A 57,671-nucleotide genomic window follows, 5' to 3' on the forward strand; every position below is an offset into this window, starting at 1 on the left:
GTTAGAAATGATACTGTCTTTTATGAGCAAGAAGATGGTAGTCAAGTAAAAGGTAAAATTCCACGTCATGGATTGGTTCGAAAAAAAGAATTTGAATTAGTGGAACAAACAGAGAACTCAGTCACCTTTGCTATCGAAGATGACCAAGAAATGTATGAGAATTATCCCTATCATTTTCGTCTAGAAATAACTTATTCTGTTACTGGAAATACTATTCGAACACAGTATCAAGTTACCAATAAGGAAACAAATAAGAAAATGCCTTACTTTATTGGTGGACATCCTGGCTTTAACTGTCCTTTATTTGATGGTGAGGCTTATGAAGACTACTATCTTGAATTTGAAAAGCCAGAAACTTGTACAGTTCCTAAGCCATTCCCAGAAACAGGGATGTTAGATTTTCAAGATAGAAGTAGCTGGTTAAAAGATCAAAAAGAATTGGATCTAAACTATGATTTCTTTAGCTATGATGCTGTGACTTTAGATGAGTTAGCCTCTCGCTCTGTTTCCTTACGGTCACGTAAGCATGATAAGGGATTAAAACTAGACTTTAAAGAGTTTCCAAACCTCATCGTTTGGTCAACGCTTAATAAAGGTCCCTTCCTTGCTCTGGAACCTTGGTCAGGTTTGTCAACTTCACTCGAAGAGGGAGATCATCTAGAAGATAAGAAAAATGTTCGAATCTTAAATCCAGGTCAAAGTGATCAAATTGGTTTTGATATAGAAATTTTCTAAAAAATAAACAAAAACAAACATAAACTGTTGACTTTTTTAAACAATAGTAGTATATTATGTTTAGAAAGAACAATTTGTGTTTGTTTTAACAAGTTATTCTTCCAATTTCTCCAAGGAGAAGTTACAAAGAGTGATTAGATGAATCATTCTTAAACTAAAATAGTCAACAAAAACTACTAGTAACTACTTGGTGATGGTCATTTTCTTTCCAGAACCAAAATATTTTTACTGGTCTATATAAAAAAGGAGTATACAATATGTCTATTGTTATTGGTGCAGATGCTGCAGGTTTGAGATTGAAAGAAGTCGTGAAAGATTTCTTGGAAAAAGAAAACTTCCACGTTGTGGATGTTACAGCTGAAGGTCAAGACTTCGTTGATGTAACTCTTGCAGTTGCTGAAGAAGTTAAAAAAGAAGAACAAAACCTTGGTATTGTCATTGATGCTTATGGTGCAGGTCCATTTATGGTTGCTACTAAAATCAAGGGAATGGTTGCTGCAGAAGTATCTGACGAACGTTCAGCTTATATGACTCGTGGTCACAACAACTCACGTATGATTACTATGGGTGCTCAACTCGTTGGTGACGAATTGGCTAAGAACATCGCTAAAGGCTTTGTAAACGGTAAGTACGACGGCGGTCGTCACCAGATTCGTGTCGACATGTTGAACAAAATGTGCTAATTTTTATAACGAAAGAAAGGTAAGATAAAAATGAGAATTGCAATTGGATGTGACCACATCGTAACTAATGAAAAAATGGCGGTTTCAGAATTTTTGAAATCAAAAGGACATGAAGTCATCGACTTTGGTACTTATGACCACGCTCGTACTCACTACCCAATCTTTGGTAAAAAAGTTGGTGAAGCAGTAGTTAGTGGCCAAGCTGATCTTGGTGTATGTATCTGTGGTACTGGTGTAGGTATCAATAACGCTGTTAACAAAGTTCCAGGTGTTCGTTCTGCTTTGGTTCGTGATATGACTACAGCTCTTTACGCTAAAGAACAATTGAATGCCAACGTTATCGGATTTGGTGGTAAAATCACTGGTGAATTGCTTATGTGCGATATCATTGAAGCTTTCATCAACGCTGAATACAAACCATCTGAAGAAAACAAAAAATTGATCGCTAAAATTCAACACGTTGAAACTCATAACGATCACCAAACTGATGCCAACTTCTTTACAGAATTCCTTGAAAAATGGGATCGCGGTGAATATCACGACTAAGAGGTGACTCATGATTTTAACAGTCACAATGAACCCATCCATTGATATTTCCTATCCTTTGGATGAATTAAAAATTGACACTGTCAACCGTGTTGTCGATGTTACGAAAACAGCGGGTGGTAAAGGTCTCAATGTTACACGAGTTCTATCAGAATTTGGTGATTCTGTAGTCGCAACAGGACTTGTTGGTGGTAAACTTGGTGATTTTTTAGTAGAAAATATTGATAATAAAGTAAGCAAACGTTTCTTCTCTATTCAAGGTGAAACCCGTAACTGTATTGCAATTCTACATGGAGAAAACCAAACAGAAATCCTAGAAAAAGGTCCTAAAGTTCAAGAACAAGAAGGTCAAGATTTCTTGGCTCATTTCAAGGAACTTATAGAGACTGTAGAGGTAGTAGCCATTTCAGGTAGTCTACCAGCAGGACTTCCTGTTGACTATTATGCTAGTCTAGTTGAACTTGCTAACCAAGCTGGTAAACCTGTTGTCTTGGACTGTTCAGGAGCTGCACTTCAGGCGGTTCTTGAATCTCCACATAAACCAACGGTTATCAAGCCAAATAATGAAGAATTGTCTCAACTTTTAGGAAGAGAAATTTCTAAAGACTTGGATGAATTAAAAGAGGTTCTTCAAGAGCCCCTATTTGAAGGAATTGAGTGGATCATCGTTTCCTTAGGTGCTAATGGTGCCTTTGCAAAACACGGGGACACTTTCTATAAAGTGGATATTCCAAGAATACAAGTTGTAAACCCAGTTGGGTCAGGTGATTCAACCGTTGCAGGTATTGCATCAGGTCTTTTCCATAAAGAATCTGATCAAGAATTGCTGACTAAGGCGAATGTCCTTGGTATGCTTAATGCTCAAGAAAAAGTGACCGGTCATGTCAATATGGCTAACTATCAAGGCCTATATGACCAACTAGTAGTGAAAGAGGTATAAAATGGTTTTAACAGAAAATAAACGTGCATGTTTGCAAAAACTCTCAGATGAAAATGGTATCATCTCAGCTCTTGCTTTTGACCAACGTGGTGCTTTGAAACGTCTCATGGCTCAATACCAAACAGAAGAGCCAACAGTAGCTCAAATGGAAGAACTTAAAGTGTTAGTTGCGGATGAATTGACAAAATACGCTTCATCAATGCTTCTTGATCCTGAGTATGGACTTCCTGCTACAAAAGCACTTGCTCCAAATGCAGGTCTTCTTCTTGCTTATGAAAAAACAGGCTACGACACAACAAGCACAAAACGTTTGCCAGACTGCTTGGATGTTTGGTCTGCAAAACGTATCAAAGAACAAGGTGCAGATGCAGTTAAGTTCTTGCTTTACTATGACGTAGATAGCTCTGACGAACTTAACCAACAAAAACAAGCCTACATTGAACGTATCGGTTCTGAGTGTGTGGCTGAAGATATTCCATTCTTCCTTGAAATCTTGGCTTACGATGAAAAGATTGCTGACGCAGGTTCTGCAGAATACGCTAAAGTGAAACCTCACAAGGTTATTGGTGCCATGAAAGTCTTCTCAGACCCACGTTTCAACATCGATGTCTTGAAAGTAGAAGTTCCAGTTAACGTGAAATACGTTGAAGGCTTTGGTGATGGAGAAATCGTTCATACACGTGAAGAAGCAGCAGCATTCTTCAAAGCGCAAGATGAAGCAACTAACCTTCCATACATCTACTTGAGTGCAGGTGTATCTGCTAAGCTCTTCCAAGAAACTCTTGTCTTTGCCCACGAATCAGGCGCAAACTTCAATGGTGTTCTTTGTGGACGTGCAACATGGGCTGGATCTGTTGAGGCTTATATCAAAGATGGTGAAGCAGCAGCCCGCGAATGGCTTCGTACAACTGGATTTGAGAACATTGACGAACTCAACAAGGTTCTTCAAACAACAGCAACTTCATGGACTGAACGTGTGTAAACTTCCCCCTTTATGTCCTAAAACCTGGTAAAAAAACTTTAAAACATTTTAAAAAAAGTTGTATGTAAAGGTTTACAAAAAATCATTCTTGTGATATACTAAAGTCACAAGTTAATACAAAGTGAGTGTTACTAAGTAATATTAGGCATGATCACAGATGACTCAGATGTATATTTTCTGAGTTCATTTGTGGTCATTTTTTATGCTCACAAAACTTAAATAATAGGGCAAGGAGGTTGCCATGTATCGGATATTAAATCCAATGAATAACAATGTTTCTCTTGTGCGTAATAGTAAGGGAGAGGAGTTGATCGTAATTGGTAAGGGTATTTCGTTCGGTAAGAAGAAGGGAGATTTGATTTCTGAGGATCAGGTTGAAAAAGTTTTCCGGATGAAAACAGAAGAGTCGCGAGAAAATTTTATGGCTCTTCTCAAGGATGTACCGCTTGATTTTATTACGGTTACTTATGAGATAATTGATAATCTTTCTAAAAAATATCAATATCCTGTCCAAGAGTATCTCTACGTCACTCTGACAGACCATATCTATTGTTCTTATCAGGCTATTAGTCAAGGGCGTTATAAGGATAGTAACTTGCCTGATATTTCTGCCAAATATCCTATCGCTTTCCAGATTGCACAAGAAGCTTTTGAAATCTATCGTCAAAAACTGACAGAAAATTTTCCTGAAGACGAGATCATTCGTATCGCTTATCACTTCATCAATGCAGAAGGTGAGAATAAAGTCGAAGTTGTTGAGTCGATTGATAAGAGAAAGGAAATTTTAAAGAGGGTTGAAAGCGTTTTGAAGAGTTATAAAATCCAGCGAACACCTGAAAATAATAATTTTTACGATCGCTTTATGATTCATCTCAATTATTTCTTGGATTATCTGGATCGTAGTCGCGATGATAATCAATCCTTGCTCGATATGGAAGAACATATAAAGAATACTTATCCAGAAGCATTCGAAATTGGTAGCAAAATTTATGAAGTCATTGCTCAGGAAACTGGTCTTGACCTTTACAAGAGTGAACGAGTTTATCTTGTTCTACACATTCAACGTTTATTGTCATAACATCTACTAAAAAATATATAAGGAGAATTCTATCATGAATAGAGAAGAAGTAACATTGTTAGGTTTTGAAATCGTAGCCTATGCTGGCGATGCTCGTTCAAAATTATTGGAAGCTTTGAAGGCTTCTGAAGCTGGTGATTTTGCGAAAGCGGATAGCTTAGTTGTGGAAGCTGGTAGCTGTATCGCTGAAGCACACCACGCGCAAACAAGTCTTTTAACCAAGGAAGCTGCAGGTGATGATTTGGCTTATAGCGTGACCATGATGCATGGCCAAGATCACTTGATGACAACTATTTTGTTAAAAGATTTGATGCACCATTTAATTGAACTTTATAAAAGAGGAGCTAAATAATGAATAAGTTAATTGCCTATATCGAGAAAGGGAAGCCTTTCTTTGAAAAGCTATCTCGAAATATCTATCTTCGTGCTATTCGTGATGGATTTATCGCTGGAATGCCAGTCATTCTCTTCTCAAGTATTTTTATCTTGATTGCCTTTGTTCCAAACTCTTGGGGCTTTAAATGGTCTGATGAAGTAGTAGCACTTTTGATGAAACCCTACAGTTATTCAATGGGTATTCTCGCACTTTTGGTTGCTGGTACAACTGCTAAATCTTTAACAGACTCTGTTAACCGTAGCATGGAAAAAACTAACCAAATCAACTATATGTCAACTCTATTAGCTGCTATTGTTGGGTTATTGATGTTGGCAGCTGACCCAATTGAAGGGGGCTTTGCAACAGGTTTCCTCGGAACAAAAGGTTTGCTTTCAGCTTTCCTAGCAGCCTTTGTGACTGTAGCAATCTATAAGGTTTGTGTGAAGAATAATGTTACTATTCGAATGCCTGACGAAGTTCCACCAAATATCTCACAGGTCTTTAAAGATGTTATTCCATTTACGCTTTCTGTCGTTTCCCTATACGGTCTTGACTTACTTGCTCGTCATTTTGTTGGTGCAAGCGTAGCAGAATCAATCGGTAAATTCTTTGCGCCTCTATTCTCAGCAGCAGACGGTTATGTTGGTATTACGATTATTTTCGGTGCCTTTGCATTCTTCTGGTTTATTGGTATTCACGGCCCATCTATCGTTGAGCCTGCGATTGCAGCGATTACTTATGCAAATGCCGAAGTCAACTTGAACCTTCTTCAACAAGGTATGCACGCTGATAAGATCCTTACATCTGGTACACAAATGTTTATCGTTACTATGGGTGGTACAGGGGCAACTCTTGTGGTTCCATTCATGTTTATGTGGTTATGTAAATCGAAACGAAATCGTGCTATTGGACGCGCTTCAGTAGTTCCTACATTCTTTGGTGTAAACGAACCAATCTTGTTTGGTGCACCACTTGTTTTGAACCCGATCTTCTTTATCCCATTCATCTTTGCACCAATTGCAAACGTATGGATCTTTAAGTTCTTTATTGAAACACTTGGCATGAACTCATTTACTGCCAACCTTCCATGGACTACACCAGGACCTCTTGGTATTGTTCTTGGTACAAACTTCCAGTTCTTATCATTCGCTCTTGCAGCATTGTTAATTGTAGTAGATATTGCTATCTACTATCCATTCCTCAAGGTTTATGATGAACAAATTCTTGAAGAAGAACGTTCAGGTAAAGCTAATGATGAATTAAAAGATAAAGTAGCTGCAAACTTTAACACTGCAAAAGCAGATGCTATTCTTGCAAAAGCTGGAGTAGAATCAGCACAAAATACAATTACTGAAGAAACAAACGTCCTCGTTCTTTGTGCGGGTGGAGGAACAAGTGGTCTTCTTGCCAATGCTTTGAATAAAGCCGCAGAAGAGTATAAAGTTCCAGTTAAAGCTGCAGCAGGTGGCTATGGAGCCCACCGTGAAATGTTGCCAGAATTTGACCTTGTTATCTTGGCGCCTCAGGTTGCTTCAAACTTTGAGGATATGAAGGCTGAAACAGATAAACTTGGAATCAAATTGGCTAAGACTGAAGGAGCTCAATACATCAAGTTGACTCGTGATGGTAAAGGCGCTCTTGCATTCGTTCAGGCTCAATTCGATTAACGATAGGGACTGTGAAACAGTCTCCTATCGTAACGGAAATCGCTATGGCGATTTTCCTAATCGCCTTGTTAATTCGTCGGTAAAAATATATCGTTTTTACCTCCTCATGTCACAATTCGGTGGCTTGGAACAAAAAGTGAGATGGAGATGGATGGCTCACTAACTCCTCTCCCCTCACTTTTCATTTTATACAATCAAGAAATAGGTGAAAAAATGACAAAAACACTTCCTAAAGATTTTATTTTTGGTGGGGCAACAGCTGCCTATCAAGCAGAAGGAGCTACCCATACTGACGGAAAAGGACCAGTTGCTTGGGACAAATACTTAGCAGATAACTATTGGTATACAGCAGAACCAGCAAGTGATTTCTACCATAAATATCCAGTAGACTTACAGTTGGCTGAAGAATATGGCGTCAATGGTATCCGGATTTCGATCGCTTGGTCTCGTATTTTCCCAACGGGCTACGGCGAAGTAAATGAAAAAGGTGTTGAATTCTACCATGAACTATTTGCTGAATGCCACAAGCGTCATGTTGAACCATTTGTGACTTTGCATCATTTTGACACACCAGAAGATCTTCATTCAAATGGAGATTTCTTAAACCGCGAAAATATAGAACACTTTGTAGATTATGCCGCTTTCTGTTTTGAAGAGTTTCCAGAGGTAAACTACTGGACAACTTTCAATGAAATTGGCCCAATTGGTGATGGTCAATACTTGGTTGGTAAATTCCCTCCAGGCATTCAATATGATCTTGCCAAAGTCTTCCAATCACACCACAACATGATGGTCTCTCATGCACGAGCTGTGAAATTGTACAAAGACAAAGGCTACAAAGGTGAAATCGGGGTTGTTCACGCCCTTCCAACTAAGTATCCATTGGATCCTAAAAATCCTGCAGACGTACGTGCGGCTGAGTTGGAAGATATCATCCACAACAAATTTATCTTGGATGCAACCTACCTTGGACACTATTCAGATGCAACCATGGAAGGTGTAAACCACATTTTGTCTGTTAATGGTGGTAGTCTGGATCTTCGGGACGAAGACTTTGCAGCACTTGAAGCAGCTAAAGACCTGAATGACTTCCTTGGAATTAACTACTACATGAGTGATTGGATGGAAGCATTTGATGGTGAAACTGAGATCATCCACAATGGTAAAGGGGAAAAAGGAAGCTCTAAATACCAAATCAAAGGTGTTGGTCGTCGTGTAGCTCCTGATTATGTACCTCGCACTGACTGGGACTGGATCATTTATCCTCAAGGGCTATATGATCAGATCATGCGTGTGAAGGAGGATTATCCAAACTATAAGAAGATCTACATCACTGAAAACGGACTTGGATACAAAGATGAATTTGTGGACAACACTGTTTACGATGATGGCCGTATCGATTATGTGAAACAACATTTGGAAGTATTGTCTGATGCGATTGCCGATGGTGCAAACGTCAAAGGATACTTCATCTGGTCACTCATGGACGTCTTCTCATGGTCTAATGGTTATGAAAAACGTTACGGACTCTTCTACGTTGATTTCGATACACAAGAACGTTATCCTAAGAAATCAGCTCATTGGTACAAGAAAGTAGCTGAAACAGGAGTTATTGAGTAAATGTAACGATAAAAAAGTCTCACCAATGGTGAGACTTTTTAAGGTGTCGATTTAATAATCTTTGTTTGTTTGGACAAAGTTTTTAGGGTTTCTTGGCTAAGTTTTGAATCTGAAATAATCGTATCAATATCAGCGATATTATAGAAAGTATAAAAATCAAACTTATTAAATTTACTGTGGTCAGCAAGAAGAATCTTTTTATTAGCATTATTTAATGCTAGCTTTTGGACTTCGCCTTCATCTTCGCTAAAAGTAGCGATAGCATGATCTTTTATACCATTGCAACTAACAAAAGCTTTAGAGTATTGAAGACTTTCGATATCTTGGAGCGTTAAGGTTCCGACAAAGGCACCGGTGATTTCTCGATAATTTCCACCAATCAAAATTAAATCAGTCAGTTTTCGTTCATTCAAGATAATGAAAACAGGAAGGCTATTTGTTACCACACGAATATTATCTATTGGAAGTTCACGCGCAAAAAACTCAAGAGTAGTACCTGGACCGATAAAAATCGTTTCTCTTTCTTCGACTAAATGACCAGCAAACTTTGCGATTTCTTGTTTTTCAGCAATCTGAAGACCTTGCTTTTCGACATTCGAGCGTTCATTTGCTAATAGAGAACCAGAACGAAGTTTTTCAGCGCCTCCATGCACTCGAACAAGTAGATCTTTGTCAGCTAACTCTTGCAGATAACGTCGAGCAGTCATATCAGAAATATCTAAACGATTCATTATTTCTTTGACTGTGATGGTTCCTCTTGTATTGACAATCTCTAAAATCACATCTAGTTTTTCTTGTTTTAGCATTGAATCACCCCCATATCCAATATCATTTTATCACATTTTAAACATCTAAGCAACTTAAATAAAACAAAAATAAACAAAAACAAAAAACATCTGTGTTTGTTTTTAACTCAGATGTTTTTATATTTTTTAATTAGTCTAATCCGTAGTTATAATCATCGTCCTGCATAGCTTCGACTTCACCAAGTAGATAACCATTACCAACTTGAGAGAAGAAGTCGTGGTTGGATGTACCAGTTGAAATTCCATTCATAACAATTGGGTTTACATCGTCAGCTGAGTCAGGGAAGAGAGGATCTTGTCCTAGGTTCATAAGAGCTTTATTGGCGTTGTAGCGAAGGAATGTTTTCACTTCTTCAGTCCAACCAACACCATCATATAAACTCTCTGTATAACCTTCCTCATTTTCATAAAGAGTGTAGAGCAGGTCGTACATCCAGTCTTTTAACTTTTCTTGCTCTTCTTCTGGTAATTCGTTGAAACCAAGTTGGAATTTATAACCAATATATGTTCCGTGAACTGACTCGTCCCGAATGATGAGTTTGATGATTTCAGCAACGTTTGCCAACTTGTTATTTCCTAGATAGTAGAGTGGAGTGAAGAAACCAGAGTAGAAGAGGAAGGTTTCAAGGAATACACTAGCCACTTTCTTTTCAAGTGGTGTTCCGTTAAGGTAAATCTCATTGATGATTTGTGCCTTTTTCTGAAGATATGGGTTTGTATCAGTCCATTCAAAGATTTCTTCAATCTCAGTCTTGGTATTCAAGGTTGAGAAAATAGAAGAATAAGATTTAGCGTGGACAGATTCCATAAATTGGATGTTGTTAAACACAGCTTCCTCATGTGGTGTACGGATATCTGCACGTAACGCTTGAACCCCTGTTTCAGACTGCATGGTATCCAAAAGTGTCAAACCGCCAAAGACTTTTCCTACCAAGTCTTTTTCTTTATTTGATAACTTTCTCCAGTCATCTAAGTCATTAGATAAGGGAATACGTGTATCCAACCAAAATTGTTCAGTTAGTTTTTCCCATGTTGATTTATCGATGACATCTTCGATGGCATTCCAGTTAATGGCTTTGTAGTAAGTTTCCATTTTATAAAATTCCTTCTGAAATATTCATTTTTGTTTGCTATCTAAAAGTTGTTGTATAGAATTGTTATATTCCTCATCAATGTCATCTGTACTTTGATTGTTTTCTTTTCTTTTTTGTACTTCGACTAAGTAATCATCAGTTTTTTGTTGAATTAGTTGATTGATTTCATTGTTTAAGGTGTTTTTATTCTTGCTTGTTTGAAGTTTAGAAAGAAAATTTTTATATACTTTTTGAAAACTGATAGTTGCTACTGCACCTAGAGCAGTCCCCAAAGAAATAAGTATAGCAGCTGCTTTTTTTGGCCCTCCCCATAATTTTGTAAGTTGAGCCATTTTAGCATAATCCCACTTAACTTCTTTTATAATTTTAACAGATTCTAAAATTAGGTTTTTCATGATTGTTACCTTAAAAATGAACTTCGACTTAAATCACACAGCTTTCACATTGGTTAGCACCAACTTCACCGCCGTCATCTGTGTAGGTACGAACGTAGTAGATAGACTTAATGCCCTTGTTAAAGGCGTAGTTACGAAGGATAGATAGGTCACGTGTTGTTTGTTTGTTCTCTTTCTTCCATTCGTAAAGACCTGTTGGGATATCACTACGCATGAAGAGAGTAAGTGAAAGCCCTTGGTCTACGTGCTCAGTTGCAGCAGCATAGACATCGATAACTCTACGCATATCCATGTCATAGGCAGAAGTGTAGTAAGGAATAGTTTCAGTTGATAATCCTGCAGCAGGATAGTAAATCTTACCAATTTTCTTCTCTTGACGTTCTTCAATACGTTGAGTGATTGGGTGGATAGAAGCAGACACGTCATTGATGTAGCTGATAGAACCATTCGGCGCAACAGCAAGACGGTTCTGGTGGTAAAGTCCATCTTCTTTAACTTTATCGCGAAGTTCAGCCCAATCAGATGCAGACGGGATAAAGATTCCTTCAAAGAGTTCTTTAACACGATCAGATTTTGGAACAAATTGACCAGACGTATACTTATCGAAATAAGTACCATTTGCATAGTCTGATTTCTCAAAGTTGTGGAAGGTAATACCACGTTCACGTGCAATATTGTTTGATTCTACCAAAGTCCAGTAATTCAAAAGCATAAAGTAGATGCTTGTAAATTCAACAGACTCAGGTGATCCATATTCGATTAATTGCTGAGCAAGATAGCTGTGAAGCCCCATAGCACCAAGTCCAAATGTATGAGCTTGGCTATTTCCGTGGTCGATAGTTGGAACAGCAACGATGTGAGAGCTATCTGTTACAAAGGTCAAAGCGCGAACCATTGCACGAATAGAACGTCCAAAGTCAGGTGATGTCATCATATTTACAACGTTGGTTGAACCAAGGTTACATGAAACGTCAGTACCCATTTGAAGGAATTCTTGCGCATCGTTGATAAGACTTGGTTCTTGGACTTGAAGAATTTCTGAACACAAGTTACTCATGATAATCTTGCCATCAACAGGATTTGCACGGTTAGCAGTATCGATATTGACTACATAAGGATAGCCAGATTCTTGTTGCAATTTAGAAATTTCTGTTTCCAAATCACGGGCCTTAATTTTTGTCTTACGGATGTTTGGATTTGCCACCAATTCATCGTATTTTTCTGTGATATCGATGTAGTTAAAAGGTACACCATACTCTTTTTCAACAGAATAAGGACTGAAGAGGTACATTTCCTCATTCTTACGTGCTAATTCGTAGAATTTATCTGGTACCACAACACCAAGTGAAAGAGTCTTGACACGAACTTTTTCATCAGCATTTTCTTTCTTAGTAGAAAGGAAAGCAATAATGTCTGGGTGGAAGACGTTAAGGTAAACAACCCCAGCCCCTTGACGTTGACCCAGTTGGTTAGAGTAAGAGAAGCTGTCTTCGAAAAGCTTCATAACCGGTACGACACCAGAAGCAGCTCCTTCATAGCCTTTGATAGGTGCACCAGCTTCACGAAGGTTGCTGAGGGAAATTCCGACACCACCACCGATACGTGAAAGTTGAAGAGCTGAGTTGATAGAACGTCCAATAGAGTTCATATCATCTGTTACCTGAATCAAGAAACAGGATACCAATTCACCACGACGTGCACGGCCTGCATTCAAGAAAGAAGGTGTAGCAGGCTGGTAACGCTGGTGGATGATTTCATTGGCAATATCAATTGCGATAGCTTCGTCACCATCAGCAAAGTAAAGAGCGTTAAAGAAGACACGGTCTTCCATGCTCTCAAGATAGTACTCTCCGTCATTAGTTTTCAAGGCATATTGATTGTAAAACTTGTATGCTGCCATGAAAGACTTGAATTGGAAGTTTTGATCCTTAATAAATTGGTAAAGCTCTACTAAGAATTCTGGACGATATTTCTTGATAAACGCTGTTTCGATATAGTCTTGTTTAATAAGGTAATCGATTTTATCAGTGATAGAATCAAAAACCATAGAATTTGGCACAACATTTTCTTTAAAGAAAGCGTCCAAGGCTTCTTTATCTTTGTGGAGCATGATTTGTCCATTAACAGGACGGTTGATTTCATTATTTAGACGGAAGTAAGTTACGTCCTCAAGTTGTTTTAATCCCATAAAATTTCCTTTAATTCATTACAAAAGAAAGGCTTCTAAGATTGACATAGAAGCTTTTAATCCTGATACTTAAGCAAGTTCTTTAAGTTTTGCTGGTTGGAAACCAGAGAAAACTTCAGTTGGTGTTTGAATGATAGGAGCAGCGCTGAAGCCTAGCTCTTTAACTTGTTCAATAAATTCAGGTTGTTCATCAAGATTGATTTCGCGATATGCGATTTTGTTACTATCTAAGAATCGTTTGGTCATTTTACATTGAACACAATTGTTTTTAGAATAAACGGTTACCATTCTGTAACTCCTCTTTCAAAATTTAATTACTTCTTAAGTATATCAGAAAAAAAATCTTTGTCAACGAAGAAAAACTAAATATTGTAGATTTTTTTCAGATGAGAGTTATCCAAGCACAATATATAGTGATTGTAAAAAATAAAACCCATAAATAACAGCGTTTTCTAAATGTTAAAATTATAAAAAACTACATGATGTATTTTGATACATAAAATAGAAGATTTTCAGCAAGTTATCTGAAAGGAAAAAGAAGAAATCCCATAAAATACTTGAAAAAAATCCTAGAAGGTGATATAATACCAAATTGTAAGGGTTATCAGATATAACTCAAAAAGAAAACATTTAAAGGAGAGTCAAATTATGGCTTCTAAAGATTTCCACGTAGTGGCAGAAACAGGTATTCACGCACGTCCAGCAACATTGTTGGTACAAACTGCTAGCAAATTTGCTTCAGATATTACTCTTGAGTACAAAGGTAAATCAGTTAACCTTAAATCTATCATGGGTGTTATGAGCCTTGGTGTTGGTCAAGGTGCTGACGTTACAATCACTGCTGAAGGTGCAGACGCTGATGACGCTATCGCTGCTATCTCAGAAACAATGGAAAAAGAAGGATTGGCATAAGGATATGACAGAAATGCTTAAAGGAATCGCAGCATCTGATGGTGTTGCAGTTGCTAAAGCATATCTACTCGTTCAACCGGATTTATCATTCGAGACTATTACAGTCGAAGATACAAATGCAGAAGAGGCTCGTTTGGATGTTGCTCTTGAAGCTTCTCAAAACGAGCTTTCTCTTATCCGCGAGAAGGCTGTAGGTACGCTTGGTGAAGAAGCGGCGCAAGTATTTGACGCTCACTTGATGGTTCTTGCTGACCCTGAATTGATCGGTCAGATTAAAGAAACAATTCGTGCTAAGAAAGTAAATGCAGAAGCAGGTCTGAAAGAAGTTACAGACATGTTTATCACTATCTTCGAAGGCATGGAAGACAACCCATACATGCAGGAACGTGCAGCGGATATTCGCGACGTTACAAAACGTGTTTTGGCAAATCTTCTTGGCAAGAAACTGCCAAACCCAGCTTCTATTAATGAAGAAGTAATCGTGATTGCACATGACTTGACTCCATCTGATACTGCTCAATTGGACAAAAACTTTGTAAAAGCTTTTGTGACAAACATTGGTGGACGTACAAGTCACTCAGCTATCATGGCTCGTACACTTGAAATTGCAGCTGTATTGGGTACAAACAACATCACTGAACTTGTAAAAGATGGTGACATTTTGGCTGTTTCAGGTATTTCAGGTGAAGTTGTTATCAACCCAACTGAAGAACAAATTGCAGAATTCAAAGCAGCTGGTGAAGCTTACGCTAAACAAAAAGCTGAATGGGCTCTTTTGAAAGATGCTAAAACTGTTACTGCAGATGGTAAACACTTTGAGTTGGCAGCTAATATCGGTACACCTAAAGATGTTGAAGGTGTGAACGAAAATGGTGCTGAAGCTGTTGGTCTCTACCGTACAGAATTCTTGTACATGGATTCTCAAGATTTCCCAACGGAAGACGACCAATACGAAGCTTACAAAGCAGTTCTTGAAGGTATGAACGGTAAACCTGTTGTCGTTCGTACAATGGATATCGGTGGGGATAAAGAACTTCCTTACTTCGATCTTCCTAAAGAAATGAATCCATTCTTGGGTTACCGTGCTTTGCGTATCTCTATCTCTGAAACTGGTAACCAAATGTTCCGTACGCAATTACGTGCATTGCTTCGTGCATCTGTTCACGGTAAATTGCGTATCATGTTCCCAATGGTTGCTTTGTTGAAAGAGTTCCGTACTGCTAAAGGTATCCTTGAAGAAGAAAAAGCAAAATTAGTTGCTGAAGGTGTTGCTGTTGCGGATGATATCCAAGTTGGTATCATGATTGAAATCCCAGCTGCAGCTATGCTTGCAGACCAATTTGCCAAAGAAGTTGATTTCTTCTCAATTGGTACAAACGACTTGATCCAATACACAATGGCTGCTGACCGTATGAACGAACAAGTTTCATACCTTTACCAACCATACAATCCATCAATCCTTCGCTTGATCAACAATGTTATCAAAGCAGCTCACGCTGAAGGTAAATGGGCTGGTATGTGTGGTGAGATGGCTGGGGACCAAACAGCTGTTCCACTTCTTGTCGGAATGGGCTTGGATGAGTTCTCAATGTCAGCTACTTCAGTACTTCGTACACGTAGCTTGATGAAGAAACTTGACACAGCTAAGATGCAAGAATACGCTAACCGTGCTCTTACTGAATGTTCAACAATGGAAGAAGTTCTTGAACTTTCAAAAGAATACGTTAACTTTGATTAAAAACATTAAAACCTTGTAGAACTAAACTACAAGGTTTTTTGTACTCTAATTTGAAAAGTCATCCTGTAAAATTTTCTAAAAATATGGTAAAATAGACAAAGGAAAAATACGGAGGCAACTATGCAAAACAGACCAATCATTATCGGAGTAACAGGGGGATCTGGTGGAGGAAAAACCAGTGTTTCTAAAGCAATTTTATCCCATTTCCCAAATGAAAAAATTGCCATGATTGAGCATGATTCCTACTATAAAGATCAATCTCATCTAACCTTTGAGGAGCGTATCAAAACAAACTATGATCATCCTTTTGCTTTTGATACTGACTTGATGATTGCGCAAATTAAGGAATTATTGGCGGGGCGTCCTGTTGATATTCCTACCTATGATTATGCTGCCCATACAAGAAGCTCGAAAACCTATCGCCAAGAACCTCAAGATGTCTTTATTGTAGAAGGAATTTTGGTTTTAGAAGACAAACGTCTTCGTGATTTGATGGATATCAAGATTTTCGTTGATACAGATGATGATGTCCGTATCATTCGTCGTATTAAGCGTGATATGGAAGAGCGTGGTCGTAGTTTGGATAGCGTTATTGATCAGTATCTTGGTGTCGTAAAACCTATGTATCATCAATTTATCGAGCCAACAAAGCGTTATGCAGATATCGTTATTCCAGAAGGAGTGACCAATACTGTAGCAATTGATTTACTGACAACAAAGATTGAAAAGATTTTAGAAGAAGCTCGTTTAGCCCAGTAATAATTAAAAAAACTGTATCTCTTGATACAGTTTTTATTGTTTAATTTTTTCAAGTCTCGGAACAATGACGAGTGTTAAGAGGGCCGAGATAATTAATTCTGCGATTGAATTTGTTGAGATAACAGTCGCTAATAGTTTTTGAATATTTCCATCAAAAACATTACCAAAGAGAAAGAAGATACCGCCTAAGACAAAAACTGTATTCGTGAGTGAGCCAAGTGCACCTGCAAAGATGAGTCCAGCTCTTCCCTTTAGTAGTTTATAGACGAAATAAGGGGTCAAACCGATTAAGATACGAGGAACAATTGCAATCACAACTGAATAAAAGTTACCATTTGGTACAAATGGTGAGAAGAGATAGCTTGTTGGTAGGATTGTGAGAGTATTAACCGTTAAGCTAAGCATTCCCATCAGGAAACCTAAGGTTGCGCCGATTCTTGGTCCGTAGATAATACTTGCAATAATTACTGGAATGTGAACGATGGTTGGTTTGATTGGAAAGGGAAGTACATTAAATAAAATTGAGCTTAGTAAATGAATAACAATCATAATGGCAAAAAAGATAGCGATTGGAGCAATATTAGAGCGTTTTTTCATGAATTTTATCCTTTATTTCTTGTAAAATAGTTTTGAGATCAGCGAGAGCACCACGACCTGTATCCCCACAGGCGAGTAGAGAATCTTTGGGAGAAACAATTGTATAACCATAATCTTCTAAAGTTTTAAGATTAGCTTGGGTCGCAGGGTGGTCATACATCTTTGTGTTCATAGCTGGAGCCAATAGTTTGGGTACAAAGTGTGGCAAAGCAAGAGCAGTAGCAGTCACCATATTGTCAGCAAAACCGTGAGCTAATTTAGCGATTGTATTGGCTGTCGCAGGAACTACGATAAATAAATCTGTTTCTTTTCCAAGTTCGATATGATTAACTTTGTTAGGATATGGTTCCTTCATAACATCCAGATGCACGCTGTTTTGAGATAAGACTTGAAGGGTTAAAGGCTGAATAAATGCTGTCGCAGCCTGAGTCATAAGAACGGTCACAGAATGCCCCTGTTTTTTCAAAGAACTAACTAAATCAGCAGTCTTGTATGCGGCAATAGATCCAGTAATAGCGATTGTAATATTAGCCATATGATTCCTTTCTAATCATTAAATTTCAGGATTCTATCGAGGAGTAAATCAGAAATTTCTTGTTTAGTAGTAGCAGTTTGAACACTATTTTTCTCGACTAAGTAAGCCTTGTGTTGCTCGCTGTTAATCTGAGTGAGGTCGTTTGCTACAATCAAATCAGCTTGATTGTTTTCAAGACTTTCTCTAGCGATTTGAATCAGATGTTCCCGACTGACATCAACCAATAATTTAAACCCAATCAGATGAATGCTGGGATTCCATGCTTTAACAAGAGATATGATCTTAGGATTTTTCTTGAGAAAAAGCACCTGTACGTCATCTTTAGAGGAAATTTTTGTTTCCTGATTCTTCCTATCTAAAAACTCTGTTAAATCTTGACTAGCTTGAAGTGCATCAAACCCAGTCATATATACAGGAGTGTAGTCTGATACTGCCATGGAATGGATTAAGACCTGGTGATCCATAACCTTATCTTTCATGACTTGCAGCAAATCAGCAGTATTTTTAATTTCGATGATAGTCAAGTTTGGCTGACTAAGTGGCTTAACTGCCTGAAGAGTGGTAATCAAACAAACTTCGTGACCAGCCTTTAGAAGAGTTTCGGTGATAATTTTTCCAAGTTTACCGGAAGAGTGATTGGTAATAGAACGAACTCTATCAATTTTTTCACTTGTACCACCAGAAGTAACTAAAATTTTCATAGAACTATTGTACAAAAAAATGAGCATTAAGTAAAATGAAAGCGATGTAACAAGGGCCGAAAATAGGATGTTAATCCATAGTTAAAATCTATAAAGGCATATAAAAAATTAAATAGAGATAAAGAAAGTCTGTTATTTAGCGATATTCACGAACGTTACTAATCATAATGACTGTTAAAAATCTTGTTTTATGATATAATGAATTAACACATTAGAGGCTAGAGGAGTTTTTTTATGAAAACAGATATTGAAATTGCACAGAGTATTGAGTTAAAACCGATCGTTGATGTTGTTGAGAAACTTGGTATTTCATATGATGATTTGGAGTTGTATGGAAAGTACAAGGCTAAACTAAGCTTTGATAAAATTCGTGAAGTTGAAACCAATCCAGTTGGTAAGTTGATTCTTGTTACAGCTATCAACCCAACACCTGCTGGTGAAGGAAAATCAACCATTACCATTGGTCTTGCTGATGCTTTGAATAAGATTGGCAAGAAAACGATGATTGCCATCCGCGAACCTTCTCTTGGCCCTGTTATGGGGATTAAAGGTGGAGCTGCTGGTGGTGGTTATGCCCAAGTGTTACCAATGGAAGATATCAACCTTCACTTTACTGGAGATATGCACGCTATTACAACTGCCAACAATGCTCTCTCTGCCTTGATTGACAATCATTTGCACCAAGGAAATGAGCTAGGAATCGATCAACGTCGTATTCTCTGGAAACGTGTTGTTGACTTGAATGACCGTGCTCTTCGTCACGTAACTGTTGGTCTTGGTGGTCCACTTAATGGTATTCCACGTGAAGATGGTTTTGATATCACAGTTGCTTCAGAGATCATGGCTATCCTTTGCTTGGCAACTGATATTGAAGATTTGAAACGTCGTTTGGCTAATATCGTCATCGGCTACCGTTATGACCGCACACCAGTTTCAGTTGGTGACTTACAGGTCGAGGGTGCCTTGGCATTGATTTTGAAAGATGCTATTAAACCCAACTTGGTTCAAACAATCTATGGTACACCTGCATTCGTACACGGTGGCCCATTTGCCAATATTGCCCACGGATGTAACTCTGTATTGGCGACAAAAACAGCTCTTCGTCTAGCTGATTATACTGTAACAGAAGCCGGCTTTGGTGCAGACCTTGGTGCAGAGAAGTTCCTAGATATCAAGACTCCAAACTTGCCAACTGCTCCATCTGCGGTTGTTATCGTAGCGACTCTTCGTGCCCTTAAAATGAATGGTGGAGTTGCTAAAGATGCTCTGACAGAAGAGAATGTAGAAGCAGTACGTGCTGGATTTGCAAACTTGAAACGCCACGTTGAAAATATTCGTAAATTCGGTATTCCAGCGGTTGTTGCTATCAATGAATTTGTTTCTGATACAGAAGCTGAAATCGCAGCTTTGAAAGAACTATGTGCTTCAATTGATGTTCCAGTCGAATTGGCTAGCGTATGGGCTGATGGAGCTGAAGGAGGCGTTGCTCTAGCTGAAACTCTCGTAAAAACAATCGACGAAAACCCAGCAAACTACACACGTCTCTATGACAACGACCTTTCTGTTCAAGAAAAAATCGAAAAGATTGTTACTGAAATCTACCGTGGTAGCAAAGTAAACTTCGAAAAGAAAGCTCAAACACAAATCGCTCAAATCGTTCAAAACGGATGGGACAAATTACCAATCTGTATGGCTAAGACACAGTACAGTTTCTCAGATAATCCAAATGCACTTGGAGCACCTGAAAACTTTGAAATTACCATTCGTGAATTGGTACCAAAACTTGGTGCAGGCTTCATCGTTGCCTTAACTGGTGATGTCATGACTATGCCTGGACTTCCAAAACGTCCTGCCGCTCTCAACATGGATGTTGAAAGCGATGGAACTGTTCTTGGATTATTCTAATTCAAACACAAAAGACAACCTCTTAGATAAGGTTGTCTTTTTAACTACAAAAAACTCCTAGAAATCATCTAGGAGTTTAGTTTTTATTTCATAGTTGGGAAAAGAAGTACGTCACGGATAGTAGTAGTATCAGTGAGTAGCATGCAGAGACGGTCGATACCGATTCCCAAACCACCTGTTGGTGGCATACCATATTCAAGGGCTTCGATGTAATCATAGTCGATACCAGTCGCTTCGTCGTCACCAAGTTCTTTTGCTTTAGCTTGGGCTTCAAATCGGCTAAGCTGATCGATTGGATCGTTGAGCTCAGTGAAAGCATTTCCGTATTCTTTGGTCATGATAAAGAGTTCGAAACGGTCAGTAAAGCGTTCGTCTTCAGGATTCTTCTTAGCAAGTGGAGATACTGCTACTGGATGTCCATAGACAAAGGTAGGCTGAATCAAAGTTTCTTCAACAAATTCTTCAAAGAAAGCATTGATAATGTGACCTACTTCAGTATAGTGTTTCTCAACTGGAACTTTCTTCTCAGCAGCAATAGCTTTAGCTTCTTCGAAGGTCATGTCTTGCCAGAAATCAACACCTGTAATTTCTTTGATAGCATCAACCATGTGAACACGTTTGAATGGTTCGTTGATTTTAATTTCAGTACCTTGGTAGTTGACTGGGCCATCACCTTTAACAGCTTTTGCAACGTGTTGGATAATACCTTCAGTCAAGTCCATGATATCTTGGAAGTCTGCATAAGCTTGGTAAACTTCGATAGAAGTAAACTCAGGGTTGTGTGTAGCGTCCATTCCTTCGTTACGGAAGATACGACCGATTTCGTAAACGCGTTCCATACCACCAACGATAAGGCGTTTTAAGTGAAGCTCAGTCGCGATACGAAGCACCATGTCAATGTTTTGAGCATTGTGGTGAGTAATAAATGGACGAGCAGCAGCACCTCCAGCTTCGTTGTGAAGAACAGGTGTTTCAACTTCAAGGAATCCTTTTTGGTCTAGGTAACGACGAATTTCAGAGATGATTTTTGAACGAGTGACAAAACGTTCAAAGCTCTCACGGTTAGAAATTAAATCTAAGTAACGTTTACGGTAAATGGTTTCAACGTCAGTTAAACCGTGGAATTTTTCTGGAAGCGGACGAAGAGCCTTAGACAAGTGAGTAATGTGAGTTGCCTTGATAGAGAGCTCTCCCATATCGGTACGCATGACTTCACCTTCGACACCAAGGAAGTCTCCGAGGTCAGCTTTTTTAAAGATTTCGTAGTTTTCTTCACCGACCTCATCTTTACGAACGTAGATTTGGATTTGACCTTCGCGGTCTTGAAGATGGGCAAATCCAACCTTACCTTTACCACGTTTGGTAACAAGACGACCTGCAATAGTAGCAGTTTCGTTTAGTTCGTGTAGCTGTTCTTTATCAAGATCAGCAAATTTATCTTTTAGTTCTTGAGAGTTGGCAGTACGTTCAAAACGTTTACCGAAAGGATCAATTCCTTGTTCACGGAGCGCAGCCATTTTTTCGCGGCGAACGATCTGTTGGTCATTCAATTCTTCCATGTGTTCTGTTGACATGAGTTCCTCCTAATTTTAATCGAAATTTGAAATAATAAATTAATTTTTCACGATACTCCATTTTATCATAAATAGTCAAGAAATTCACGGATATTCTATAAAAACTAAAAAGAACTTGATTGTTAATATCAAGTTCTATATTTTTTGATAAGAAGTATCGTTCCAAGTCTTTAGAGTAAATGTTTCAAAGTCATCAGTTTCTATAATTGTCAGACTTGCATTAGCCAAACCTCCGTCTTTACGAAGCAGAGCTTCCTGATAGCCTATAAGCGTGCGAAGACTTGCAGTAAGGTTTGCTCCATGACCAACAAGTAATAGGTATTCTGCCTTAGAGTTTTTTAAGGACTTGATAAATTGGATGGTGCGCTGAGTTGTAGTGTAGAGTGATTCAGCTTCAAACATGCGAGTATCAAACTTAGCTAAGTTAGTTTTAAAGGCTTGAATTTGCTGAGGGTAGATAGCGTTTAAAGTCGCAATTTTTAGACCTTCAAGCTTACCCAGGTGCCATTCTCTGAGTTCAGGAACACTTTCTAAGGGACATGGATTTGTCAGTTGACTTTGGATAATCTCAGCTGATTTTACCGCTCTTGGTAAATCACTCGAATAAATCTTGTCAAAAGGGATATCTTTAAGATACTGGCCCAGGTCTTTTAAAGTTTCAATAGATTCAGGGAGAAGTGGTGAATCTCCGCCAGCCCCTTGAAAACGACCTTCTAGATTCCAGACTGTTCGACCGTGACGGACAAAGTAAAGTTTCATAAGTTACTCTCCTCCAAGATATCTACAAATTCAGCTTTTACAAAGTTTGCCAGATCTTTAGGTGCGATGATGATACTGTGTCCGACCTCGCCAGCAGAGACAATCATTTTTTCTAATTCTAAAGCAGTTTCATCAATAAAAATAGGGTAGTTGTGTTTTTGACGGATACCTACAGGGTTATTAGCTCCATGGATATATCCAGTCGTTTTTTCTAAATCCTTTTGAGGAATCATGGCCACTTTTTTATTTCCAGAAATCTTTGCTAATTTCTTTTCAGAAAGGTGTTCGGTGATAGGGACAATTCCTATTACCGGACCAGTTTTATCACCCAATAATGCTAAGGTCTTAAAGATATGATTTCTATTATAACCAGAAGGAAGTTCTCCTTCTAAAGCATTGATTTGAATGCCTTGATGGTCAACACCTGCCTTAGTCAAAATTTGCTCTACTAAGGTTTTTTTAACTTTTACTTTTTTAGCCATTATTTGTATTTATCCTCCAATTGACTCATCCAAATACCTAACCAAATACCAAGAGCAAAAAAGAAGGCAACAATGACATAAGACACAAGAGATAAACCAGTGTAGTTAATACTTTCAGCATTACCCGCATTTGGAATCAATATCAAGAGTGTACTTGAAAGAACTATTGCAATGATGAAATGATAAACACGAGAGTGATACACTCGAAGAGCGTAGTCCATCAATTTTGAAAAAATGACTAGAGTAGCAGCAGCTCCAATTCCTATTGGAAGGAAGGTACCAAATAAATCAAAAGTTTTAAATCCAGTTAACATTGGGGTATAAAGACCTAAAATCAAGAGAAGATTTGAGGGGCTTAATCCTGGAACCAAGATACCTAGAGCAAGCAGAGCACCAGCTAGGATAAAACTTGTGAAACTTGCGCTGAGTGAACCAACAACAAAGTTTAAAGCATAAAGACCAATTCCAGAAACAATAAAGGTCACCCAAAACCAGATAAGATCGACTTTGTCTCTTTCTGAATCTTGAGTAGCCTCCCTTACAAGGCTTGGGACTGTACCAATAATGGCACCCGCAAAACTCCATAAAACATAAACCTGATAGTGCTCAAGGAGGTACTTAATTGGATAAGAAAATAGCCCAATACCTAGTAACATCCCAATAGCAACAGGTAAGAAATAAAGAATATCTTCTTTTAGGTTTTTGAATGGATGGGCAAGAAAACGAATCATTCTCTCATAGATACCCAAAATAGCTGCCAAGACTCCACCAGAAATACCAGGCAAGATAAATCCTAGCGCAATAACAATTCCTTTAATCATTTTTGAAATCCAAGATAACATAAACTCTCTCCATATTTATTCTCTAAAATTCTCTTCTTGTATTATATCACAAAGTAAGAGAAATAAAAAAAGCAAGCAGAAGTAATATCTTGCTTGCTGAATGAAATTAAGGTTTTAAAAATAGTTTTCTAAACGTCTCTTGCTTATCTTTTGACAAAGAAATAAGATTTAGGTCTAGATGGTGTTCAAATCCAACCAGTTTACCCTTTGAGGTGTATTGATGAAGATCGAAGTCAAGGTCTGTATTTGGTGAACTTTCAAAATAGCCCGAATCAGGTCCGTAGGAAGGAATCCAAATAGCTGAAAACTTATCTGTGCTGATGCTATGCTCTTCCATGAAGTAAACTCCGATGTAAATACCGATGTTTTTAGCACCTAGAGATTCTAGTTTAGCACGAAAAGCTTCAACCCCTTTATTCATATCTGACATCGTTTTTTCTTCGACATCTAACCAATAGTAACTTGGATTGTATGGGGAAGCTGAATTGTAGAATGCTTCAGCAGCCTTTTCCATTTCCTCTACACTCTTTCCAGATACATATGCATAGACAGCAACTGGAACATTTCTCTTTTGAAACTCAGCGATATGACTTTTATAAGCTTTATCTGTTCCATTGGTATAAGATGCATCGTTCTCAGTAGTAATCTGGTTTCCTCCGTGGACTCGAACAATAGCACCAGAGATATTTTTAGATAAAACATCATAATTAATCTCTGACGGTCGTTGCCAACCAGAGATATCGATGATAGGCTTATCCAAGTTATGTAGAGCTTGTGTTTCTATTTGAACTGGATTTTGTTTGGTTTTTACAGGATGTTCTTCGAATCGTGGACGATTGAGAATCAAGAGTCCTATAAAAGCAGCAAATATAATAACTATAAAAGCTGGACGAATTTTTTTTCTCATACTCCTATAGTTTATCGTAATTTATTAAAAAAATCAAAAAATTTACTCAAAACGGAGTAGTGACAGTCATTAGCGTTATGTTGAGGTCAACAAATTTGTGTATCGTGAAGTAAATTGTGGTATAATAATAAAGAATTTCTATAGAAAAGAGAAAAATATGGCAAATTATGCAATTATTTTAGCAGCGGGTAAAGGTACCCGTATGAAATCAGATCTACCTAAAGTTATGCACAAGGTTGCGGGAATTTCAATGCTTGAGCATGTTTTTCGTAGCGTGGGCGCAATTAATCCTGAAAAAACAGTTACTGTAATCGGGCATAAGGCTGAACTTGTAGAGCAAGTTTTAGCAGGACAGACTGATTTTGTGAGACAGTCCGAACAATTAGGAACTGGTCATGCGGTTATGATGGCTGAGCCAATTCTTGAAGGACTTTCTGGACAAACATTGGTTATTGCTGGTGATACACCACTCATTACTGGTGAAAGTCTAAAGAACTTGATTGATTTCCACGTTAATCACAAGAACGTAGCTACAATCCTAACTGCAGAAGCTGAAGACCCATTTGGTTATGGACGTATTGTTCGTAATGAGAATGCTGAAGTGCTTCGTATCGTGGAGCAGAAGGACGCTACAGATTTTGAAAAACAAATCAAGGAAATCAATACAGGAACTTATGTTTTTGATAATGCTCGTCTTTTTGAAGCTTTGAAGAATATCAATACCAACAATGCACAAGGCGAGTACTATATCACTGATGTGATTGGTATTTTCCGTGAAGCTGGCGAAAAAGTCGGTGCTTACACTCTTAAAGACTTTGATGAAAGTCTCGGAGTAAATGACCGTGTTGCCCTTGCAACAGCTGAAGGTATCATGCGTCGTCGCATTAACCAAGCCCATATGGTCAATGGGGTTAGTTTTGTGAATCCTGAAGCTACTTACATTGACATTGATGTTGAGATCGCTCCAGAGGTTCAAATCGAAGCGAATGTAACCCTCAAAGGTTCTAGTAAGATTGGTGCAGGAACTGTTTTGACCAATGGAACTTATATCCTTGATAGCACTATCGGTTCAGGGGCAGTGATTACAAACTCGATGATTGAAGAAAGCACGGTTGCTGATGGTGTTACAGTTGGACCATATGCTCATATCCGTCCAGGATCAAGCCTTGCGAAAGATGTGCATATCGGGAACTTTGTTGAAGTCAAAGGTTCAAGCATCGGAGAAAATACAAAAGCTGGTCATTTGACTTATATTGGTAACTGTGAAGTTGGTAGTGATGTCAACTTTGGTGCTGGAACGATCACTGTAAATTACGATGGTCAACACAAGTTTAAAACAACTATTGGTAACAATGTTTTCGTTGGTTCAAATTCAACCATCATTGCTCCAGTAGAACTCGGAGATAATTCTCTTGTTGGGGCAGGTTCAACCATTACTAAGGATGTTCCAGCTGATGCCATTGCTATTGGACGAGGTCGCCAAATTAATAAGGACGAATATGCAACTCGCCTCCCTCACCATCCTAACAATAAATAGGAGCTAACGATGGAATTTGAAGAAAAGACGCTTAGTCGTAAAGAAATTTATAAAGGACCTATATTCCAATTGGTTCAAGATCAGGTTGAACTACCTTCTGGAAAAGGTAGAGCGCAACGTGATTTGATTTTCCACAATGGGGCAGTTTGTGTCCTTGCAGTTACTCCAGAAAATAAGATTGTCCTTGTTAAACAATATCGCAAGGCGATTGAAAAAGTCTCTGTTGAAATTCCTGCAGGTAAGCTGGAAATTGGGGAGAATGCAGATCCAGAAGCTGCAGCACTTCGTGAATTAGAAGAAGAAGCAGCCTATACTGGTAAATTAAGCCTTGTCTATGATTTTTACTCTGCGATTGGATTTTGTAACGAGCGTTTAAAACTTTACTTGGCAAGTGATTTGACAAAAGTTGAAAATCCTCGTCCTCAGGATGAAGATGAGACTTTGGAGTTACTTGAAGTCAGTCTTGACCAAGCTAAAGAACTTATCCAGTCAGGAGATATTTGTGATGCCAAGACTATCATGGCTATTCAGTACTGGGAATTACAAAGAAATAGTGGAGGAACCCATGGGTAAACCTTTATTAACAGATGAAATGATCGAACGTGCCAATCGAGGAGAGGACATCTCAGGTCCTCCCTTGCTAGATGATGAGGAAACTAAGATTTTACCGACTTCTTCTCAAAATTTTGGCTATTCGCGAACCAAAGATCATGGTTTTAGCCAGGATACACTGACCATCGAAGTTGAACCTTCTATTCACAAAAGTCGTCGGATTGAAAATACCAAGAGAAATGTCTTTAATTCTAAATTAAACAAGATTCTTTTTGCAGTCATTTTTCTTTTGATTTTGTTGATTCTAGCAATGAGATTTATTTAAGGGGTCTATCATGAAAATTGGAATTATTGCAGCTATGCCAGAAGAGCTAGTATACTTGATTCAACACTTGGATGATGCCAGTGAGGAAAAGGTTCTGGGACATAGCTATCATACTGGTAAGATTGGTTCTGTTGAGCTTGTACTTGTAGAGAGTGGTATTGGTAAAGTCATGTCTGCGATGAGTGTCGCTATCTTAGCAGATCACTTTCAAGTCGATGCAGTGATTAATACTGGTTCTGCTGGTGCAGTGGCAAGTGGAATCGCAGTAGGGGATGTAGTGATTGCAGACAAGCTTGCCTACCACGATGTTGATGTGACTGCCTTTGGCTATGATTACGGACAAATGGCTCAACAGCCTCTCTATTTTGAATCAGACAAAAAGTTTATCAGCTTGATTCAAGAGAGTTTGTCTAAACTGGACCAAACTTGGCATTTAGGTTTGATTGCGACAGGAGACAGTTTTGTTGCTGGAGAAGATAAAATCAAGGCCATTAAAGAGCATTTCCCTCAAGTTCTTGCTGTAGAAATGGAAGGGGCAGCTATTGCTCAAGCAGCTCAGTCTTTGAACCTTCCTTTCTTAGTCGTTCGTGCCATGAGTGACAATGCCAACCATGAAGCATCCGTTTCCTTTGATGAATTTATCGTAGAAGCAGGACGTCGTTCTGCCCAAGCCCTAATGACGCTTTTGCAGTCTATAAAGGATTAATAGAATTATTACTAAGAACACTCATCCAGTGTTCTTTTCTTGTCTAATCTCCTAAAGTAATCAGAAGGCTCCTAAGAAAAGTTATTTTCAAACTTTTTTGATATAATAGAAACATTGACTTGAAGAATAAGGAAGAGAAAATGAACGATTTATTAAAGGGGATGAATGACCGTCAAGCCGAGGCCGTTCAAACCACAGAAGGACCCTTGCTGATCATGGCGGGGGCGGGATCTGGTAAGACTCGTGTTTTAACCCACCGTATTGCTTACTTAATTGATGAAAAGATGGTCAATCCATGGAATATCTTGGCCATTACCTTTACCAATAAAGCGGCACGTGAAATGAAGGAGCGTGCTTATGGACTCAATCCAGCTACTCAGGATTGTTTGATCGCGACCTTCCACTCTATGTGCGTGCGTATCCTACGGCGCGATGCCGACCACATTGGCTACAATCGCAATTTCACGATTGTGGATCCAGGGGAGCAGCGAACGCTCATGAAACGTATTCTCAAGCAGTTGAACTTGGATCCTAAAAAATGGAATGAACGTACCATTTTGGGAACCATTTCCAATGCTAAGAATGATCTGATTGACGATGTAGCTTATGCTGCCCAGGCAGGAGATATGTACACGCAAATTGTAGCTAAGTGTTATACAGCCTATCAGAAAGAACTTCGTCAGTCAGAGTCAGTGGACTTTGACGACTTGATCATGTTGACTCTGCGTCTCTTTGATCAAAATCCCGATGTTTTGACTTATTACCAACAGAAGTTCCAGTACATTCATGTTGATGAGTATCAAGATACCAACCATGCTCAGTATCAACTCGTTAAACTCTTGGCTTCTCGTTTCCAAAATATCTGCGTAGTAGGGGATGCTGACCAGTCTATCTACGGTTGGCGTGGTGCTGATATGCAGAATATCTTGGATTTTGAGAAGGATTATCCTAAAGCAAAAGTTGTTTTGTTGGAGGAAAATTACCGCTCAACCAAAACCATCCTCCAAGCAGCTAATGATGTCATCAAAAACAATAAAAATCGTCGTCCTAAGAATCTCTGGACTCAAAATGCGGATGGGGAACAGATTGTCTACTATCGTGCTAATGATGAACAAGACGAGGCTGTCTTTGTTGCTAAAACTATCGATGAACTTGGTCGAAGCCAAAACTTCCTCCACAAGGACTTTGCAGTTCTTTACCGTACCAATGCCCAGTCTCGTACCATTGAAGAAGCTCTGCTCAAGTCTAATATTCCTTATACTATGGTCGGTGGAACTAAGTTCTATAGCCGGAAAGAAATTCGTGATATTATCGCTTATCTGAATCTCATAGCCAATTTGAGTGATAATATCAGTTTTGAGCGAATTATCAATGAACCAAAGCGTGGCATTGGACCAGGAACAGTAGAGAAAATCCGTGACTTTGCCAACCTACAAAATATGTCTATGCTAGATGCTTCAGCTAACATCATGTTATCAGGGATTAAAGGTAAGGCAGCCCAGTCAATCTGGGATTTTGCCAATATGATTCTTGATTTGCGGGATCAACTAGATCAATTAAGCATTACTGAATTAGTGGAAGCAGTCTTGGAAAAGACAGGCTACGTAGATATTCTCAATGCGCAGGCGACTTTGGAAAGCAAGGCTCGTGTTGAAAATATCGAAGAGTTCCTTTCTGTTACCAAGAACTTTGATGATAATCCAGATAATCAGGAAGAAGAAACTGGCTTGGATAAGCTCAGTCGCTTCTTGAACGATTTGGCATTGATTGCAGATACAGACTCTGGCAGTCAGGAAACATCAGAAGTAACCTTAATGACGCTCCATGCGGCAAAGGGATTAGAGTTTCCAGTTGTCTTCTTAATTGGAATGGAAGAAAATGTCTTTCCACTTAGTCGTGCAGCAGAAGACATGGATGAACTAGAAGAGGAACGCCGTCTAGCCTATGTCGGTATCACGCGCGCAGAGAAAATCCTTTATCTAACCAATGCTAACTCACGCTTGCTATTTGGTCGAACGAACTATAATCGCCCAACACGCTTTATCAATGAGATTAGTTCAGATTTGTTAACTTATCAAGGTTTGGCGAGTCCTGCTAATAGTAGCTTCAAAGCATCCTATAGTAGTGGAGGTGTCGCCTTTGGTCAAGGCATGAGTCTAGCTCAAGCTCTACAAGATCGCAAACGTAATGCAGCACCAAGATCAATTGAATCAAAAGGACTACCTTTTGGACAATTTGCATCTAATAGTAAATCGTCATCTAGTGAAACTAGCTGGTCTATCGGAGATATTGCTCTTCATAAAAAATGGGGTGAAGGAACTGTCCTTGAGGTATCAGGTAGCGGCTCAACACAGGAATTGAAAATCAATTTCCCAGAAGTCGGCCTCAAAAAACTCCTAGCCAGTGTAGCACCGATTGAGAAGAAGTAGGTTTTCTAAACGAAAAAGAACGTGACATTCCTTTAGTAGGAGCTAATGCTCCAGGTATCGTTTTTGGGATTATTACCGCATTGACAGCTTTAATTTAAATATATAGAGTGAACTCTTCTTCATATTTAATCATGAAGGAGAGTTTTTCTTTATCCGAAATTCCTAAAAAAACATGATATAATACTATTAGAAAGGTTGGTGTTTATGGCTAGAATACTTATCGTTGAAGATAATAATGAGATTCAAGAAATTTTGAGAACTCTTCTTTCTGAGAAACATGAGGTGATTCAGGCTTTTTCTGGTACCGAAGGAATGATTCGATTTGAACAAGGCGGCATTGATCTAATCTTGTTAGACATTATGCTTCCGGGTAAAAATGGTGATCAGGTTTTAAAAGCCATTAGACAAGATAGTTCAGTTCCTGTTATCATGCTAACTGCCCTAAGCGATAAAAAGCTTATCAGTCAATATCTCTTAGATGGTGCTAATGATTATATTGTAAAGCCTTTTGATTTGGATGAAGTTTTTGCTAGGGTTATGGTACAATTGCGTCAAAATAGTGACAAGCAACCAGTTGAAATCGAACATCCAGACAAGTTGATTCACCAGTTAAAAAATATTCAATTTGATCCAGATAGTTTTGAAATCAAAAATAGCCAGGAAATTATTCGCCTAGCTAAGAAAGAATGCTTGATTCTCCAAACCTTGTTGAGACATCCTAAGAAGATTTTTACGAAAGAAGAACTCTTTGAATTGGTCTGGGAGGATACTTATTTACCAGGTGACAATACTCTCAACACTCATTTAAGTAATCTCCGTAAAAAATTAAGCCAACTGGATCCAGAGCAAGAGTATATTGAAACTATCTGGGGAGTTGGTGTTCGCTTAAAAGGAGATGAGCAATGATCTACATTTTACTATCTTTGCTACTGCTGGTTATTATCCTATTGACGATAGGGTTGATTCGCTATCATTTAGCACTCGTGAACTTGAGCCAACAAATCGAAGACAAGATTTATACTGGAAGTATGAAGAGAATCGGAGTATCTACTTTCTCCAAGGATTTTTTACATCTCTACCAGCAAATTAATCAACTCTTTCAAGAAGTTGAACAGTCGAGATTGATTATGAAGCGTGAAAAGCAGACTTTGGACATGGCTATCAGCAATATTGCACACGATATTCGAACACCTTTAACGATTGCGTCAGGTTATACTCAGCAATTGCTTAAAACAGAAAACCCTGAGTATGAGAGTTTAAAAAAAATTTCCCATCATCTCAATCAAGTTTCAAAACGTCTAGAGGCTCTTTTGGACTATCGTCGTTTAATGGAAGGAGCAGTTAAAGCTGACTTATCTGAGTTAGAAGTTTCAACATTTATAACACAAAAATTACTGACCTATTATGATTCTTTTCAGACGGCAAAGATTAACCTTGATTTTCAAGTGGAACCTGGTCTCTATTTATTAACAGATCCAGATTTATTAGATCGTATGTTACAAAATATTATTGGCAATGTTCTAAAACATGGTAAGGATGAAGCGAGATTTTCTTTGAAGGAAGTGGACAATCACATTTGTTTGGAAATTGCTAATCTGGTCAAACAACCCATTCGTAAAATTGAAAATCTCAGTCAACGATTTTACTCTGAAAACCTCTCAGATACTGAAGAATCATCAGGTTTAGGTCTTTATATTACAGAAGAATTATCCCATCTACTTAGTGCAGAACTACAACTAAGTACAGATGGTTTTTGGTTTACAGTTAAAGTTCTCTTTTAAAGCAAAGAACCTCCTCTTTTTGAATAGAGGAGGTTGTTTTTATAGGCTTTTCTTCTTGAAAATTATCAGTCCACTGAAAGAGAAGAAAAGTATGACCGTTACGCAAACCGTTATGGTATAGAGAATAGCTTGACTATTAGTAGTCATGGCATAGGCAACATTCAAGGATAAATAGCGTAAAATCTCGATATCTGGAAAGATAAGCATCGGCGTTGAAAGCAAGGTAGAGCTGATTAAATAGCCAATGAAAACAGCCAAATAAGAATGAGTCACATAGAGAATGAAGGAAACAATAGATAGCCAAGCTAGAAGGCAGAGAAATTGAAGAGAAATTGTTAGAAGGAGATTGCCAATAAATCCTTCTGGCATCGTACCAAGACCGTTTAGGATAGTCGCTGGTACGAAAGCAATAACTAGGCTAACAAGAATTTGCATTAGAGCGATACTTGCTAATACTACAAATTTAGCTAGGAAGAATTCTGTGCGAGAAACACCCACTGTCAAACTGTTTTTATAGAGTTTTCCGATAAGATCAACTCCTAGAACTAAGCAAGCAAGGATAATACAGAGGAAAACTAGGTTTGAGCTATTGCTAGAGGTGTTAATAAGGGCTTGTATACCATCCCATCCCTTGCTAGGTAGTTCGCTTTCCACGTTTGTACTTGTACTGACCGATATGAACTTGCCTGTAGCTCCGAAAGTAGCTCCCATTAACATGAGTGCAAAGAGAACGAGCTCTGTAATCCAAAAACCTTTGGAACGGAAAAGACGGTAAAAGTCTGCTTGAATTGTATGTATCATGGTTTTCCTCCTATTTTACTAATTGTGTGAAGTATTCTTCAAGATTTTGACGAGCATAGTAAATCTCATCCACAGCGACATCTGCTAGAGTAAGTTCTTTGAGAATGCGTTTAACATCTTGTTCATGACTAAAAATATGAATTTCATTATCTGAATTAACAACTTTAAATTCAAGATGCACTTTGTCTTTTAAGATTTGGCTAGCTTTTTCTTTGTCACTCGTTTTTAGAACAATATAGTCTTCATTCAATGTCTCAAATTCGGCCTTACTGATTTCTCGAATGATTCTTCCTTGATCCAGAATTCCAAAGCGATTGGCAACCAGATAGAGTTCTGACAAGATATGACTAGAGATGAGAATTGTTATGTCTAGTTCTTGATTCAGACGTTGGATCATTTGACGAAACTCTTTGATACCGATTGGGTCGAGACCATTGATGGGTTCATCAAGGATGAGAAAGTCTGGTTTTGATAGGAGAGCGATAGCAATGCCTAAGCGTTGTTTCATCCCAAGAGAAAAATCTCGAAAAACTTTTCTACCTGTATCTGTTAACCCCACATACTTTAATGTTTCCTGAATGACTTGATCAGCATTTGGGATATGTCGAATCGTACAATAGTATCTTAGATTTTGATAGGCTGTTAAATGATTGTGAGCTACTGGGGATTCAATGACTGAACCTACTCGAGATAGGGCTTTCGTGCACTCCTTATATCCTTGACTGGAAAAGAGGGAAATAGTTCCATGGTCAGCAGATAATAATTGGGTAATGATTTTAATCAGAGTTGTTTTACCAGCACCATTTTTTCCGATAAGTCCATAGACATCTCCTTCTTTAACTGAGAGACTTAGATCTTGTAGAATAGGTTGTTTGCCAAATTGTTTGGACAAGCCATGGATTTCGAGGACTGTTTTCATAGTTTTCTCCTTTAACCTTTAATACTCAATGAAAAACAAAGAGCAAACTAGGAAGCGAGCCGCAGGCTATACTTGAGTACGGCAAGGCGAAGCTGACGTGGTTTGAATTTGATTTTCGAAGAGTATAAGATGTTTTATTTTTATAACTCTAGTATAAAGCATAGATATCAAAGAATCGTCAAGCATTTCTAAAGAGTTTCTAAAGTTTTTAAATTTTAAAAAAATAAAAGCCCAGTTGGCTAGAAATACTAGTTGACTGGGCTTATTTTCTACAAAATATATTTCTCAATAGCGCGTGCAACACCGTCTTCTTCATTGCTAGCGGTTACGGCATCAGCGAGAGATTTTACGTGGTCGCTGGCATTTCCCATGGCGATCCCCAGCCCAGCAAACTCTAACATCTCAATGTCGTTATTGGCATCACCCATAGCCATGATTTCAGAAGGTTGGATATCCAAAATCTCAGCCAAACGAGAAAGAGCAGAAGCCTTGGTTGTACCGAGTGGCATTGCTTCATAAATAACTGGTTGAGACCGAACACCGCTAAATCTCTGACAAAGTTCATCAGTAAATCGTTGTTCAAAGTCATCTGTTTCTTCCTTTGTACCTAAGAACATACCTTGGAACATACGATATTTACCGCTGGTAGCTTCCTCTAGTGTGATTTCAGTCAGGTCAGCAAAGACAAGTGTAGCATCATATTGAACGATAGGATTTGGTTTACCTCCAAGAACGAAGTAGTGCTCTTCATCAAAAAGAGTCAATTGAACCTCACTCTTTTCAGCAAGGTCATTCAGGTATTCGATGTCAGATTTGCTAAGTTCCCGCCAGTCAACAAGGCTCCAGTCGCTGGTTTGGTGGGTAGAACAACCATTATTGACAATAACGTATTCATTTTGCAAATCAAGACCGAGTTTCTTGTAGTAGGGAAGAACTCCAAAGAGGGGACGACCAGTACAGAGAACCAGTTTGACACCTTTTTCGATAGCTTTATGAATGGCATCAATATGAGCTTGAGGAATTTCCTTGGCTTCGTTGAGAAGAGTACCGTCCATATCAAGAGCAAGTAGTTTAATCATAGTATTTCCTTTTCACGTGTTTTGCCTATATTATAGCATATTTTGAGGCAAATAAGTCTAAAGCTGAGTGAAATGCCATTTCTATTTAGGTTTTTAGTAGATCGATAACAAAAATATGATATACTAAATTAGTAATATATTTAATATTATACTGATAATTGATAAAAAATCAGAGGATTTATCATGAAAAAAAGAGCTGTGCAGATTTTACTAGCCTTATTGGTAATCATTTATAGGAAGACATGGTTTTGGTGGATTTTTAATCACTTTACAGCTAGATTTGTAGTTGCTAGTCGAGAGTATTTCTTGATTCTTGCTTTTTTAGAGCTCATCGTTACTTTTATAGCTATTCTTTATTTACTAGTATTCGAAGGTAGGAAAATTCTTGAGTTGAAGTGGAAATGGAGATATCCAGTTTATTTGCTTCTTGCTTATGGAGTCAGTCATCTTTCAGGTATTGTGTTCTCCTTTTTAACCCCAGCAACGTCCAATCAAATCGCTTTAAATGAATTGACTGAGATGACAGGGCGACAAGAGTTACCTTATCTTTTACTTATTGTTTGTCTGCTAGGACCAATTACCGAAGAATTGGTATATCGAGGAGTTCTGATGAATACATTTCTGAAAGATTCACCATGGTATGGAGATGTTTTGCTATCAGCCTGTGTCTTTGGCTATGTGCATGTCAGTTCAGGTTTAACACCACTCGCCTTTTTCACCTATGCAAGTGGAGGAGCAATTTGTGCATTCCTCTACCGAAAAACTCATTCACTCTATTACCCTATTTTACTTCATATCATGATCAACATTTTAGCATTTTGGGAATTATGGGTACTCTTGTTTTCTGGTAGTTAATAACTATAAAAGATCGGATTTTATTCCGACTTTTTTGATATGGGACAGGTTAAAATTAGGGCTTTATATCAATCTATTTTGACTTAAAAAATGATATAATAAAAGGTAATGACAAAAACAAACGAGGCAGAGATGAAACTACTTTATACCGATATTCGGACTTCTTTGACAGAAATCCTAACCAAGGAGGCTCAAGGACTGGTTGCCCAAGGCAAACGAGTCTTTTATATCGCCCCTAACTCTCTTTCTTTTGAAAAGGAACGTGCTGTGCTGGAGTGCTTGAGTCAGCAGGCTTCTTTTGCTATCACAGTCACGCGCTTCGCTCAAATGGCTCGCTATCTGGTTTTAAATGATATTCCTGAGAGGTCAAGTCTCGATGATATCGGTCTTGGTATGGCTTTCTATAAATGTCTGTCCGAGATTGACCCTAAGGATTTACGTGTTTACGGGGCTATTAAGCAAGATCCTCAATTCATCCAGCAACTGATTGAGATTTATCATGAAATTTCAACTGCAAAGATGAGTTTTTTGGACTTGGAAAGTTTGACAGATGCTGATAAACGCTCTGATTTAATCTTGATTTTTGAAAAGATAACAGCTTATTTAAATCAAGGTCAAGTTTCACAGGGGAGTACATTATCCTATCTGATTGATGCTATCGAAGAAAACAAGGTAAGTAGCGATTTTAGCAAGATTGCCCTAGTCATTGATGGTTTTACCCGTTTTTCTGCAGAAGAGGAATACCTAGTGGATTTGCTTCATCGTAAGGGTGTTGAGATTATTATTGGCGTATATGCGTCTAAGAAAGCCTACACTAGCCCCTTTAGTGAAGGGAACCTCTATCAAGCCAGTGTTGAGTTTCTACGTCATTTAGCTTTTAAATATCAGACCAAGGCAGAAGATGCATGTCAAGAACATGAAAACCTTGATGCTTTTGCCAAGGCCTCAAAATTACTGGAAAGTGCTTATGATTATTCTGAAATTAGCTTAGAAGTGGATGCTAAGGATAGAGAAGAATTGCAGATCTGGTCTTGTCTGACACAAAAAGAAGAGCTGGAGCTCGTTGCTCGTAGCATTCGCCAAAAATTGCACCAAGAACCTGAACTAAGCTATAAAAATTTTCGTATCTTACTAGGAGATGTAGAGTCTTATAAACTGTCCTTGCAAACAATTTTTAATCAATATCAGATTCCTTTCTATCTGGGGAGAAGCGAGTCTATGGCTCATCATCCTTTGACTCAATTTGTAGAATCTGTGGGACGTCTCAAACGGTACTATTTCCGTCAAGAAGATTTGATTAACCTCTTACGCACTGGATTGTATACCGACCTTAGTCAAGAGGAAATCGATAGCTTTGAACAATATATCCGCTATTTGGGTATTGATGGTCTTTCTAACTTTAAACAAGAATTTACAAAAAATCATCATGGAAAATTTGATTTAGAAAAATTAAATGAACTACGTGTCCGTATCCTAAATCCACTAGAAACTTTATTATCCAGTCGTAAGCAAAAGACTGAAAATATCCTTACAAAATGGAATAACTTTTTGAAGGATGCATCTGTTACCAAGCAATTACAATCCTTATCTGAAACGATGGATGCGACAGAGCAAGAAAGACAAGAAGAGGTATGGAAGGCATTTTGCCACGTAATGGAGCAATTTGTGACCGTATTTGAGGGGACTCAGGTTGCTTTAGATGATTTCTTGGCTCTTCTTCATTCAGGGATGTCATTGTCAAATTATCGTACAATCCCAGCAACGGTAGATACGGTTCTGGTGCAAAGCTATGATTTGATTTCGCCTTTGACTTCTGATTACATCTATGCACTTGGCTTAACCCAGGACCATCTACCTAAAATCACCCAAAATACTAGTCTTTTAAGTGATGAAGAAAGAGAAGTTTTAAACCAAGGTACTGAAGATGGCTCTCAATTATTGATTGCTAGCCATGAAAACCTTAAGAAGAATCGCTATACCATGCTTTCTTTGGTAAATTCTGCCAAGAAGCAATTAGTCTTATCAGCGCCTAGTTTACTCAATGAAAACGAGAGTAAAGAGTCGATTTATCTAAAAGAATTGCAGAATTTTGGTTTTACCAAGATTGAAAAGAGAATCGATCGAAGAAACCTATCAAAGGATGATATTGGTTCTTATCACAGTCTTTTGTCTAGTCTTGTTGCTTATCACCAGCAAGGTGAGTTGGAGACAAGTGAGCAGGACTTAACCTTTATTAAGGTTTTAGCTCGTGTTATGGGGAGAAAATTAGAAGATCAAGGTCTTGATAATCCTGTCCTACTGACAAGTCCAAAAAGTAAGACCTTAGCTACTGAAACTTTGGAAGCCTTGTATCCTCAAGATCAAGATTTCTATCTATCAACTTCTGGATTGACAGAGTTTTATCGAAACGAATACAGTTATTTCCTTCGATATGTCTTAGGCTTGCAGGAAGAATTACGTTTGCGACCTGATGCTCGAAGCCATGGGAATTTCTTGCATCGTATTTTTGAACGAGCTATGAAACTTCCTGCTGATACACCTTTTGACCGACGTTTAGAACAAGCAATCTCTGAAACCAGTCAAGAACGAGAGTTTCAAGCGATTTATCAAGAAAGTTTGGAAGCCCAATTAACCAAGGAAGTTCTTTTGGATGTTGCTCGTGCAACTGGGCACATTCTTCGTCACAATTCTGAAATTGAAACAATTCAGGAAGAAGCAGTCTTTGGTGGTAAGGAACAAGCTTTTGTTCAGTTAGAAAACGACAGAAATGTCTATGTCCGTGGTAAAGTCGACCGTATAGATCGCTTAAAGACAAGTGAAGCCATTGGTGTTGTAGATTACAAATCTTCTCTAACTCAGTTTAACTTCCCTCTCTTCTATAACGGCCTTAATTCACAGTTACCAACCTATCTAGCTGCTCTTAAGAAAGAAGGAAATACCGACTTCTTTGGTGCTATGTATTTAGAGATGGCTGAGCCAATTCAGTCCTTACAATCTGTTAAAACTCTTTCAAAGGCTTTAGCAGAAACGACTAAGAGTATGAAATATCAAGGGCTATTTCTTGAAAAAGAAATAAAGAATCTTGGGGAACTTTACAATAAAAACAAGACCTATCAGTTGTCTGATGAGGAATTCCAGTTATTGATGGACTATAACGCCCTTATCTATAAAAAGGCGGCAGAGAAGATTTTATCTGGTAGTTTTGCTATCAATCCTTACACAGAAGACGGCAGAAGTATTGCTCCTTATGTCCAACAATATCAGTCGATAACTGGTTTTGAAGCTAATTACCATTTAGGTCAGGCAAGATTGTTAGATAAGGTCGCTAAGAGCAATGATAAAGAAACATGGTTTAATAAAATTAGAGAGGAGTTGGAGCGATGAAATTTTTATCCCAAGAAGAGATTGAAAAGTTGCAGATAGAAGAAGCTCATTCTGACAAGAAAACAAAGAAAACTGCTGAGCAAATTCAAGCTATTTACAGTTCTGGTCAAAACATTCTGGTCTCAGCATCAGCTGGCTCAGGAAAAACTTTTGTCATGGCTGAACGAATTCTTGATCAACTAGCGCGTGGAGTAGAAATTCGCCAACTCTTTATCTCAACCTTTACAGTCAAGGCAGCAACCGAGTTAAAAGAACGATTGGAAAAGAAAATCAGCCAACAAATCCAAGAGACTCAAGATATGGAGCTAAAAAAGCATCTTGGAAGACAATTAGCTGATTTACCAAACGCTGCTATTGGAACTATGGACTCTTTTACTCAGAAGTTCCTGGCTAAACATGGTTATCTGATTGACCTCGCCCCAAACTTTCGGATTCTTGAGAATGAAAGTGAGCAACTCCTCTTAAAGAATGATGTGTTTCGACAAGTTTTCGAAACTCACTACCAAGGTAAGGAACAAGAACAGTTTAGTCAGTTGGTCAAGAACTTTGCGGGTAAAAGTAAGGATGCACGTGGATTGCGTAAACAGGTCTATATGATTTATGACTTTTTGCAATCTACAAGTAATACTCAGGCTTGGCTACAGGAATCTTTCTTAAAAGGATTCGAACAGGCCGATTTTACAAGTTCTAAAGAAAAGCTGGCTCAAGACATTCAGCAAAGACTCTGGGATTTGGAAAGTTTCTTCCGTTACCATCTAGAGAATGATGCTAAGGAATTTGGGAAAGCAGCCTACTTAGAAGCTGTCCAACAAGTTCTTGATGAAATTGGAGCTTTAACCAACGAATCTACTTTTAATCAATATCAAGAAGTTCTAGAGCGAGTTGTGAGTATTTCTAAAGATAAGGGTGGCCGTGCTCTCACAAATGCTAGTCGCAAGGCTGAACTCCTAGAACTGAAAGAAGCATACAACCAAGAGAGAAAAGACAAGTTTGAAAAGCTAATTGCACTAAATGACCAAATTACTTTATTGAAATTCCAGGAAAAATATCATCAAGAGTCTTGGGACTTAGCAAAGATTTTTCAAGTTTTCATGAGTGATTTTGTTGATGTCTATCGAAATCGTAAACGCGAAGAGAATGCCTTCGAATTTGCGGATATTAGTCACTATACCATTGAGATTTTGGAAAACTTCCCTCAAGTTCGAAAAGAGTATCAGGAACGTTTCCACGAAGTCATGGTCGATGAGTACCAAGATACCAACCATATCCAGGAAAGAATGTTGGAGCTCCTCTCTAACGGGCATAACCGTTTTATGGTGGGAGATATCAAGCAGTCTATTTATCGTTTTAGACAGGCAGATCCCCAAATCTTCAATGAAAAATTCCACAGTTTTGCTCAGGATAGCAAAGAAGGTCAGTTAATACTGCTCAAGGAAAATTTCCGTAGTAGTTCTGAAGTACTAAATGCTACTAATGATGTCTTTAAGCATCTCATGGACGAGGAAGTTGGAGAGATATCTTATGACGTCATGCATCAACTTGTTTTCGGAAATACTGATTTACACCCAGATCCAGAAAACAAGGCAGAAGTCCTCTTGTATGATAAGGATGTTGATGGTGATTCTAAGGAAGAGGAAGAGTTTTCGACCAACAAACTGACTGGTGAAATGCGAATGGTGCTTAAGGAGATATTGCATCTCCACAATGATAAAGGTGTGCCCTTCAATGACATTGCTCTCTTGACTGCCAGCAGAAGTCGGAATGACCAGGTTTTACTTGCTTTGTCGGAATATGGGATACCAGTTAAAACTGATGGAGCTCTAAACAATTATTTGCAATCTTTAGAAGTGCAGGTTATGTTGGATACTCTTCGTGTCATCCATAATCCTCTGCAAGACTTTGCTTTAGTAGCTCTCATGAAGTCTCCGATGTTTAGCTTTGATGAAGATGAATTGGCTCGTCTAGCTCTTCAAAATTCCGAGGATAAGGTTCAAGAGAATTTTTATGAAAAACTAGTCAATGCTCAAACAAAAACTAGTATTCAAAAGGATTTAATTAAGCCTGAACTCCATAAAAAGCTTAACCTTTTCTTGGAATCTGTTAATTCTTGGCGTTTGTTCTCAAAAACTCATTCGCTTTATGACCTTATTTGGAAAATCTATAGCGAACGTTTCTACTATGATTATGTTGGTGCTTTACCAAATGGTCAGGCTAGACAGGCTAACCTCTATGCCCTAGCACTACGAGCTGACCAGTTTGAAAAGAGTAATTTTAAAGGCTTATCACGTTTCATAACTATGATTGATCAAGTCTTGGAAGCCAAGCACGACCTTGCCAGTGTCACTGTAGCTCCACCTAAGGATGCTGTGGAGCTTATGAGTATTCATAAGAGTAAGGGGCTTGAGTTCCCATATGTCTTTATTCTCAATATTGATCAGCAATTTAATAAGCAAGATTCCATGTCTGAAGTTATCCTTAGTCGTAAAAATGGCCTTGGTCTCAAGTATGTTGCTAGAGTAGCTACAAATGCAAAAGAGGAATATCTTCCATCTACGATTAAGTTATCCATTCCAAGCTTGACTTATAGTCAAAATGAGGAGGAGCTCCAATTAGCAAGCTATTCTGAGTTGATGCGTTTACTGTATGTAGCCATGACTCGTGCTGAGAAAAAACTTTATCTAGTCGGAAAGGGATCTAGGGAAAAGTTAGAGTCTAAAGAATACCCGACAAATGGGCAAGGTCTCCTAACTCGTCAAACCAGGTTAGATGCTCAAAATTTCCAGGACTGGATTTGGGCCATCTATCAAGCTTTTTCTAAAGAGAACTTACACTTTAGTGTTCGTTTCGAGGGTGAAGAACAACTGACAGAAGAAGCTATCGGTAAATTGGAAACTAAAAGCCAGCTCCAAGATCTTTCCCAGGCAAGCAACCGTCAGTCTGATGCCATTAAGGAAGCTTTACAAATGCTGAAAGAAGTGGAAGTGTATAATGAAATCCACAGAGCAGCGATTAATCTTCCGAGTGTTCAGACCCCAAGTCAGATTAAGAAGTTTTATGAACCAGTCATGGATATGGAAGGTGTAGTAGTAGCTGGTCAAAGTAAAGTAAAAGATAATTTGATTCAGTTTGAACTTCCAGACTTCTCTAAAACAGAAAAAGTTACTGGAGCCGAGATTGGTAGTGCCACCCATGAACTCATGCAACGAATCAATCTCGCTAAGAAACCTACTTTGGAAACCTTGATAGAAGCCTTGGAGCAAGTTCAGGCAACTTCAGCTGTTAAAGATAAAGTTAATCTAGAAAAAATCTTGTCTTTCTTTGATACAGTTCTTGGTCAAGAGATTCTTGCAAATCAAGATAAACTTTATCGAGAACAACCCTTCTCTATGTTAAAACGGGATGATAAGAGTCAGGAAGACTTTGTTGTTCGTGGGATTTTAGATGGTTATCTCCTTTACGATGATAAGATTGTTCTATTTGACTATAAAACAGATCGTTACGAGTATGCAAGTCAACTGATTGAACGTTATAGAGGTCAATTATCTCTATATGCAGAAGCCTTGTCTCGTTCTTACCAAATAGATCAAGTTAAAAAATATTTAATCTTACTTGGAAAAGATATGGTTGAGGTGGTCGAAGTTAACTAATCTTGTAAAAACTATTGCTTTAATGGCAGTAGTTTTTATTTATTTTCAGTTATGGTATACTAGTTTCAGAAAAGGATGTTAAAGAATCTATGTCAAAAGAAATCGATATCGAATACTATCACCAATTAGCTTTACAAAAGCAAAAAGAGCATCGTAAATTTCTTGGAAATCTGAAAAAGAAAGCTCCAAAAAACCTAGATAAGATTGCGCTGGAGATTCACCAAGAAGTGTTTGAAGAAATTGATTGTACAGCCTGTGCAAACTGTTGCAAGAGCCTTGGACCAGACTTTAAAGAAGCAGATATCACACGCATTGCCAAGTACTTTAAAATGAAATTACCAGCCTTCGAAAATGAATTTCTACAGGTAGATGAAGACGGTGATAAGATCTTTAAGTCAATGCCATGTCCATTTCTCGGTGGTGACAATCTCTGTTCCATCTATGATGTCCGTCCCAAGGCTTGTAGAGAATTTCCACATACCGATCGTAAAAAGATATATCAAATCAATAATTTGACTATCAAAAACACTTTAACCTGTCCTGCGGCCTATCTCTTTGTCGAGAAATTAAGAGAAAAAATAGAGTAAAAGAAGAAATACTGTTCCATTATAAGCGAAGGGGCTTAAGCTAGTTAATAAAAAATATTTATGACTCTGTTACTTTTAAAAAAATTATAAAAAAACGTTTATAAAGTATATAAATTGTATAATTCCTTGCATTTTAATTAACTTTCGTTTACAATAGATTATGGTTATTTAGACAAGTGATTTTGTTTTTTATAGTTGGAATTTTTAACAGGAGTCTTTTCAAATGAATAAATTAGTAAAATTAGGGCTTACATCATTTTCAATTTTTGTATTGAATTCATATACACAATTCATTGTTAAATCTGATGAGAATATAAGTACAGAAACTATTGCTATCCAAGAAAATTCGGGTTATAGTGATAATAGCATCTCAAAACTAGAGTCTTCTACATCAAACCAAATTGATGACTCTAACAAATCATTCGAATCATCTATTGCTGTAACAGAAGAAAATAACGTAGAAACAAAACTAAACGATAATGTTATTTCTGAAGGTGGCCATGTTAACGTAGAGGGACAGAATGCTACTATAACTAAAGATGGGAAGAGTGTCACTTATAGCTATATAGTTGCTTACCAGAGAATGCATTCTAGTGACCATGCACAAACAGTAAATGATCTTTTGATTCGAGTTCCAAAGATTAAGAATGCTACGGTACAATTCACTCTTGTTGGTACACGAGATGCTAAGGGCAATCCTATCAATGTCAATAAGCCAATGACAGAGATTAGCTTTGATGATACAGAAAAATATGATCGCGAAACCTTTAATACTCCGACCGTTGAGGAACTGGAAGCAGGAAGAACACCTTACGTAGTCAATACCAGCAACTACGAATATGGTTATATGACAGATGGTAAAGTTGAATCTTATGGTTTGTTTACCAATTTTGATAATAGTCAAGCTTACAAAGTAGAAGTTACAATCCCAATTGATGAAGCTAAGAAAATCAAATACCTACCAATTGATGCCCGAATGGTTTGGAAATCTAGTCAAGAAGGTGGTGTTATGAGTTATGAAACCGGCTCTCAAAACTTAGAAGATTATGATAACCATCGTTTAGCGGTTGACTTGGTTAGTGGCAACATTGGTGGTTTTGGATATCCTTCATTGATTGATGATAGTCATGTAAAGAATGGTCACCTTATAAAGTCAGTTTCAAATTCAAGTACCTATATCACTCCAAATAACGGTGACTGGACAAGAATCCCTGAAGATACCAATATAGATAAATCAACATTTTTCAATTATGTTGATAAATTTACGTTAAGAGCAAACAAGAAAGTAGTTTATTATGTATCTGAAAAAGAAGATATGGCTGACCAAGATGTTTCAGCGTTATATACAGGTAATGTAATTATAGATTATCTTATCAAAGGTACTAACCAAAAATTAAAAGAAACATACAACAAGATTTCTGAATTTCCTATTTATGATTCAACTGGAGAGTTGGTTACATACAAAGTCGGAGATAATAGCATTGAACGTCCTGACAAAATAATGGTTGATGGAATCACATATCGTCTTGTTGGACTCTCGACTTCTTCTGATTCGGAAACTGGAACGTTAAAAAATGGAACAGTTCATATTACTTATGAATATGAAAAGGAAATCCTAACAACGACAGAAGAACCAACAACAACAACGACAGAAGAACCAACAACAACGACAGAAGAGCCAACAACTACAACGACAGAAGAACCACCAACAACGACAGAAGAGCCAACAACAACAACGACAGAAGAGCCAACAACAACAACGACAGAAGAACCAACAACTACAACGACAGAAGAGCCACCAACAACGACAGAAGAACCAACAACAACGACAGAAGAGCCAACAACAACGACAGTAGAGCTAAAAACAACCACAGTAGAACCGACTCCTGGTTCAAGTTCAGAACCTGGACAGGCACAGACTTCTAGTTCCGAAAAGGAAACAGAAGTAGAGTCAAAATCTGTAGCGGACCAAACAGAGCTACCAAATACAGGTGAGTCACATTCTCAATTATTCTATACAATCGCAGCTATTCTAATGGGATTCTTTGGAATTTCACTATTAAAAGTGACACACGATAATAAGTAAATCTCAGTCAAAGATTTAACATGAGTCAACCCTTTAGGGCTGACTTTTTTATTTGAATGATTTGTTAAGTGAAGTTTGAAGCATTTAAAGGATATTATGTATATTTATTACAAACAACGATTAATAATCTTTTCAAAGCGTTAAATTATTCTGAACTTTTTCTTAAAGAAAACTGATATAAGGTATTTTTAAGCGATGTTCTGTATAGTTATACCATCACCAAAGAAAGAGGTATCGATATGAACTACATAGTCATTCCAGCTTATCAACCAGATAATAAACTTATCAAACTCATCGAAAAAATCCACGAAAAGAGTGATTTTCGTATTCTAGTTATCGACGACGGTAGTTCATCAAAGTGTCAAAATATCTTTGATAAAGCACAACAATATGCTACGGTGCTCCGTCACCAAGTGAACCAAGGTAAAGGCCAAGCACTTAAAACAGCCTTTGATTATATCCGACAACAAAATAGCTATGGAACGGTTGTAACGGCAGACGCAGATGGTCAGCATAAGATTTGGGATATTCTCCGTACGGCTAACAAAGCTTCTGAAAATCCTAATAAGCTAATCTTGGGTGTGAGGGCCTTCACTGGTAAAGTACCCCTTCGTAGCCGTTTCGGAAATAGCTTAACAAAAGCACTTTTTAAGATTCAAACTGGGGTAGAAGTAGCAGATACTCAGACAGGCCTTCGAGCTTTTACAACAAATCTCATTCCTTTTATGTTGAAAATAGAGGGAAATCGTTACGAATACGAAATGAATATGTTACTTGAGGCTACTAAAGAATATCAAATTTTAGAAGTTCCTATTGAGACAGTTTATATCAATGATAATGAGGGTTCACACTTCCGTCCAATCAGAGATGGATTAATGATTTATAAAAATATTTTTAAATTTGCCTTGTCATCTCTCAGTAGTTTTGTTGTAGACTACCTTGTTTACGCTATTGCAATCTTGTTTTTACCAACAGCGCCAACAAGTTTCCGAATTTTCCTAGCTAATGGACTAGCTCGTGTGACAAGCTCCATTTTTAACTACTCTACAAATAAAAAACTAGTCTTTAAAAACGATGATAGCCTTGTGAAAACAGGGATGGGGTACTTTGGTCTAGCAGTCGGACTCTTTGTCTTAGACACGCTACTGATTCGTCTCTTCTTTACAGTCTTTGGTATCAACCTTCTGATTGCCAAAATTATCGTCGGCATCCTTCTCTTCGCTGTCTCTTGGACAGTGCAAAAGAAATTGATTTTTAAGGAAAGGACATCAACTGTATTATGAAATTTATAAAGAAACCATATGCTTATGCCTCGGTTCTCGGTTTACTCTTGACAGGATCCTTTAGTTACTCAATGTTGAAAACTTTTGTACTCGCTGAAACTATTTCGGCAGTAGCAACAACTAATACAAGTTCCAACACAGCTCAAGCTAGCCAAGCAGCTAAGACAGCAACAGTAACTAACTCAAGTTATAAGGACGATAATATCTCTATCAATTTGACTGAAACGACGGTTAATCATACTCAAGTATATGTTGCAGATGTTATAGTAAGTTCATCAGAATATCTAAAAACAGCATTTGCTCAAAACTCATTTGGAACAAACGTAACAGCTAAAACATCTGTCACTGCTGCAGATAATGATGCAATTTTAGCAGTCAATGGCGACTATTACGGTGCCAACTCTTCTGGTTATGTTATCCGTAATGGAGTTGTCTATCGTGATACTGTTCGTGAAAATTCTAATAATGGCGATTTAGCTATTTATAAAGATGGTTCTTTCAAGATTATTTACGAGGATCAGATTTCAGCTGAGCAACTAGTCAAAGACGGAGTTATTAATCTCCTAGCTTTTGGTCCTGCCTTGGTCGAAAATGGTGAAATAGCAGTAGGAAAAAACCAAGAAGTTGGACAAGCTATGTCTTCGAATCCACGTACAGCTATTGGTATTATCGACGAAAACCACTACATTATTGTAGTTTCTGACGGACGTACATCTGAAAGTGAAGGTCTCTCTTTGTACCAGCTAGCTGAGGTTATGAAATCCTATGGTGCAAAAACTGCCTACAATCTTGATGGTGGGGGATCCTCTACACTTTACTTCAACGGTCAGGTTATCAATAAACCAACGACTGGAGGAAACAAAATTTCAGAAAGGGCGGTGAGTGATATTGTCTACATCGGTTATTAATCCTAACAAAAAACGTTTTAGAAAAACTGCCATCTCTTATACACTTATTACGATTTTCTTACTTGTCTTTTCTAGAATTTACGAAGCATTCAGTTTTGGTGAAACGTCTATTTATATGCACTATTTATTTGCGGTACCTCTTATTGGAGGAATTCTACTAGCAATCTTTCTCAAAGTTCTTCCACATTTCTCTCGTATCAGTCTAAATTTATGGAATTCAGCAGTAGCAATTGCTACAACAGGAACACTATTCCGTGGGATTGTCAATCTTTCAGGGCGTTCAACCACACTTGATGGACCCTACTGGTATGTCGGTATCAGTTTTGCGATCTTAGCTATTATATCTATATTTATAAATCCTATTCGATTGAAGAAGAATGTCAGAACAGCTGAAGTTTAGATAAATGATAAAAAGTAGTCGTTCAGATATTGTTCGACTACTTTTTGTTGACTTTTATTTCTAAAATGTTTTAACAATATTACAAGTTTCTTTCTTCTTAAAGATCTTACTTTTATATTTGAAATTATATTGTATAATAAAATGGATGATTGTCGTCTTTAAACGAGATAAACAAGAAATAAAGAATATGAATTTATAAAATTGAAAGGTAAAGAATGAAAAAGATATTACTAGCAAGTACAGTTGTTCTTTCTATGGCAGGGATTTCAAAAAACAACGTCCTGGCTGAAGAAAACCAAGCTACAAACAAAGTACAAAGTTCAGAAAAAACTGTAGCAAATGGAACGAGTAAGGAAGCTAAAGAGAAAAAGCAAGCTCAAGGTCAAGAGCAGAACGATAAGCAGAATCAAAACGAAACACAAAACAAGGCAGAAAAGGATTCTTCTCAATCTAAACAGAAACAAGAAACAGCCCTTACCAAGGATAACTCTTCAATAGAAGAAATTACTGAAGAGGTCAACAAAGAAGGTTGGCAAAAAGAGAATGGTCAATGGCGTTATTATGAAAGTAAAAATGCTGTTACGAATTGGAAAAAAATAGCTGGTCATTGGTATTATTTTAACCAAGATGGTATCATGCTTAGCAATACAGTTTATGATGACTATCTCTTTAATAAAAGCGGTGCTATGGTTGAAACTTCTTGGGTAAAAATAGAAGAGAAGTGGTATTATGCCACTGAATCAGGAAAGATTATCCGCAACAAATGGGAAAAAATTAACGGTTCATGGTATCGTTTTGATGAAACTGGTATCATGTTAAGCAAAACTATTTATAATGACTATCTTCTTCAGACTAGCGGTGCTATGGCTGAAAAGAACTGGGTAAAAATGGATGAAAAGTGGTACTATGCTACTGATTCAGGAAAAGTCGTTCGTAATAAATGGGGAAAGATTAATAGCTCTTGGTACTTATTTGACAATGCCGGGGTCATGTTGAGTAGTCAATGGAAAGATAAATACTACCTAAAAGATAGTGGGGCCATGGCTCAAAACGAATGGTTCTTTGATAAAAAATACAATAGTTGGTTCTACTTAAAATCTGATGGTGCTTATGCTGAGAACCAATGGCAAGGCTCTTACTATCTCAAATCTTATGGATATATGGCCAAGAATGAGTGGATTTTTGATAAAAGTTATAACGCCTGGTATTATCTCAAAGAAGATGGGGCATATGTAACTGGTAATTTCACCATTAACGGGAAAGACTATACTTTCCAAAGCAATGGAAAATGGATTTCTGATGCAGCAGCATACTATAAAGTAAAACCAATTACAGCAAATGTATATAGTGCTTCTGGTAAGAAACTCAGCTATATTTCGCAAGGAAGTATTGTATCGATTGATGGAGATGAAGCCAAAGACGGTCGAATTCCAGTCAAAATCTCTGGACTTTCAGGCTATATGAATAAGAGTGATTTAGTAGCTGTCAGCTCAGATAGTGACTTCATTCCTCACTATTCATCTGATGGAAATTATCTTTATCATGAGTTATCACCATACGCAAGTATCCGTGTAGCCCCTCATAGTTCATCAATGGCTATTGGTAAAAAATATTATTCAGCTGATGGTATTAACTTTGAAAACTTTACAGTTGAAAATCCTTTCTTATTTAGGGATTTAAGAAAACCAACTAATTACACAGCTGAAGAATTGAATAAGGTTTATTCTCTTATGAATATTCAGGGCAGCCGCCTTGCAGGTAAAGGAGAGGTCTTCAAAGAAGCGGAGAAACGCTATCAGGTGAATGCACTCTATCTCATGGCTCATAGCGCTCTAGAAAGTGCATGGGGACGTAGTCAGATTGCTAAGGATAAGAATAACTTCTTTGGTATTGCTGCCTATGATACTACTCCATATGATTCTGCAAAGAGTTTCGACAATGTTGATAAGGGAATCCTAGGTGCAGCTAAATGGATCAAAGAGAATTATATTGATGAAGGTAGAACCCATCTTGGCAATAAATCTTCTGGAATGAACGTTCTTTACGCTTCTGATCCGTATTGGGGTGAAAAGATTGCAAGTATCATGATGACCATCAACAGTAAACTAGGTGAAAAAGACTAAAATAGAAAACGATAACTAAACTGATTTAGTTATCGTTTTTTATACTTATTCAGTTTAAGTTTTTTATTTAAAATATTTAAAAGAAATGTAAAAGGATTCACTTTAAAAGTAAATCCTTTTAGTTTTATAATGATTGAAGACTTGAGAATCTAAATCTTATATTCTATAAGCCTAATCATTTTCAGTTTTACGAGTTTTTGCAAGAACGATAATCGATGAAACTAGAACAAGTGAACCAAGAACTGCAATAAGTGTTCCTTTGCTCTCCCCAGTAAATGGAAGTCCTGGTTTTTCTTCAGTAGTAGTTTCAGAAGAAGATGATGGAGTTGTAGTTGTAGTAGTTACTGAAGTTGTAGGTGCTTCAGTAGTAGTTACTGTAGTAGTCGTAGTAGGTGCTTCAGTAGTAGTTACTGTAGTAGTCGTAGGTGCTTCAGTAGTGGTTACTGTAGTTGTAGGTGCTTCAGTAGTAGTTACTGTAGTAGTCGTAGTAGGTGCTTCAGTAGTAGTTACAGAAGTCGTAGTAGGTGCTTCAGTAGTAGTTACTGTAGTAGTCGTAGGTGCTTCAGTAGTAGTTACTGTAGTAGTCGTAGGTGCTTCAGTGGTAGTTACTGTAGTAGTCGTAGGTGCTTCAGTGGTAGTTACTGTAGTAGTCGTAGGTGCTTCAGTAGTAGTTGTAGGTGCTTCAGTAGTAGTTGTAGGTGCTTCAGTAGTAGTTGTGGTCGTTGTAGTCGTTGTTTCTTCCTTCGGATTCACAATTGTTTTGGTTACTGAACGGTCTGCTCCAAAATCTTCTGCATTAACCACAGTATCGGCTTCTTTGATGATATGACCTGAAGGGGCTTCAATTTCAGTTAAGATATATTTATCTTTTAACAGTTTGCCAACAGCAATATTACCATTTTCATCTGATTCAAACTCACCAATGACTTGATTATTAGCTTGACGAACGACTCTAAACTTAGCACCTTTAAGTGGTTGGTTAGCATCATCGACTTTATGAATGTTGATTGAGAAAACATAACCAACACCAGCACCACCAGGAATTTGAACGGCAGCAGCATTCGTTACATCTTTGGTTTCAATACCTATACCTTTAAGAGTTGCTTTATTTCTCAAGACCTCTCCGTCGGCAGGATCATAATTTAAACGAACTTTATAATCAATACGATATTGGTCATTTTCAGTAACATCACCTAAATCGATAACAAATGATTGCCCATCTTCGCTAATGGTAATCTTATGTTGGTCTGTTACATCAACTCTATCAGAGAATACCCATTCGCCAGTATCATAAGAGAATTTACCTTTAATAATTCTAATGCTATCTTTTTCGTAAGAAGCATTCGTAAATTGCAAGTGATCTTCGATTGTAACATTCTTAATATTTTGTTTTGTACGATTGACAGAAATCGTGTATTGGATTTCCCTTTGGTCCGCTTCGTTAACCCAACTAGTCTTTGTTAAAAGTCTAGGTTTTCCGTCACCTATACCAGTAAATGAAACTTTACCAGCAACTTTTGTTTCTTTGTTAATGGTGATTTCTACTGGAACCTCACCTTTTTGAGGGTGTTTTTTGAAATCGATACGAGCGTAAAAGAAGAATGATCCGCTTGTATCTGAGTGTTTTTCAACATAATCCGTATAGGTAATTGTAATGGATTTATTATCTGGGTTTACTTTAGCATTTGCGATAACTTCATTCGTATTTAAATCTTTAATTGGAAACGAAGTGGAAGTAATCATCAAAGCATCTGGAACAGTAACTACAGTTGAATCTCCTGCTTTAACATTTTTTCCAGACAAATCAAAATCAGCGTTGATTCGGAAGGTTGCCCACTGTTGTAAGTCCCAGTTGAGATCTCCTCCTTCGTTATTTGATACCTTAACATTTTGGATTGTATCCACAAATTTTCCAGATACTGAAACCTCAGGAGTTTCAGCAAATGTTTTATTCAAACTAAATACAAAGACAGTTGTCAATAAGCATATCAAAAATGAGAAAATACTAAACTTTTTCTTTTTATTCATCATATACATCCTTCTTATAAATTAAGATAGTTTCTAAATATAATATAAAGTAGCGTCAATCACTAATTGAAAGACGAGTTAGTTATATAGGTTCATTTTATAGACAAACTTTAACCAAGCCTCCTTCTAGTCTAACACTAAAAGTCCCCTATAACGTGAATTATATCACAATAAAATATTTACATCAATGTTTAAGGTGTCAAATTATTATTAAAATGTAAGTTTTTTAAAATATTATAACTTTTATGTTTTTAAGAGATATAAAGTATAGAAATGTGTTAACAATTCTAGTAATATTGGGAATATTAAATGTCGGTATTTAATTTAAATCACGAACTATATTTCTATAATATTTCAGAAATTTAATATATTTTCGTAATACTAGACTGTGAATTTTTGGCTGTAAAGTTTAACCTTTTCCTTCAATTTTCATTTATTTTAAAATGCTTATTTTGTTAAAAGTTATGTTTGTGCTATACTTTTAATTATATAGAAACTATGAATGCAGGATAATAAATAGATGACTTATAAATTTTTACTCTTCGACCTTGATCATACCTTGCTTGATTTTGATACTGCTGAGGATGTCGCTCTAACGCAACTTCTTAAAGAAGAAGGAGTTGAGGATATTCAAGCCTACAAAGATTATTATGTACCTATGAACAAATTACTTTGGAAGGATTTGGAGCTGAAAATGATTACAAAAAAAGAATTGGTCAATACACGTTTTGCAAAATTGTTTGCTCATTTTGGAATTGAAAAAGATGGTACCTACTTAGCAGAGCGTTACCAGTTTTTCCTATCAAAACAGGGACAGACTTTCCCAGGTGTCGAAGATTTATTAAGAAAATTGATAAGTCAGGGCTATGAGCTTTATGCTGCAACAAATGGAATCACCTATATTCAGACAGGGCGTTTGAAGCAATCTGGTATTTCACCATTTTTCAAGGAAATTTTTATATCAGAACAGCTTCATACCCAAAAACCAGATGCTGAATTTTATGAGAAAATTGGAGCCCGAATCCCTAACTTTAATAAAAATCATGCCCTTATGATTGGTGATTCTTTGTCAGCTGATATTCAAGGTGGAAATAATGCTGGCATCGATACCATCTGGTACAATCCTCATCATCTAAAAAATAAGAGCTTAGCCCAGCCAACTTATGAAATCGACTCTTATCAGGCTCTGCTTGATTGCTTGGGGTTCCTTTAAAAATCACAAAATATAAAAAGATTCTAGAAAAGCTGGAGCATGAAGTGCAAGAAATTTTGCTTTTTTTGAAAACGTTTTATTTTTTTGATATAATAAATCATACTAGGATATAATGACAAGAATATTGTGATTGTCATCTACCGTTAAGTTGTATCTGGATATCAAATTGGTAGTACAGTTAATCAAGCAGGTATTGAAAAAGAAGCATCTAAACTAGTCAATAAATTATCTATACATCTGTTTGAACGTCTTAAATTGGTATAAAAAAGCTATATAGGAGCAAATCAGTATGATATTAAAAAGTAATAAAAGAACCATAAACTTCATGTTGATGTTAATAAGTTCTTGTTGCTGCCTTATTTGTCTAAGTGCCTGTCAGTCAAATAAGGTAAATTCGGTAGATGATTATAAAATGGCTATCTGGGATAGCGATAAAATAGCTGTCTTTGATGATTATGATTTAAATGAGTTCAAAGATAATATATCTAGAAAAGAAAAATATATCTATTGGGCAGAAAGTTTTTCGGAAGCAGGATCCTATTCAACTGCAAAAACAAGAGATACCTCAGGTCTAAAAAGATATGTATCTAGAATTAATAAGGAAAATTTAAGTGAAACATTTAAATTAGCAGAGGGAAATGATGCATACGCATCTATAACAGATGGGGATTATTTATATGCAACTGCTGTCTTTACAGATAGAATTGAATTTTATAAATATGATAATAATTTAGAGGTTGTCACTAATGTTACCGTGAAAAATGATGGTCAGCTAAATGCCAGTCAACAGTTTGTTATTGTAGATAATTATTTATACTTACTTGTAACCACATTGGATTTATCTACTCAAATTCCTAATGTAGAAATTTGGAAAATGGATAAAGAGTTTAACATCGTCGAAAAATATAATCTTGACGAAACATCAGCATATATGAGAATGGTTAATGTAGGTGATGTCTTGTATATTGTGGAAGCACTTAGTGGGCGTAATTCTGATGGAGAATATAAGTCAGGAAATAAAGTATTGGTTTTTGATTTAAAAAGTCAGAGCAAGAATTATATCGATATTCCTGATAAATATCCAACTAATATTCACTATGATGCTAAAAATAATCAATTGATTATAGAGAATGAAGGATTGTATAATGGCGAATTTTCCTTTACTACAGTCAACCTAGATAATTTAGAAAAAGATATTATTCATCTGGAAGGCTTTAGTACAGAGCAATATATTGCACCATATTTTACATTTAAAGACAACATCTATTATTTTTTATTTAATGATTCTCTGGTTAAATATGATATTGTTGATAAGAAACAAACAGTTATCAGTTTAGAAAATTATAAGATAAAAGATGCACATTATTTAATTGTTAGATAGTTTATTTATTGGGTGAAAGTCAAATAATAGAAATTTAATCTTTAAGATGTGTTTAAGTATAGTTTTAGTTATCTCTCCTTATCTCTGGCTAAGGGGAGATTTAATCTAGTTTGTTGTCAGCATAGATTTACAAGGTATTTGAAAAGTCCTATAAGGAAAAAATTTGAAAGAGATCATGATAGTTTTTTGAAATAGTTAGCTATCTTTCAAAATGGAGGACTTGCTGTAGTCTTGAATCTTTATAAAATTTATCAACATGTTTATAGATACTGTAAAAAGTGTTTTCCATAGCCACTTTTTGCTATAATAGATGCAGTAAGAAAGAAGGAATAGATAAAGATGTTAAGGGCAGAACTTTCTCTTTATGAACCATTGTATACACTAAAGGAAGTTGATCAAAATATCTGGATAGTAGATGGTGATTTGATCCAAATGGACATGAAGATCTTCAAACTTCCTTTTCAGACACGTATGACGGTGATTAAGTTAAATGATGGCAAACTTTGGATTCATTCTCCTATTGCGCCAAATGAGAAACTTTTTACTGAACTGGACGCTTTGGGCAAAGTAGCTTACCTGATTTCACCAAATAAAATCCACTACGCCTATATTGCAGATTGGAAACAAAGATATCCTCATGCGCAAGCATTGTCTAGTCCAGGAGTAGAAGAGAGAGCGAAAAATCAGAAAGTCAAGGTTGTATTTGATACTCCCTTAACAGATAAGGCTCCTGACTTATGGTCCAATGAGATTGATCAACTCATTTTTAGGGGAAGTTCAGTTATTGAAGAGGTGGTGTTTTTTCATAAATCAACTAAAACACTGATTGTGACAGACCTCATAGAGAATTTTGAACCGGAAAAGATAGCTAGTCCAATCCGCAGAAGATTCTATCGTTTAGCTCGTGTAACATCCCCTGATGGACAAACTCCTATCGATTATCGGATGACTTTCATAGGAAGACAAAGGGAAGCAAAGACTTCCTTTTCCCGTATGTTAAACTGGAAACCTGATAAGATCATACTTGCACATGGTTTATGCTTTTTTAAAAATGGTACGGATGAATTAAGACGTGCTTTTCGATGGATACGGTAAAGGAGAAAAAGCTATGCAACACTCATCTTGGCACGCCTTGATTAAGGAGCAATTACCGGAAGGTTATTTTGGGAAAATTAATCACTTTATGGAGCAAGTTTATACTCATGGAACTGTATATCCACCAAAAGATAAAGTTTTTCAAGCTCTTTTGACAACTCCTCTAGAAGAGGTTAAGGTGGTTATCCTTGGTCAAGATCCTTATCATGGACCAGGTCAGGCTCAAGGTTTGAGTTTTTCTGTTCCAGATAATATCCCAGCACCACCTTCTTTGCAAAATATTTTAAAAGAACTTGCTGATGATATTGGGGTGAAACCGTCACATGACTTGACCTCTTGGGCGGAGCAGGGTGTTTTGCTTCTTAATGCTTGTCTTACAGTTCCGGCAGGACAGGCCAATGGTCATGCTGGTCAGATATGGGAGCCTTTTACAGATGCTGTAATTAAGGTTGTCGATAATTTAGATAGACCAGTAGTATTTGTTTTCTGGGGTGCTTATGCACGCAAGAAAAAATCATTGGTGACCAATCCTAAGCATCTGATTATCGAATCAGCCCACCCGAGTCCCCTTTCTGTTTACAGAGGATTTTGGGGTTCTAAGCCTTTTTCTAAGGCCAATACATTCTTAACGGAGACAGGACAAGAGCCGATTGATTGGCTTAGATAAGGAGAGAATAATATGCCCCAGTTAGCGACGATTTGCTACATTGATAATGGAAAAGAACTGCTCATGCTTCATCGCAATAAAAAGCCTAATGATGTCCATGAAGGAAAATGGATCGGTGTAGGTGGAAAGTTAGAGCGTGGAGAAACTCCACAAGAATGTGCGGCCCGCGAGATTTTAGAAGAAACAGGATTGAAGGCTAAGCCAGTTCTTAAAGGTGTAATCACCTTTCCTGAATTTACACCAGATTTAGACTGGTACACCTATGTGTTTAAAGTAACTGAGTTCGAAGGTGAGTTGATTGACTGTAATGAAGGGACTTTAGAATGGGTTCCTTATGATGAAGTTTTAAGCAAACCGACTTGGGAAGGAGACCACACCTTCGTAGAGTGGCTTTTAGAAGATAAACCATTCTTTTCAGCAAAGTTTGTCTATGATGGTGATAAGTTATTGGATACCCAAGTGGATTTCTACGAATAAAGGAGAAAGTAGATGTTACTAATTAAAAATGGTCGAGTAATGGATCCTAAGTCTGGTTTGGATCAAGTGTGTGATGTCTTGGTTGAAGACGGTAAAATTGTCAAAATTGCACCACAAATTAGTGAAAAAGATGCAGAGGTTATTGATGCAACTGGTCATGTAGTTGCGCCCGGTTTGGTGGATATCCATGTTCATTTCCGTGAACCTGGTCAAACTCATAAAGAAGACATTCATACAGGTGCACTAGCTGCAGCTGCTGGTGGTTTTACGACAGTTGTCATGATGGCTAATACCAATCCAACCATCTCCGATGTTGAGACTTTGCAAGAAGTTCTTCAATCTGCGGCAAAGGAAAAAATTAATGTTAAGTCTGTAGCAACAATTACCAAGAACTTTAATGGCCAAGACTTGACTGACTTTAAGGCGCTTTTAGAAGCTGGAGCCGTTGGTTTTTCAGATGATGGTATTCCTCTTGAAAGCAGTAAAGTGGTCAAGGAAGCTATGGAAGAGGCTAAAAAACTCAACACCTTTATCAGCTTACACGAGGAAGATCCTGGTCTGAATGGTACGCTAGGTTTTAATGAAAA

The 57,671-nt window shown here is 37.4% G+C and carries 52 protein-coding genes (2 of these 52 running past the window's edge); 35 read left to right on the top strand and 17 right to left on the bottom strand.

Going from position 1 to position 57,671, the window contains the following annotated elements:
• From SPAR10_RS09485 to lacG, 9 genes are all read left to right on the top strand, one after another.
• Positions 1–735, top strand: the 3' portion of a protein-coding gene (locus SPAR10_RS09485) for an aldose 1-epimerase family protein (RefSeq protein WP_004253570.1). The gene continues 159 nt to the left of window position 1, outside the view; 735 of the gene's 894 nt are visible here — the last part of the coding sequence; the start codon falls outside the window, past its left edge; its stop codon occupies positions 733–735.
• Positions 736–992: 257 nt separating this feature from the next.
• The gene (lacA, locus tag SPAR10_RS09490; protein WP_000029280.1) at positions 993–1,418 is read left to right on the top strand and encodes a galactose-6-phosphate isomerase subunit LacA; all 426 of its coding nucleotides are present in this window, start codon (positions 993–995) and stop codon (positions 1,416–1,418) included.
• Positions 1,419–1,448: 30 nt separating this feature from the next.
• A complete protein-coding gene (gene lacB / locus SPAR10_RS09495) occupies positions 1,449–1,964 on the top strand; it encodes a galactose-6-phosphate isomerase subunit LacB (RefSeq protein ID WP_001216925.1) in 516 nt (171 codons plus the stop codon).
• Positions 1,965–1,974: 10 nt separating this feature from the next.
• Positions 1,975–2,904, top strand: a complete 930-nt coding sequence (locus SPAR10_RS09500; RefSeq protein WP_004253575.1) for a tagatose-6-phosphate kinase — start codon at positions 1,975–1,977, stop codon at positions 2,902–2,904.
• Position 2,905: 1 nt separating this feature from the next.
• Positions 2,906–3,886: a tagatose-bisphosphate aldolase gene (gene lacD / locus SPAR10_RS09505; RefSeq protein WP_004253578.1), complete on the top strand. Its 981-nt coding sequence runs from the start codon at positions 2,906–2,908 to the stop codon at positions 3,884–3,886.
• Between the two features lie 241 nt (positions 3,887–4,127).
• The gene (locus SPAR10_RS09510; protein WP_004253580.1) at positions 4,128–4,964 is read left to right on the top strand and encodes a PRD domain-containing protein; all 837 of its coding nucleotides are present in this window, start codon (positions 4,128–4,130) and stop codon (positions 4,962–4,964) included.
• 34 nt (positions 4,965–4,998) lie between these two features.
• On the top strand, positions 4,999–5,316 hold the full coding sequence (locus tag SPAR10_RS09515) for a PTS lactose/cellobiose transporter subunit IIA (protein ID WP_004253583.1): 318 nt from the start codon (positions 4,999–5,001) through the stop codon (positions 5,314–5,316).
• Positions 5,316–7,007, top strand: a complete 1,692-nt coding sequence (locus SPAR10_RS09520) for a lactose-specific PTS transporter subunit EIIC (protein ID WP_004253587.1) — start codon at positions 5,316–5,318, stop codon at positions 7,005–7,007. Before SPAR10_RS09515 ends, SPAR10_RS09520 begins: the two co-directional genes overlap by 1 nt.
• A 213-nt stretch (positions 7,008–7,220) precedes the next feature.
• On the top strand, positions 7,221–8,627 hold the full coding sequence (gene lacG / locus SPAR10_RS09525) for a 6-phospho-beta-galactosidase (RefSeq protein ID WP_004253594.1): 1,407 nt from the start codon (positions 7,221–7,223) through the stop codon (positions 8,625–8,627).
• Positions 8,628–8,665: 38 nt separating this feature from the next.
• Here the strand turns inward: lacG and SPAR10_RS09530 are convergent, their stop codons facing one another.
• From SPAR10_RS09530 to nrdH, 5 genes are all read right to left on the bottom strand, one after another.
• Positions 8,666–9,433 carry a DeoR/GlpR family DNA-binding transcription regulator gene (locus tag SPAR10_RS09530; RefSeq protein WP_004253596.1) on the bottom strand — a complete coding sequence of 256 codons (768 nt, stop codon included), beginning with the start codon at positions 9,431–9,433 and terminating at the stop codon, positions 8,666–8,668.
• Positions 9,434–9,563: 130 nt separating this feature from the next.
• The gene (gene nrdF / locus SPAR10_RS09535; protein WP_004253599.1) at positions 9,564–10,526 is read right to left on the bottom strand and encodes a class 1b ribonucleoside-diphosphate reductase subunit beta; all 963 of its coding nucleotides are present in this window, start codon (positions 10,524–10,526) and stop codon (positions 9,564–9,566) included.
• Positions 10,527–10,550: 24 nt separating this feature from the next.
• On the bottom strand, positions 10,551–10,922 hold the full coding sequence (locus SPAR10_RS09540) for a hypothetical protein (RefSeq protein WP_004253600.1): 372 nt from the start codon (positions 10,920–10,922) through the stop codon (positions 10,551–10,553).
• Between the two features lie 28 nt (positions 10,923–10,950).
• Positions 10,951–13,110, bottom strand: a complete 2,160-nt coding sequence (gene nrdE / locus SPAR10_RS09545; protein WP_004253603.1) for a class 1b ribonucleoside-diphosphate reductase subunit alpha — start codon at positions 13,108–13,110, stop codon at positions 10,951–10,953.
• Positions 13,111–13,179: 69 nt separating this feature from the next.
• Positions 13,180–13,398, bottom strand: a complete 219-nt coding sequence (gene nrdH / locus SPAR10_RS09550) for a glutaredoxin-like protein NrdH (protein WP_004253610.1) — start codon at positions 13,396–13,398, stop codon at positions 13,180–13,182.
• Positions 13,399–13,758: 360 nt separating this feature from the next.
• Between nrdH and SPAR10_RS09555 the strand changes: the two genes are divergently transcribed.
• From SPAR10_RS09555 to udk, 3 genes are all read left to right on the top strand, one after another.
• Positions 13,759–14,022, top strand: a complete 264-nt coding sequence (locus tag SPAR10_RS09555; RefSeq protein ID WP_000146952.1) for a phosphocarrier protein HPr — start codon at positions 13,759–13,761, stop codon at positions 14,020–14,022.
• A gap of 4 nt (positions 14,023–14,026) precedes the next feature.
• Positions 14,027–15,760, top strand: a complete 1,734-nt coding sequence (gene ptsP / locus SPAR10_RS09560) for a phosphoenolpyruvate--protein phosphotransferase (RefSeq protein WP_025170577.1) — start codon at positions 14,027–14,029, stop codon at positions 15,758–15,760.
• A 120-nt stretch (positions 15,761–15,880) separates the two neighbouring features.
• Entirely contained in the window at positions 15,881–16,519 is a 639-nt protein-coding gene (gene udk, locus SPAR10_RS09565; protein ID WP_004253618.1) for a uridine kinase, read from the top strand.
• 33 nt (positions 16,520–16,552) lie between these two features.
• Here udk and SPAR10_RS09570 read toward each other — a convergent pair whose 3' ends face one another.
• From SPAR10_RS09570 to SPAR10_RS09580, 3 genes are read right to left on the bottom strand one after another with little or no spacing between them, the layout of a single operon-like run.
• A complete protein-coding gene (locus SPAR10_RS09570) occupies positions 16,553–17,116 on the bottom strand; it encodes an ECF transporter S component (RefSeq protein ID WP_004253621.1) in 564 nt (187 codons plus the stop codon).
• Positions 17,100–17,651, bottom strand: coding sequence for a phosphopantothenoylcysteine decarboxylase (gene coaC / locus SPAR10_RS09575; protein WP_004253623.1), 552 nt, complete (start codon positions 17,649–17,651; stop codon positions 17,100–17,102). The genes SPAR10_RS09570 and coaC overlap by 17 nt, the downstream gene beginning before the upstream one ends.
• A gap of 11 nt (positions 17,652–17,662) precedes the next feature.
• The gene (locus SPAR10_RS09580) at positions 17,663–18,352 is read right to left on the bottom strand and encodes a phosphopantothenate--cysteine ligase (RefSeq protein WP_004253625.1); all 690 of its coding nucleotides are present in this window, start codon (positions 18,350–18,352) and stop codon (positions 17,663–17,665) included.
• 234 nt (positions 18,353–18,586) lie between these two features.
• Here SPAR10_RS09580 and SPAR10_RS09585 point away from each other — a divergent pair, with 234 nt between their 5' ends.
• A complete protein-coding gene (locus SPAR10_RS09585; protein WP_004253627.1) occupies positions 18,587–20,257 on the top strand; it encodes a formate--tetrahydrofolate ligase in 1,671 nt (556 codons plus the stop codon).
• Between the two features lie 83 nt (positions 20,258–20,340).
• Here the strand turns inward: SPAR10_RS09585 and lysS are convergent, their stop codons facing one another.
• The 5 genes from lysS to SPAR10_RS09610 all read right to left on the bottom strand — a co-directional run bounded on the left by lysS (position 20,341) and on the right by SPAR10_RS09610 (position 24,821).
• Complete coding sequence (lysS, locus tag SPAR10_RS09590) at positions 20,341–21,831, bottom strand: lysine--tRNA ligase (RefSeq protein ID WP_004253630.1); 1,491 nt, start codon at positions 21,829–21,831, stop codon at positions 20,341–20,343.
• Positions 21,832–21,966: 135 nt separating this feature from the next.
• A complete protein-coding gene (locus SPAR10_RS09595) occupies positions 21,967–22,590 on the bottom strand; it encodes a histidine phosphatase family protein (protein WP_004253633.1) in 624 nt (207 codons plus the stop codon).
• Complete coding sequence (locus SPAR10_RS09600; protein ID WP_004253635.1) at positions 22,587–23,072, bottom strand: aminoacyl-tRNA deacylase; 486 nt, start codon at positions 23,070–23,072, stop codon at positions 22,587–22,589. Before SPAR10_RS09600 ends, SPAR10_RS09595 begins: the two co-directional genes overlap by 4 nt.
• Complete coding sequence (locus tag SPAR10_RS09605) at positions 23,072–23,914, bottom strand: DUF368 domain-containing protein (protein WP_004253645.1); 843 nt, start codon at positions 23,912–23,914, stop codon at positions 23,072–23,074. The genes SPAR10_RS09600 and SPAR10_RS09605 overlap by 1 nt, the downstream gene beginning before the upstream one ends.
• 106 nt (positions 23,915–24,020) lie before the next feature.
• A complete protein-coding gene (locus tag SPAR10_RS09610; RefSeq protein WP_004253649.1) occupies positions 24,021–24,821 on the bottom strand; it encodes a glycoside hydrolase family 25 protein in 801 nt (266 codons plus the stop codon).
• A gap of 157 nt (positions 24,822–24,978) precedes the next feature.
• Between SPAR10_RS09610 and glmU the strand changes: the two genes are divergently transcribed.
• The 7 genes from glmU to SPAR10_RS09645 all read left to right on the top strand — a co-directional run bounded on the left by glmU (position 24,979) and on the right by SPAR10_RS09645 (position 32,151).
• Entirely contained in the window at positions 24,979–26,358 is a 1,380-nt protein-coding gene (gene glmU / locus SPAR10_RS09615; RefSeq protein ID WP_004253652.1) for a bifunctional UDP-N-acetylglucosamine diphosphorylase/glucosamine-1-phosphate N-acetyltransferase GlmU, read from the top strand.
• 9 nt (positions 26,359–26,367) lie between these two features.
• Entirely contained in the window at positions 26,368–26,931 is a 564-nt protein-coding gene (locus SPAR10_RS09620) for an NUDIX hydrolase (protein WP_004253654.1), read from the top strand.
• Positions 26,924–27,235: a cell wall synthase accessory phosphoprotein MacP gene (gene macP, locus SPAR10_RS09625; protein ID WP_000517859.1), complete on the top strand. Its 312-nt coding sequence runs from the start codon at positions 26,924–26,926 to the stop codon at positions 27,233–27,235. Before SPAR10_RS09620 ends, macP begins: the two co-directional genes overlap by 8 nt.
• 10 nt (positions 27,236–27,245) lie before the next feature.
• Positions 27,246–27,941 carry a 5'-methylthioadenosine/adenosylhomocysteine nucleosidase gene (locus SPAR10_RS09630; RefSeq protein WP_004253658.1) on the top strand — a complete coding sequence of 232 codons (696 nt, stop codon included), beginning with the start codon at positions 27,246–27,248 and terminating at the stop codon, positions 27,939–27,941.
• A gap of 140 nt (positions 27,942–28,081) precedes the next feature.
• On the top strand, positions 28,082–30,370 hold the full coding sequence (gene pcrA / locus SPAR10_RS09635) for a DNA helicase PcrA (RefSeq protein ID WP_004253662.1): 2,289 nt from the start codon (positions 28,082–28,084) through the stop codon (positions 30,368–30,370).
• Positions 30,371–30,574: 204 nt separating this feature from the next.
• Positions 30,575–31,276: a response regulator transcription factor gene (locus SPAR10_RS09640; RefSeq protein WP_004253665.1), complete on the top strand. Its 702-nt coding sequence runs from the start codon at positions 30,575–30,577 to the stop codon at positions 31,274–31,276.
• Entirely contained in the window at positions 31,273–32,151 is an 879-nt protein-coding gene (locus SPAR10_RS09645) for a sensor histidine kinase (RefSeq protein WP_004253667.1), read from the top strand. The genes SPAR10_RS09640 and SPAR10_RS09645 overlap by 4 nt, the downstream gene beginning before the upstream one ends.
• Before the next feature lie 39 nt (positions 32,152–32,190).
• Here SPAR10_RS09645 and SPAR10_RS09650 read toward each other — a convergent pair whose 3' ends face one another.
• From SPAR10_RS09650 to SPAR10_RS09660, 3 genes are all read right to left on the bottom strand, one after another.
• The gene (locus SPAR10_RS09650) at positions 32,191–32,952 is read right to left on the bottom strand and encodes an ABC transporter permease (protein WP_004253669.1); all 762 of its coding nucleotides are present in this window, start codon (positions 32,950–32,952) and stop codon (positions 32,191–32,193) included.
• Positions 32,953–32,962: 10 nt separating this feature from the next.
• Positions 32,963–33,871: an ATP-binding cassette domain-containing protein gene (locus SPAR10_RS09655; RefSeq protein ID WP_004253672.1), complete on the bottom strand. Its 909-nt coding sequence runs from the start codon at positions 33,869–33,871 to the stop codon at positions 32,963–32,965.
• A gap of 269 nt (positions 33,872–34,140) precedes the next feature.
• The gene (locus SPAR10_RS09660; RefSeq protein ID WP_004253674.1) at positions 34,141–34,950 is read right to left on the bottom strand and encodes a Cof-type HAD-IIB family hydrolase; all 810 of its coding nucleotides are present in this window, start codon (positions 34,948–34,950) and stop codon (positions 34,141–34,143) included.
• Between the two features lie 183 nt (positions 34,951–35,133).
• Between SPAR10_RS09660 and SPAR10_RS09665 the strand changes: the two genes are divergently transcribed.
• The 9 genes from SPAR10_RS09665 to SPAR10_RS09700 all read left to right on the top strand — a co-directional run bounded on the left by SPAR10_RS09665 (position 35,134) and on the right by SPAR10_RS09700 (position 50,223).
• Entirely contained in the window at positions 35,134–35,805 is a 672-nt protein-coding gene (locus tag SPAR10_RS09665; protein WP_004253677.1) for a CPBP family intramembrane glutamic endopeptidase, read from the top strand.
• Between the two features lie 132 nt (positions 35,806–35,937).
• On the top strand, positions 35,938–39,189 hold the full coding sequence (rexB, locus tag SPAR10_RS09670; protein ID WP_004253680.1) for an ATP-dependent nuclease subunit B: 3,252 nt from the start codon (positions 35,938–35,940) through the stop codon (positions 39,187–39,189).
• Positions 39,186–42,836, top strand: a complete 3,651-nt coding sequence (addA, locus tag SPAR10_RS09675) for a helicase-exonuclease AddAB subunit AddA (RefSeq protein WP_004253682.1) — start codon at positions 39,186–39,188, stop codon at positions 42,834–42,836. Before rexB ends, addA begins: the two co-directional genes overlap by 4 nt.
• 89 nt (positions 42,837–42,925) lie before the next feature.
• Positions 42,926–43,423, top strand: coding sequence for a YkgJ family cysteine cluster protein (locus SPAR10_RS09680; RefSeq protein ID WP_004253685.1), 498 nt, complete (start codon positions 42,926–42,928; stop codon positions 43,421–43,423).
• Between the two features lie 223 nt (positions 43,424–43,646).
• The gene (locus tag SPAR10_RS09685) at positions 43,647–45,509 is read left to right on the top strand and encodes an LPXTG cell wall anchor domain-containing protein (protein ID WP_004253686.1); all 1,863 of its coding nucleotides are present in this window, start codon (positions 43,647–43,649) and stop codon (positions 45,507–45,509) included.
• A 239-nt stretch (positions 45,510–45,748) separates the two neighbouring features.
• Positions 45,749–46,792 (top strand): bifunctional glycosyltransferase family 2/GtrA family protein, encoded by a 1,044-nt coding sequence (locus SPAR10_RS09690; RefSeq protein ID WP_004253689.1) that lies wholly within the window; start codon positions 45,749–45,751, stop codon positions 46,790–46,792.
• Positions 46,789–47,700: a phosphodiester glycosidase family protein gene (locus SPAR10_RS09695; RefSeq protein WP_004253692.1), complete on the top strand. Its 912-nt coding sequence runs from the start codon at positions 46,789–46,791 to the stop codon at positions 47,698–47,700. Before SPAR10_RS09690 ends, SPAR10_RS09695 begins: the two co-directional genes overlap by 4 nt.
• On the top strand, positions 47,675–48,100 hold the full coding sequence (locus SPAR10_RS0102105; protein WP_029747343.1) for a hypothetical protein: 426 nt from the start codon (positions 47,675–47,677) through the stop codon (positions 48,098–48,100). The genes SPAR10_RS09695 and SPAR10_RS0102105 overlap by 26 nt, the downstream gene beginning before the upstream one ends.
• A 215-nt stretch (positions 48,101–48,315) precedes the next feature.
• Positions 48,316–50,223 (top strand): glucosaminidase domain-containing protein, encoded by a 1,908-nt coding sequence (locus SPAR10_RS09700; RefSeq protein WP_004253694.1) that lies wholly within the window; start codon positions 48,316–48,318, stop codon positions 50,221–50,223.
• A gap of 171 nt (positions 50,224–50,394) precedes the next feature.
• Here the strand turns inward: SPAR10_RS09700 and SPAR10_RS09705 are convergent, their stop codons facing one another.
• Entirely contained in the window at positions 50,395–52,251 is a 1,857-nt protein-coding gene (locus SPAR10_RS09705) for an LPXTG cell wall anchor domain-containing protein (protein WP_004253695.1), read from the bottom strand.
• Positions 52,252–52,771: 520 nt separating this feature from the next.
• On the opposite strand from SPAR10_RS09705, the gene pynA reads away from it, so the two are divergent.
• From pynA to SPAR10_RS09735, 6 genes are all read left to right on the top strand, one after another.
• A complete protein-coding gene (gene pynA / locus SPAR10_RS09710; RefSeq protein WP_004253696.1) occupies positions 52,772–53,464 on the top strand; it encodes a pyrimidine 5'-nucleotidase PynA in 693 nt (230 codons plus the stop codon).
• 412 nt (positions 53,465–53,876) lie between these two features.
• Complete coding sequence (locus SPAR10_RS09715) at positions 53,877–54,845, top strand: hypothetical protein (RefSeq protein ID WP_004253699.1); 969 nt, start codon at positions 53,877–53,879, stop codon at positions 54,843–54,845.
• 339 nt (positions 54,846–55,184) lie between these two features.
• Positions 55,185–55,940: a DUF4336 domain-containing protein gene (locus SPAR10_RS09720; RefSeq protein ID WP_004253701.1), complete on the top strand. Its 756-nt coding sequence runs from the start codon at positions 55,185–55,187 to the stop codon at positions 55,938–55,940.
• A gap of 13 nt (positions 55,941–55,953) precedes the next feature.
• Complete coding sequence (locus tag SPAR10_RS09725) at positions 55,954–56,607, top strand: uracil-DNA glycosylase (RefSeq protein ID WP_004253704.1); 654 nt, start codon at positions 55,954–55,956, stop codon at positions 56,605–56,607.
• A 12-nt stretch (positions 56,608–56,619) separates the two neighbouring features.
• A complete protein-coding gene (locus SPAR10_RS09730; RefSeq protein ID WP_001135775.1) occupies positions 56,620–57,084 on the top strand; it encodes an NUDIX hydrolase in 465 nt (154 codons plus the stop codon).
• A gap of 12 nt (positions 57,085–57,096) precedes the next feature.
• A protein-coding gene (locus SPAR10_RS09735) for a dihydroorotase (RefSeq protein ID WP_004253707.1) crosses the window boundary here: on the top strand, positions 57,097–57,671 show its 5' portion. It continues 694 nt past the right edge of the window; only the first 575 of its 1,269 coding nucleotides appear in the window; the start codon lies at positions 57,097–57,099; the stop codon falls past the right edge of the window.

The sequence above is a fragment of the Streptococcus infantis SPAR10 genome, assembly GCF_000279535.1.
Lineage (GTDB): Bacteria > Bacillota > Bacilli > Lactobacillales > Streptococcaceae > Streptococcus > Streptococcus infantis_I.

Bases quoted from the DNA above. Each gene is read 5' to 3' on its own strand.
- lacA (WP_000029280.1), top strand. From the start codon at position 993: ATGTCTATTGTTATTGGTGCAGATGCTGCAGGTTTGAGATTGAAAGAA.
- lacB (WP_001216925.1), top strand. From the start codon at position 1,449: ATGAGAATTGCAATTGGATGTGACCACATCGTAACTAATGAAAAAATG.
- SPAR10_RS09500 (WP_004253575.1), top strand. From the start codon at position 1,975: ATGATTTTAACAGTCACAATGAACCCATCCATTGATATTTCCTATCCT.
- lacD (WP_004253578.1), top strand. From the start codon at position 2,906: ATGGTTTTAACAGAAAATAAACGTGCATGTTTGCAAAAACTCTCAGAT.
- SPAR10_RS09510 (WP_004253580.1), top strand. From the start codon at position 4,128: ATGTATCGGATATTAAATCCAATGAATAACAATGTTTCTCTTGTGCGT.
- SPAR10_RS09515 (WP_004253583.1), top strand. From the start codon at position 4,999: ATGAATAGAGAAGAAGTAACATTGTTAGGTTTTGAAATCGTAGCCTAT.
- SPAR10_RS09520 (WP_004253587.1), top strand. From the start codon at position 5,316: ATGAATAAGTTAATTGCCTATATCGAGAAAGGGAAGCCTTTCTTTGAA.
- lacG (WP_004253594.1), top strand. From the start codon at position 7,221: ATGACAAAAACACTTCCTAAAGATTTTATTTTTGGTGGGGCAACAGCT.
- SPAR10_RS09530 (WP_004253596.1), bottom strand. From the start codon at position 9,433: ATGCTAAAACAAGAAAAACTAGATGTGATTTTAGAGATTGTCAATACA.
- nrdF (WP_004253599.1), bottom strand. From the start codon at position 10,526: ATGGAAACTTACTACAAAGCCATTAACTGGAATGCCATCGAAGATGTC.
- SPAR10_RS09540 (WP_004253600.1), bottom strand. From the start codon at position 10,922: ATGAAAAACCTAATTTTAGAATCTGTTAAAATTATAAAAGAAGTTAAG.
- nrdE (WP_004253603.1), bottom strand. From the start codon at position 13,110: ATGGGATTAAAACAACTTGAGGACGTAACTTACTTCCGTCTAAATAAT.
- nrdH (WP_004253610.1), bottom strand. From the start codon at position 13,398: ATGGTAACCGTTTATTCTAAAAACAATTGTGTTCAATGTAAAATGACC.
- SPAR10_RS09555 (WP_000146952.1), top strand. From the start codon at position 13,759: ATGGCTTCTAAAGATTTCCACGTAGTGGCAGAAACAGGTATTCACGCA.
- ptsP (WP_025170577.1), top strand. From the start codon at position 14,027: ATGACAGAAATGCTTAAAGGAATCGCAGCATCTGATGGTGTTGCAGTT.
- udk (WP_004253618.1), top strand. From the start codon at position 15,881: ATGCAAAACAGACCAATCATTATCGGAGTAACAGGGGGATCTGGTGGA.
- SPAR10_RS09570 (WP_004253621.1), bottom strand. From the start codon at position 17,116: ATGAAAAAACGCTCTAATATTGCTCCAATCGCTATCTTTTTTGCCATT.
- coaC (WP_004253623.1), bottom strand. From the start codon at position 17,651: ATGGCTAATATTACAATCGCTATTACTGGATCTATTGCCGCATACAAG.
- SPAR10_RS09580 (WP_004253625.1), bottom strand. From the start codon at position 18,352: ATGAAAATTTTAGTTACTTCTGGTGGTACAAGTGAAAAAATTGATAGA.
- SPAR10_RS09585 (WP_004253627.1), top strand. From the start codon at position 18,587: ATGAAAACAGATATTGAAATTGCACAGAGTATTGAGTTAAAACCGATC.
- lysS (WP_004253630.1), bottom strand. From the start codon at position 21,831: ATGTCAACAGAACACATGGAAGAATTGAATGACCAACAGATCGTTCGC.
- SPAR10_RS09595 (WP_004253633.1), bottom strand. From the start codon at position 22,590: ATGAAACTTTACTTTGTCCGTCACGGTCGAACAGTCTGGAATCTAGAA.
- SPAR10_RS09600 (WP_004253635.1), bottom strand. From the start codon at position 23,072: ATGGCTAAAAAAGTAAAAGTTAAAAAAACCTTAGTAGAGCAAATTTTG.
- SPAR10_RS09605 (WP_004253645.1), bottom strand. From the start codon at position 23,914: ATGTTATCTTGGATTTCAAAAATGATTAAAGGAATTGTTATTGCGCTA.
- SPAR10_RS09610 (WP_004253649.1), bottom strand. From the start codon at position 24,821: ATGAGAAAAAAAATTCGTCCAGCTTTTATAGTTATTATATTTGCTGCT.
- glmU (WP_004253652.1), top strand. From the start codon at position 24,979: ATGGCAAATTATGCAATTATTTTAGCAGCGGGTAAAGGTACCCGTATG.
- SPAR10_RS09620 (WP_004253654.1), top strand. From the start codon at position 26,368: ATGGAATTTGAAGAAAAGACGCTTAGTCGTAAAGAAATTTATAAAGGA.
- macP (WP_000517859.1), top strand. From the start codon at position 26,924: ATGGGTAAACCTTTATTAACAGATGAAATGATCGAACGTGCCAATCGA.
- SPAR10_RS09630 (WP_004253658.1), top strand. From the start codon at position 27,246: ATGAAAATTGGAATTATTGCAGCTATGCCAGAAGAGCTAGTATACTTG.
- pcrA (WP_004253662.1), top strand. From the start codon at position 28,082: ATGAACGATTTATTAAAGGGGATGAATGACCGTCAAGCCGAGGCCGTT.
- SPAR10_RS09640 (WP_004253665.1), top strand. From the start codon at position 30,575: ATGGCTAGAATACTTATCGTTGAAGATAATAATGAGATTCAAGAAATT.
- SPAR10_RS09645 (WP_004253667.1), top strand. From the start codon at position 31,273: ATGATCTACATTTTACTATCTTTGCTACTGCTGGTTATTATCCTATTG.
- SPAR10_RS09650 (WP_004253669.1), bottom strand. From the start codon at position 32,952: ATGATACATACAATTCAAGCAGACTTTTACCGTCTTTTCCGTTCCAAA.
- SPAR10_RS09655 (WP_004253672.1), bottom strand. From the start codon at position 33,871: ATGAAAACAGTCCTCGAAATCCATGGCTTGTCCAAACAATTTGGCAAA.
- SPAR10_RS09660 (WP_004253674.1), bottom strand. From the start codon at position 34,950: ATGATTAAACTACTTGCTCTTGATATGGACGGTACTCTTCTCAACGAA.
- SPAR10_RS09665 (WP_004253677.1), top strand. From the start codon at position 35,134: ATGAAAAAAAGAGCTGTGCAGATTTTACTAGCCTTATTGGTAATCATT.
- rexB (WP_004253680.1), top strand. From the start codon at position 35,938: ATGAAACTACTTTATACCGATATTCGGACTTCTTTGACAGAAATCCTA.
- addA (WP_004253682.1), top strand. From the start codon at position 39,186: ATGAAATTTTTATCCCAAGAAGAGATTGAAAAGTTGCAGATAGAAGAA.
- SPAR10_RS09680 (WP_004253685.1), top strand. From the start codon at position 42,926: ATGTCAAAAGAAATCGATATCGAATACTATCACCAATTAGCTTTACAA.
- SPAR10_RS09685 (WP_004253686.1), top strand. From the start codon at position 43,647: ATGAATAAATTAGTAAAATTAGGGCTTACATCATTTTCAATTTTTGTA.
- SPAR10_RS09690 (WP_004253689.1), top strand. From the start codon at position 45,749: ATGAACTACATAGTCATTCCAGCTTATCAACCAGATAATAAACTTATC.
- SPAR10_RS09695 (WP_004253692.1), top strand. From the start codon at position 46,789: ATGAAATTTATAAAGAAACCATATGCTTATGCCTCGGTTCTCGGTTTA.
- SPAR10_RS09700 (WP_004253694.1), top strand. From the start codon at position 48,316: ATGAAAAAGATATTACTAGCAAGTACAGTTGTTCTTTCTATGGCAGGG.
- SPAR10_RS09705 (WP_004253695.1), bottom strand. From the start codon at position 52,251: ATGAATAAAAAGAAAAAGTTTAGTATTTTCTCATTTTTGATATGCTTA.
- pynA (WP_004253696.1), top strand. From the start codon at position 52,772: ATGACTTATAAATTTTTACTCTTCGACCTTGATCATACCTTGCTTGAT.
- SPAR10_RS09715 (WP_004253699.1), top strand. From the start codon at position 53,877: ATGGCTATCTGGGATAGCGATAAAATAGCTGTCTTTGATGATTATGAT.
- SPAR10_RS09720 (WP_004253701.1), top strand. From the start codon at position 55,185: ATGTTAAGGGCAGAACTTTCTCTTTATGAACCATTGTATACACTAAAG.
- SPAR10_RS09725 (WP_004253704.1), top strand. From the start codon at position 55,954: ATGCAACACTCATCTTGGCACGCCTTGATTAAGGAGCAATTACCGGAA.
- SPAR10_RS09730 (WP_001135775.1), top strand. From the start codon at position 56,620: ATGCCCCAGTTAGCGACGATTTGCTACATTGATAATGGAAAAGAACTG.